59 protein-coding genes (2 of these 59 cut by a window edge) are annotated in these 57,416 nt (G+C 46.3%); 44 read left to right on the forward strand and 15 right to left on the reverse strand.

The genetic code is table 11. The features are described 5' to 3' along the window. Both ACT89M_RS08535 and ACT89M_RS08540 read left to right on the forward strand, forming a co-directional pair. Window positions 1-1,162, forward strand: the 3' portion of a protein-coding gene (locus tag ACT89M_RS08535) for an RtcB family protein (protein WP_308722150.1). 59 nt of this gene lie to the left of the window's left edge; only the last 1,162 of its 1,221 coding nucleotides appear in the window; its start codon lies off the left edge, out of view; it ends in the stop codon at window positions 1,160-1,162. Between the two features lie 305 nt (window positions 1,163-1,467). After that, window positions 1,468-2,646, forward strand: a complete 1,179-nt coding sequence (locus ACT89M_RS08540; protein WP_308722149.1) for a DUF4272 domain-containing protein — start codon at window positions 1,468-1,470, stop codon at window positions 2,644-2,646. A 67-nt stretch (window positions 2,647-2,713) separates the two neighbouring features. Here ACT89M_RS08540 and ACT89M_RS08545 read toward each other — a convergent pair whose 3' ends face one another. Further along, window positions 2,714-2,992: a PH domain-containing protein gene (locus tag ACT89M_RS08545; protein ID WP_253495943.1), complete on the reverse strand. Its 279-nt coding sequence runs from the start codon at window positions 2,990-2,992 to the stop codon at window positions 2,714-2,716. A gap of 200 nt (window positions 2,993-3,192) precedes the next feature. Between ACT89M_RS08545 and ACT89M_RS08550 the strand changes: the two genes are divergently transcribed. Next, complete coding sequence (locus ACT89M_RS08550) at window positions 3,193-3,729, forward strand: hypothetical protein (protein ID WP_308722148.1); 537 nt, start codon at window positions 3,193-3,195, stop codon at window positions 3,727-3,729. Window positions 3,730-3,993: 264 nt separating this feature from the next. Here ACT89M_RS08550 and ACT89M_RS08555 read toward each other — a convergent pair whose 3' ends face one another. The 3 genes from ACT89M_RS08555 to ACT89M_RS08565 all read right to left on the reverse strand — a co-directional run bounded on the left by ACT89M_RS08555 (window position 3,994) and on the right by ACT89M_RS08565 (window position 6,586). After that, entirely contained in the window at window positions 3,994-5,106 is a 1,113-nt protein-coding gene (locus ACT89M_RS08555) for an MFS transporter (RefSeq protein WP_308722147.1), read from the reverse strand. A gap of 90 nt (window positions 5,107-5,196) precedes the next feature. After that, window positions 5,197-5,730 (reverse strand): TetR/AcrR family transcriptional regulator, encoded by a 534-nt coding sequence (locus ACT89M_RS08560; RefSeq protein ID WP_154886983.1) that lies wholly within the window; start codon window positions 5,728-5,730, stop codon window positions 5,197-5,199. Window positions 5,731-5,815: 85 nt separating this feature from the next. Continuing rightward, the gene (locus ACT89M_RS08565) at window positions 5,816-6,586 is read right to left on the reverse strand and encodes a DeoR/GlpR family DNA-binding transcription regulator (RefSeq protein WP_154886981.1); all 771 of its coding nucleotides are present in this window, start codon (window positions 6,584-6,586) and stop codon (window positions 5,816-5,818) included. Between the two features lie 341 nt (window positions 6,587-6,927). Here ACT89M_RS08565 and ACT89M_RS08570 point away from each other — a divergent pair, with 341 nt between their 5' ends. From ACT89M_RS08570 to ACT89M_RS08590, 5 genes are all read left to right on the forward strand, one after another. Beyond that, window positions 6,928-7,887: a metallophosphoesterase family protein gene (locus ACT89M_RS08570; RefSeq protein WP_487345199.1), complete on the forward strand. Its 960-nt coding sequence runs from the start codon at window positions 6,928-6,930 to the stop codon at window positions 7,885-7,887. Between the two features lie 87 nt (window positions 7,888-7,974). After that, entirely contained in the window at window positions 7,975-8,832 is an 858-nt protein-coding gene (locus ACT89M_RS08575; RefSeq protein WP_090922113.1) for an EamA family transporter, read from the forward strand. Window positions 8,833-8,923: 91 nt separating this feature from the next. Then, window positions 8,924-9,769 carry an AraC family transcriptional regulator gene (locus ACT89M_RS08580; RefSeq protein ID WP_487345200.1) on the forward strand — a complete coding sequence of 282 codons (846 nt, stop codon included), beginning with the start codon at window positions 8,924-8,926 and terminating at the stop codon, window positions 9,767-9,769. 326 nt (window positions 9,770-10,095) lie between these two features. Further along, entirely contained in the window at window positions 10,096-10,647 is a 552-nt protein-coding gene (locus tag ACT89M_RS08585; protein WP_487345201.1) for a nucleotidyltransferase family protein, read from the forward strand. 24 nt (window positions 10,648-10,671) lie between these two features. Then, a complete protein-coding gene (locus ACT89M_RS08590; protein WP_208606798.1) occupies window positions 10,672-11,427 on the forward strand; it encodes a YdcF family protein in 756 nt (251 codons plus the stop codon). Window positions 11,428-11,525: 98 nt separating this feature from the next. Here ACT89M_RS08590 and ACT89M_RS08595 read toward each other — a convergent pair whose 3' ends face one another. After that, window positions 11,526-12,971 (reverse strand): M56 family metallopeptidase, encoded by a 1,446-nt coding sequence (locus ACT89M_RS08595; protein WP_487345202.1) that lies wholly within the window; start codon window positions 12,969-12,971, stop codon window positions 11,526-11,528. Between the two features lie 9 nt (window positions 12,972-12,980). Then, window positions 12,981-13,355, reverse strand: a complete 375-nt coding sequence (locus ACT89M_RS08600; protein ID WP_154886970.1) for a BlaI/MecI/CopY family transcriptional regulator — start codon at window positions 13,353-13,355, stop codon at window positions 12,981-12,983. 227 nt (window positions 13,356-13,582) lie between these two features. Here ACT89M_RS08600 and ACT89M_RS08605 point away from each other — a divergent pair, with 227 nt between their 5' ends. The 17 genes from ACT89M_RS08605 to ACT89M_RS08685 all read left to right on the forward strand — a co-directional run bounded on the left by ACT89M_RS08605 (window position 13,583) and on the right by ACT89M_RS08685 (window position 26,620). Then, window positions 13,583-14,113 (forward strand): hypothetical protein, encoded by a 531-nt coding sequence (locus tag ACT89M_RS08605; RefSeq protein WP_487345203.1) that lies wholly within the window; start codon window positions 13,583-13,585, stop codon window positions 14,111-14,113. A gap of 160 nt (window positions 14,114-14,273) precedes the next feature. After that, window positions 14,274-15,161 carry a TIGR01777 family oxidoreductase gene (locus tag ACT89M_RS08610; RefSeq protein ID WP_487345204.1) on the forward strand — a complete coding sequence of 296 codons (888 nt, stop codon included), beginning with the start codon at window positions 14,274-14,276 and terminating at the stop codon, window positions 15,159-15,161. Between the two features lie 258 nt (window positions 15,162-15,419). Continuing rightward, window positions 15,420-16,421 carry a beta-ketoacyl-ACP synthase III gene (locus ACT89M_RS08615; protein WP_487345205.1) on the forward strand — a complete coding sequence of 334 codons (1,002 nt, stop codon included), beginning with the start codon at window positions 15,420-15,422 and terminating at the stop codon, window positions 16,419-16,421. Continuing rightward, window positions 16,411-17,652, forward strand: coding sequence for an ATP-grasp domain-containing protein (locus ACT89M_RS08620; protein WP_487345206.1), 1,242 nt, complete (start codon window positions 16,411-16,413; stop codon window positions 17,650-17,652). Before ACT89M_RS08615 ends, ACT89M_RS08620 begins: the two co-directional genes overlap by 11 nt. Beyond that, entirely contained in the window at window positions 17,649-18,638 is a 990-nt protein-coding gene (locus tag ACT89M_RS08625) for an NAD-dependent epimerase/dehydratase family protein (RefSeq protein ID WP_487345207.1), read from the forward strand. Before ACT89M_RS08620 ends, ACT89M_RS08625 begins: the two co-directional genes overlap by 4 nt. Continuing rightward, entirely contained in the window at window positions 18,638-19,522 is an 885-nt protein-coding gene (locus ACT89M_RS08630; protein WP_487345208.1) for an MBL fold metallo-hydrolase, read from the forward strand. The genes ACT89M_RS08625 and ACT89M_RS08630 overlap by 1 nt, the downstream gene beginning before the upstream one ends. Next, window positions 19,519-20,838 (forward strand): F390 synthetase-related protein, encoded by a 1,320-nt coding sequence (locus ACT89M_RS08635; protein ID WP_308722144.1) that lies wholly within the window; start codon window positions 19,519-19,521, stop codon window positions 20,836-20,838. Before ACT89M_RS08630 ends, ACT89M_RS08635 begins: the two co-directional genes overlap by 4 nt. Window positions 20,839-20,891: 53 nt before the next feature. Continuing rightward, window positions 20,892-21,884, forward strand: a complete 993-nt coding sequence (locus tag ACT89M_RS08640) for an SDR family oxidoreductase (RefSeq protein ID WP_154886955.1) — start codon at window positions 20,892-20,894, stop codon at window positions 21,882-21,884. A 76-nt stretch (window positions 21,885-21,960) separates the two neighbouring features. Then, window positions 21,961-22,113, forward strand: coding sequence for a hypothetical protein (locus tag ACT89M_RS08645; protein WP_167375768.1), 153 nt, complete (start codon window positions 21,961-21,963; stop codon window positions 22,111-22,113). A 132-nt stretch (window positions 22,114-22,245) separates the two neighbouring features. Beyond that, entirely contained in the window at window positions 22,246-22,770 is a 525-nt protein-coding gene (locus ACT89M_RS08650) for an N-acetyltransferase family protein (protein WP_487345209.1), read from the forward strand. Between the two features lie 24 nt (window positions 22,771-22,794). Next, a complete protein-coding gene (locus ACT89M_RS08655) occupies window positions 22,795-23,673 on the forward strand; it encodes a serine/threonine-protein kinase (protein ID WP_154886951.1) in 879 nt (292 codons plus the stop codon). A 70-nt stretch (window positions 23,674-23,743) separates the two neighbouring features. Continuing rightward, entirely contained in the window at window positions 23,744-24,112 is a 369-nt protein-coding gene (locus ACT89M_RS08660; protein ID WP_090922141.1) for a hypothetical protein, read from the forward strand. A gap of 13 nt (window positions 24,113-24,125) precedes the next feature. Further along, the gene (locus tag ACT89M_RS08665; protein ID WP_186811663.1) at window positions 24,126-24,281 is read left to right on the forward strand and encodes a hypothetical protein; all 156 of its coding nucleotides are present in this window, start codon (window positions 24,126-24,128) and stop codon (window positions 24,279-24,281) included. Continuing rightward, complete coding sequence (locus ACT89M_RS08670; protein ID WP_154886949.1) at window positions 24,278-24,730, forward strand: hypothetical protein; 453 nt, start codon at window positions 24,278-24,280, stop codon at window positions 24,728-24,730. Before ACT89M_RS08665 ends, ACT89M_RS08670 begins: the two co-directional genes overlap by 4 nt. A 12-nt stretch (window positions 24,731-24,742) precedes the next feature. Then, the gene (locus ACT89M_RS08675; protein ID WP_154886947.1) at window positions 24,743-25,141 is read left to right on the forward strand and encodes a hypothetical protein; all 399 of its coding nucleotides are present in this window, start codon (window positions 24,743-24,745) and stop codon (window positions 25,139-25,141) included. Between the two features lie 81 nt (window positions 25,142-25,222). Further along, the gene (gene murI, locus ACT89M_RS08680) at window positions 25,223-26,020 is read left to right on the forward strand and encodes a glutamate racemase (RefSeq protein ID WP_154886945.1); all 798 of its coding nucleotides are present in this window, start codon (window positions 25,223-25,225) and stop codon (window positions 26,018-26,020) included. A gap of 24 nt (window positions 26,021-26,044) precedes the next feature. After that, window positions 26,045-26,620, forward strand: coding sequence for a histidine phosphatase family protein (locus ACT89M_RS08685; protein WP_154886943.1), 576 nt, complete (start codon window positions 26,045-26,047; stop codon window positions 26,618-26,620). Window positions 26,621-26,695: 75 nt separating this feature from the next. Here the strand turns inward: ACT89M_RS08685 and ACT89M_RS08690 are convergent, their stop codons facing one another. Together ACT89M_RS08690 and coaA are read right to left on the reverse strand one after the other, a co-directional pair. After that, window positions 26,696-27,058 (reverse strand): DUF423 domain-containing protein, encoded by a 363-nt coding sequence (locus ACT89M_RS08690; protein ID WP_090922151.1) that lies wholly within the window; start codon window positions 27,056-27,058, stop codon window positions 26,696-26,698. A gap of 25 nt (window positions 27,059-27,083) precedes the next feature. Continuing rightward, complete coding sequence (gene coaA, locus ACT89M_RS08695; protein ID WP_090922153.1) at window positions 27,084-28,013, reverse strand: type I pantothenate kinase; 930 nt, start codon at window positions 28,011-28,013, stop codon at window positions 27,084-27,086. A 228-nt stretch (window positions 28,014-28,241) separates the two neighbouring features. On the opposite strand from coaA, the gene ACT89M_RS08700 reads away from it, so the two are divergent. The 7 genes from ACT89M_RS08700 (at window position 28,242) to odhB (ending at window position 36,199) form a co-directional block, all read left to right on the forward strand. Further along, window positions 28,242-29,030, forward strand: coding sequence for a DUF3891 family protein (locus ACT89M_RS08700; protein ID WP_154982985.1), 789 nt, complete (start codon window positions 28,242-28,244; stop codon window positions 29,028-29,030). Window positions 29,031-29,209: 179 nt separating this feature from the next. Further along, entirely contained in the window at window positions 29,210-29,692 is a 483-nt protein-coding gene (locus ACT89M_RS08705; protein ID WP_308722143.1) for an 8-oxo-dGTP diphosphatase, read from the forward strand. 174 nt (window positions 29,693-29,866) lie between these two features. Next, the gene (locus ACT89M_RS08710) at window positions 29,867-30,301 is read left to right on the forward strand and encodes a GNAT family N-acetyltransferase (RefSeq protein ID WP_308722142.1); all 435 of its coding nucleotides are present in this window, start codon (window positions 29,867-29,869) and stop codon (window positions 30,299-30,301) included. A 152-nt stretch (window positions 30,302-30,453) separates the two neighbouring features. Then, entirely contained in the window at window positions 30,454-30,939 is a 486-nt protein-coding gene (locus ACT89M_RS08715; RefSeq protein ID WP_090922159.1) for a GNAT family N-acetyltransferase, read from the forward strand. A gap of 52 nt (window positions 30,940-30,991) precedes the next feature. Then, window positions 30,992-31,435 (forward strand): NUDIX domain-containing protein, encoded by a 444-nt coding sequence (locus tag ACT89M_RS08720; RefSeq protein ID WP_154958277.1) that lies wholly within the window; start codon window positions 30,992-30,994, stop codon window positions 31,433-31,435. A 610-nt stretch (window positions 31,436-32,045) separates the two neighbouring features. Beyond that, window positions 32,046-34,919 carry a 2-oxoglutarate dehydrogenase E1 component gene (locus tag ACT89M_RS08725; RefSeq protein WP_308722141.1) on the forward strand — a complete coding sequence of 958 codons (2,874 nt, stop codon included), beginning with the start codon at window positions 32,046-32,048 and terminating at the stop codon, window positions 34,917-34,919. A gap of 5 nt (window positions 34,920-34,924) precedes the next feature. Continuing rightward, window positions 34,925-36,199 carry a 2-oxoglutarate dehydrogenase complex dihydrolipoyllysine-residue succinyltransferase gene (gene odhB / locus ACT89M_RS08730; protein WP_253495913.1) on the forward strand — a complete coding sequence of 425 codons (1,275 nt, stop codon included), beginning with the start codon at window positions 34,925-34,927 and terminating at the stop codon, window positions 36,197-36,199. Window positions 36,200-36,355: 156 nt separating this feature from the next. Here odhB and ACT89M_RS08735 read toward each other — a convergent pair whose 3' ends face one another. The 4 genes from ACT89M_RS08735 to mnmL form a co-directional block, all read right to left on the reverse strand. Then, window positions 36,356-37,375 (reverse strand): alpha/beta fold hydrolase, encoded by a 1,020-nt coding sequence (locus ACT89M_RS08735; RefSeq protein ID WP_154886933.1) that lies wholly within the window; start codon window positions 37,373-37,375, stop codon window positions 36,356-36,358. A 41-nt stretch (window positions 37,376-37,416) separates the two neighbouring features. Next, window positions 37,417-38,397 carry a type I phosphomannose isomerase catalytic subunit gene (locus tag ACT89M_RS08740; protein ID WP_154886931.1) on the reverse strand — a complete coding sequence of 327 codons (981 nt, stop codon included), beginning with the start codon at window positions 38,395-38,397 and terminating at the stop codon, window positions 37,417-37,419. 207 nt (window positions 38,398-38,604) lie between these two features. Further along, entirely contained in the window at window positions 38,605-39,189 is a 585-nt protein-coding gene (gene mnmM / locus ACT89M_RS08745; RefSeq protein ID WP_308722140.1) for a tRNA 5-(aminomethyl)-2-thiouridylate-methyltransferase MnmM, read from the reverse strand. After that, window positions 39,190-40,143 (reverse strand): tRNA modification radical SAM protein MnmL/YtqA, encoded by a 954-nt coding sequence (mnmL, locus tag ACT89M_RS08750; RefSeq protein WP_308722139.1) that lies wholly within the window; start codon window positions 40,141-40,143, stop codon window positions 39,190-39,192. A 314-nt stretch (window positions 40,144-40,457) separates the two neighbouring features. Here mnmL and ACT89M_RS08755 point away from each other — a divergent pair, with 314 nt between their 5' ends. Then, entirely contained in the window at window positions 40,458-40,658 is a 201-nt protein-coding gene (locus tag ACT89M_RS08755) for a hypothetical protein (RefSeq protein WP_090922175.1), read from the forward strand. Between the two features lie 151 nt (window positions 40,659-40,809). Beyond that, the gene (gene trmB, locus ACT89M_RS08760) at window positions 40,810-41,565 is read left to right on the forward strand and encodes a tRNA (guanosine(46)-N7)-methyltransferase TrmB (RefSeq protein ID WP_154886924.1); all 756 of its coding nucleotides are present in this window, start codon (window positions 40,810-40,812) and stop codon (window positions 41,563-41,565) included. 67 nt (window positions 41,566-41,632) lie between these two features. Here trmB and ACT89M_RS08765 read toward each other — a convergent pair whose 3' ends face one another. Beyond that, on the reverse strand, window positions 41,633-43,897 hold the full coding sequence (locus ACT89M_RS08765) for an AraC family transcriptional regulator (RefSeq protein ID WP_154886921.1): 2,265 nt from the start codon (window positions 43,895-43,897) through the stop codon (window positions 41,633-41,635). A 385-nt stretch (window positions 43,898-44,282) separates the two neighbouring features. Between ACT89M_RS08765 and ACT89M_RS08770 the strand changes: the two genes are divergently transcribed. From ACT89M_RS08770 to ACT89M_RS08780, 3 genes are all read left to right on the forward strand, one after another. Further along, on the forward strand, window positions 44,283-45,188 hold the full coding sequence (locus ACT89M_RS08770) for an ABC transporter permease (protein ID WP_090922181.1): 906 nt from the start codon (window positions 44,283-44,285) through the stop codon (window positions 45,186-45,188). A 36-nt stretch (window positions 45,189-45,224) separates the two neighbouring features. Then, window positions 45,225-46,160, forward strand: a complete 936-nt coding sequence (locus ACT89M_RS08775) for a carbohydrate ABC transporter permease (protein WP_244159348.1) — start codon at window positions 45,225-45,227, stop codon at window positions 46,158-46,160. 98 nt (window positions 46,161-46,258) lie between these two features. Beyond that, the gene (locus ACT89M_RS08780; protein WP_154886919.1) at window positions 46,259-47,812 is read left to right on the forward strand and encodes an ABC transporter substrate-binding protein; all 1,554 of its coding nucleotides are present in this window, start codon (window positions 46,259-46,261) and stop codon (window positions 47,810-47,812) included. A 112-nt stretch (window positions 47,813-47,924) separates the two neighbouring features. Here the strand turns inward: ACT89M_RS08780 and ACT89M_RS08785 are convergent, their stop codons facing one another. Together ACT89M_RS08785 and ACT89M_RS08790 are read right to left on the reverse strand one after the other, a co-directional pair. After that, a complete protein-coding gene (locus tag ACT89M_RS08785; RefSeq protein ID WP_154886917.1) occupies window positions 47,925-49,076 on the reverse strand; it encodes an MGDG synthase family glycosyltransferase in 1,152 nt (383 codons plus the stop codon). Window positions 49,077-49,126: 50 nt separating this feature from the next. Then, complete coding sequence (locus tag ACT89M_RS08790) at window positions 49,127-49,654, reverse strand: phosphatase PAP2 family protein (RefSeq protein ID WP_090922188.1); 528 nt, start codon at window positions 49,652-49,654, stop codon at window positions 49,127-49,129. A 710-nt stretch (window positions 49,655-50,364) separates the two neighbouring features. On the opposite strand from ACT89M_RS08790, the gene ACT89M_RS08795 reads away from it, so the two are divergent. The 7 genes from ACT89M_RS08795 to ACT89M_RS08825 form a co-directional block, all read left to right on the forward strand. Continuing rightward, window positions 50,365-51,603 (forward strand): glycosyltransferase family 2 protein, encoded by a 1,239-nt coding sequence (locus ACT89M_RS08795; protein ID WP_090922190.1) that lies wholly within the window; start codon window positions 50,365-50,367, stop codon window positions 51,601-51,603. A 339-nt stretch (window positions 51,604-51,942) separates the two neighbouring features. Next, complete coding sequence (gene infC, locus ACT89M_RS08800) at window positions 51,943-52,437, forward strand: translation initiation factor IF-3 (RefSeq protein WP_139168915.1); 495 nt, start codon at window positions 51,943-51,945, stop codon at window positions 52,435-52,437. Between the two features lie 24 nt (window positions 52,438-52,461). Then, on the forward strand, window positions 52,462-52,665 hold the full coding sequence (rpmI, locus tag ACT89M_RS08805; protein ID WP_017689665.1) for a 50S ribosomal protein L35: 204 nt from the start codon (window positions 52,462-52,464) through the stop codon (window positions 52,663-52,665). Between the two features lie 88 nt (window positions 52,666-52,753). Continuing rightward, window positions 52,754-53,113: a 50S ribosomal protein L20 gene (gene rplT / locus ACT89M_RS08810; RefSeq protein WP_017689664.1), complete on the forward strand. Its 360-nt coding sequence runs from the start codon at window positions 52,754-52,756 to the stop codon at window positions 53,111-53,113. A gap of 574 nt (window positions 53,114-53,687) precedes the next feature. Further along, window positions 53,688-54,728, forward strand: coding sequence for a BMP family lipoprotein (locus tag ACT89M_RS08815; RefSeq protein ID WP_090922194.1), 1,041 nt, complete (start codon window positions 53,688-53,690; stop codon window positions 54,726-54,728). Between the two features lie 199 nt (window positions 54,729-54,927). Further along, complete coding sequence (locus tag ACT89M_RS08820) at window positions 54,928-56,466, forward strand: ABC transporter ATP-binding protein (protein WP_154886914.1); 1,539 nt, start codon at window positions 54,928-54,930, stop codon at window positions 56,464-56,466. Next, window positions 56,459-57,416, forward strand: the 5' portion of a protein-coding gene (locus ACT89M_RS08825; RefSeq protein WP_090922198.1) for an ABC transporter permease. Its footprint extends 122 nt past the window's final position; only the first 958 of its 1,080 coding nucleotides appear in the window; the start codon lies at window positions 56,459-56,461; the stop codon falls past the right edge of the window. The genes ACT89M_RS08820 and ACT89M_RS08825 overlap by 8 nt, the downstream gene beginning before the upstream one ends.

The raw sequence follows: 57,416 nt of genomic DNA on the forward strand, positions 1-57,416 counted from the left end.
GGCGGTGACTTGTTCGAAATATGGAGATGTGCTGGGCGTGGCTTTAATGGCCGATCATCACAAGGGATATTCGCAGCCGATCGGCGGAGTGGTTGCTTACCGCAACATGATCAGTCCGTCAGGAGTGGGGTACGATATTGCCTGCGGCAACAAAGCAGTGCGCACGAACCTGATGTGGGACGATATTCGTGACCGGATTGCGGTCATTATGGATGATATTAATACAACGATCTCATTCGGCGTAGGCCGGAACAATCCAAAACCGGTGGAGCATGAGCTGTTCGATGATCCGAACTGGAAGCTTTTTGATACCATCGAAAGCGGATTACAACAGAAGCTGAAGACACTCGCACGGAATCAACTCGGAACCGTCGGTAGCGGCAATCATTTTGTCGATATTTTTGTGGAAGAGCAGACGGGCAAGGTATGGATTGCCAATCATTTTGGCAGCCGTGGCTTTGGGCATAAGGTGGCGAGTGGATTCCTTAATCTGGCGGCTGGACGAGAGTTCGGTGGCAAAGCACCGGGTGAATCAATGGATCAGCCGCCGACCCTGTTTGACTTGAACAGTGAAATGGGTGATATGTATTGGGCGGGTATGACACTGGCGGGTCGTTATGCCTATGCCGGAAGGGATTACGTGATTGAACAGGTGCTTGGAATCCTTGGAGCGAGTGCTGAATATGCCGTACATAATCATCATAACTTTGCGTGGAAAGAGCAGCATATGGGCGAGGAAGTCGTCGTTGTTCGTAAAGGAGCGACACCGCTGGCACCGGGCCAGCTTGGCTTTGTCGGCGGGAGTATGGGGGATATTTCGGTCATTGTAGAAGGCATTCATAGTGAGGAGAATACGGAGTCTTTCCGCAGTACGGTTCACGGGGCAGGACGAATCATGAGTCGTACGCAGGCGGCAGGCAAAATGAATTACAAGCTTCGCACGCGTATGGGCGGCGAAATTAGTGAAGAACAGATGCAAGCCGCCATTCGAGCGTATGGTGTGGAGCTCCGTGGAGCTGGCACGGATGAGAGCCCGTTTGTCTACAAAAAATTGCAAGACGTGTTGCATGCGCACGCGAATACACTGAAAATCAATCATGTACTGCGCCCGGTAGGCGTAGCGATGGCGGGTGGCAATGAGTTCGATCCCTACAAGGATTAATCAAAGATCAACCTGAGGCACGTATTATTTTTTAAAAAAACTATATAAGTTGAACTATTTTTTACACATTAACGGAGAAGAAAGAAAAAACCTGAAGAAGCGTAGCGGTCGCCTAAAAGCTTTCTGAAAGAAAGCTGCATCGGAAGCATACGCTTATCACCGGGTTTTCCCCTTTGTAAAAGGGAATCACAAAAATCTGGGGATAACAGCTACTCTCCAGGTTGTTCTGTCTTTGGAGTGGCCTGTGTAAAATCTTTAGTCTAACTTAACTAGAATTCAGACACAAAAAGGAGGGCGAACACCCCATGAGAAACTGTGCGATATACAGCTCACAGTTTGACCTGGATCAGTTGTATGAAATGATCCAATCCATCTATCCTGATGCCGCCATCCAGCGAAGAGAAGACCATACGCACATACAGGTGATTCAGAAGAAATGGTTTAGCAAAAAAACAAAGGGTTTCAACATCATGACCAGCCAGACGCATCCCGAGGAGTTCAACACGATGATTCAAGGTATGCTTGGGTTTATGAGTCAGATCGAAGGGCGTAATGCTGCGCTTCAGGAAAAGGTACTGATTAAATGCTCCACCCTGAACATGGTGATCGGCATCGAGACAGAGGAAGATATCTCGGAAGAGTTCTTTAACGAGTTATTACAACTGGCTGAAGCGCTGGATGCGGTCATTTTCTGGGGAGGTGGCTCCCTACTGAATGCTCAGGGTCAGCTGCTTCTGGATGTAAACGGAGAATCCGAAGTAGAGGATTACACGGTAACCGCACACACGAGTTATCTGGATGACACTCGTCTACCCTCAGCGGATGCTGTGGAGCGCAAGGCGCGTTCAGAGCAGCGATTAGTGGCGCAAGGTGTTCCGTATAATGCCAATCTGCCAGCAAGGGCAGGTGAGCAGGATACAACGATTCGAACGAAGGAAGAGGTTGCGCAGCGTGCTGTAGCTCTCTGTATAGCCGCCCTAAAAGGTGAGTGCCTGGGAGCAGGTGAGAGTAACGATGACACCGCGGCGCTTGTGCAGGAAGTCATCGACAAGTATGATGCGTCCGCCTTCTTTTCTCCGGATGAAAAATCTTTTCTGGATCAGCATGGAGCACAGCAGCAAGAGGTCATTCGCTTCTCTTGGGGATATGAGGCATACCATGTCATGCTATGGGCACTAGGGTACGTGGAAGAATTGAGTGCACCTACCGAGCTGTGCAACGTAAGTAAGGACGTTGGTTATCTACAGCAAAAGGACAGCTACGCAGAGTTCCTGTCGGATGCCACTCTACGTAGCAAAGGTGAAATTTTGGACGAGGCCGACTTGATCTATCGGTACAATTGGGTCTGTGTAAACAGCAGAATTAAAGAGGAGTTACCACCTGCAGGTTTAAATTCCGGTGTAGCTTATGAACGGCATCGTGCACTTAACTGGCTGATCTGTTATCTGAATCAAGCGTGGGATGAGGTACGGACGGATACGTAAATGAAATCAAATTGAAAAGAGCCATCGACTAGATTTTTTAATCTGATCGGTGGCTCTTAACTATGTGCTATTCGATAGATGAGGTTACTGAGGGAGAGACCATGGCTTGAATTGCAGGATACATGTTCTCGCTGCTCGTAAATAAAATGTAGGATTGATGAGTGGTTCGGATCAGAATCCGCTCGGTTGAACGAGCATAACCGATTCGGACAGCTGAAGGCTCACTTCCTCCATAGGTGTTATCTAAAGTTACAGATGTGATTTGAGAAATGGGGATTTCAATCTTGGAAAACTGCCAGCGAATGACGAGTTGATCATCTACTTGCTTTACGTTTACGTCAAACATAGGATGACCTCCTTTTTTGTACAATAAAATGATTGGACTAACAAAGTGATGAAACCGTATTAGGTATACGATAGTTCTAGTTTATCATTTTTGGCTAAAAATTCCTAATTAATAAAGATGAAGTAACTAAAAATTTCAACATAAGATATGATGTTTGAGTAGAATCAATCCATCCAATGTTTTGTAAGGAGATGAGTTGCATGAAAAAACTTAATGGATACCATTATTTCGAGAAAAATGTAGGCCCGTTCCGTAATCTCTCAAGCCTGTCTCAGAGAGAGGCCGAAGCAGTTTCACAACAGATTCGGCAGGAAGGCCGAGTTTTTGCCGCTCAGCGGTCTTCCGACTACATAACAATAAGGAGACGCCTCGAGCATATGGCATATGAGAAGTTCATAGCTAAGGGAGGAAAGCCGGCACAAGACTATCCCCATTATCTAACGCTCGGTGTATGTCCCTGGCTAGAATCATGGTATCAGGATCCCGATCATATTATTATTCCATGGGAGGAATTACCCGCAGAAGTTGTGAGCTTCACCTACGGTGATCTCTTCCCAACGATGCGTTATGAAGACGATAAATCCTATCGCAAGCAGGTTTATACCAAAGACGAAATAGTTGAACTAATTCAGACCTATGGTTTTCCACAGGATTGGAATCAGACCGGCAAACAGGGTCCCGAACGATATATTGAGGTTCAGGTCTGGGACAATGAGGTCATAAGGGCATATCGGTAGATCAACTCATTGCGAGTCCTCATTTTCGGTTGGTCAGGGCAGGGCGTAGCTTCCTTTTGAATTAGTCAAGGGTGGAGAGCGATGGAAGCTAGCTCGTTATTTTGGTGCGGCCTGTTCCGAAGAGATTTAAGCCTATTGTAGCCTAATCTCCGCTCGGAACAGGAACCAAAGTTACATTAAACGGTGTAAGTCTGCAACCATGCTTCTACGGAAATATGTTGCAAGTATAATGATGCGCTGTCTTCCGACAGCTTTGGAGACGGCTCAGGCCGGTTTCACGCGAAGGAATAGTCCCAGCAAACCGAGAATAGCAAAAGCCAGAAAAGCGACCGTGCTTGAAAATACCTCAATGCTGTATCCCGCCATGAACGATCCCAGAAATTGACCCACGCCAAGTGCAAGAAATGCAAGACTAATGCCGATGGAGACATTCGGCTGAAACAGTCTCGTTGCCCACACGATGAATATACTTGTGAGAAAAATGTACGTGCTACCGAACAGGACGGCTGAAACCAGACTTGCCGTCATCGAAGGCAGAACAATAACGCCAAGCGAAATGGATAACAACAGGATACCTATACGATAAGACCAGCCTAACTCAATCCGTTCTATAATCCGACCCGCACTTCCGCCGAGTATGCCTGTCACGCCCATAACAATCCAGAACAAGACGGCTTCCGAATCGGAGGCCCCTTTCTCGTCCGTAAGAAAGTTTCGGGCAAAAGTCCAATAAATCGCAGAGCTTGCGCCTGTTAACATACAAGCCATGAGTAAAGCCGATCCCGGTCTGGTGGGTCTCATGCAAGACCAGATGGACTTCGTACAAGGGAGTGTTTTGGTTGCAGGAATCGCATGTCGGTTCCATAGCAACACGGTTATGCCTATGAGGGCAAACAGGATATAACTTATACGCCAGTAATCGGTGAATAGCAAGTAGAGTGGACCGGAGACGATAATGCCAAAGCTGGTGCCTGTATTGATCCAGCTGTTCCCTCTGGCGTGCAGATCTGGTGCGAGTTCTGCGCTTACTGCATTCCCGAGGGCTGGAGATGCCCATCCTGTGCTGAGTCCGGCAAGAAATACGCTGACTGCAAGCAGCCAGGTATCATGTGCCAGTCCGATGCCGATCAAGCCAAGAATAGCACTGATTCCAGCAAGCTGAATGACGTAATGGTGCCCTTTGTGATTAATGATGAGTGGCGCGGTCAGAAGAGCAAGACAATAAGCAATATAGGTTGCCGAGTTAATGGCCCCGGATGCCGATTCGGATAATTTTAAAGCCTCAGAGATTTCTGGCATAAACAGTCCGTAACTGAAACGCCCAAAAGCATAACATACTGCGATCAGGGCAACGCCAGGAAGGACTATCTTTTTCATTGAATTTCACCGCCTTATTTTAGATAGAACGATCATTATACTTCTTATGAAAATAAAAAAGTGAGTTGAAATATGAACTCACCCTTTGTGTTATGAATTGAAACTATTTTGAGTCATGTGAATCAGTTCCCGGCAGACCTCTTTTACATTTTCCGTTTCGGCCAGCGCCGTCGAACCCTCTAACAACAGCATAAATTGCATGATGCTTCGATCATTTGCCTCGGGATCACTTTTTTTTATCAGGGTTATGAGGTGTTTTTTGTGACCGTTAACGGTTTGTACGATAACATGGTTTTGATCAGCCCCGAATTCTTCCTTCGCTCGTAAAAAAAGACATCCTCTGGCTTCATGCTCCATCAGCCACTTGGCATGACCCTCAGCCAGATTGAGAAAGACGGACTGTGCCTTATTATCTGCATATATACGTAGTTGCTCCAGATAGCGCTGTTCGCGGCGCAGAAGCACCTCGACAATCAGGTCTTCCTTGGATGCAAAGTGATTATATAACGTCATGATGGCCACGTCAGCATCGGTAATGATCCGTTTTAGGCCAATGGCATGAAAGCCATGCAGATAGAACAGGTCCTCAGACACGTTAAGAAGCGTTTCCTTTTTGCTACTCATAATCGCTTGGGCCTCTCCTTTCACCCATTTTTCAGTAAAAATAGAATGATCATTATATCCAAAATATAGAATGTGTATATCGATGTCAATCTGAAATGACCGTTTCAATCTCCAGCCGCCCAAAGTTTTCGATCCATTCAGTAGGGCAGCTTGAATCCGTAATCACCATGGATATGTGATCGGCAGGTGCAATTCTGGCAAACGTGGAGCGTCCAAACTTGGTGTGATCCGCCACCAGGATGGCTTCTTCGGCGCGTTCCATCATTTTACGCGAGATCAGGGCTTCCTCCAGTACATAATCGGTAATTCCATCGGTGAAGGAAACACCTCCAGCCGAAATGAACGCTTTGTTCACTTTGAACTGGTCAAGTATCTCATGTGCCCCAGGCCCAGTGGCGGCTTGAACAGCAGTGTTGATTTCGCCTCCAGCAAAAATGATTTTACCTGTAAAAGATTCTAGGGCAATAGTCAGGATGGGTACAGAATTCGTAATCACCGTGATAAGGGAGCGATGTTGCAATTGGCGCATGATTTCGAGTGTGGTTGTGCCGTTGTCCAGCATGATGGTTTCGCCGTCTTCAATCAACGAAGCTGCCGCGGCGGCAATAGCCTGCTTTTCTTGAACTTGCAACTGTGAGCGCTTCTGGAAGGGCGCTTCGATCATACCTGAGCGGACACGTACAGCGCCCCCGTACACTTTACGTAATTCACCTTCCTTCTCCAGCCGATCCAGATCCCGCCTTATGGTTTCCGTGGATACCTGAAATAGCTGAGCCAACGTTTGTACCTGAACTTTGCCTTGTGTGGCAAGCTGGGCAAGGATCGTCTGTTTTCGCTCCTCATATGTTAACGACATTCAAATTCCGCCTCCGTTACGTTCTTTTATAGAAGTTTGGCCTTTGTGTGGATTGTTGTTGTTTTTAACAGTTTAAGTTGATGAAAATCACTTGTCAATTTCATTCGGTAAATATGGTTGTTAGATATCAAGAGATGAGTTGACAGAGGATAGATGTGGCGATATTATCAAATGAAACAACTAAAAACCACGATAAACCACATTTTAAAACGGATTGAACACGAGTTATTTCAAGCACTAATCAGCAATACATATAACCAATAGATCTAACTGCATGAATGAAGTGAAGCTTATTGCTCGCGTTCAATGCGTATTCATGTGGTATTCGGGAGGACAACACAGTGAAACGACCGCTTACTTTTCGTGAAAATGGAACCTTTACCATCGTACAATTTACCGATATACACTGGAAAGACGGACGGCCTGAAGATCTGCGAAGCCGGCGGATGATGCAATCAATCATCGAACTGGAACAGCCGGATCTGGTTATTTTCACAGGAGATGTGATCTACACCGGGCCTGTCGATTCGGGAAATCAGGCGTGCGAGCATCCGGAGCAGGCTTTTCGCGATGCTGTCTCGGCTGTGGAGGCGTGTGGGATTCCGTGGGCTTTTGTGTTTGGCAATCATGATGCCGAGCAACGAATCACTCCACCAGAGCTCATGCGTGTAGTTCAGGAGCATGCGCATAGTGTGACGGAAGCGGGCCCGCGTGATATTGCAGGATTGGGCAATTACACGCTGGAAATTGCCGGAGCGAATGGACTTCCGGCAGCGGTGTTGTATCTGCTCGATTCCGGGAGTTATTCGACCGTGGAATCGATCCCCGGTTATGGCTGGATTCAGCAGAGTCAGCTCCGATGGCTGATGGATGAATCCACACGCGTCAATCCCGGCCGCAGCCCGGGGGATAAGCTGCCAGCCTTGGCGTTTTTCCATATCCCGATTCCGGAATATCAACGGATGTGGGACAGCCAAGTTTGCTATGGCAACAAATATGAACCTGTCTGCTGTGCGCAAGTCAATTCGGGTTTGTTTGCTGCACTGCTGGAGATGGGGGATGTAATGGGTACGTTCTGCGGACACGATCATGTGAATGATTTTCACGGTCAGTATCAAGGGATACGTCTTTGTTACGGGCGTTCGAGTGGTCATAGTACCTACGGAAGGGAAGGTATGCTACGCGGAGGACGTGTCATTCAGATGCGTGAAGGTGAGCGGGAGTTTAATACCTGGCTTCGTCTGGAGGATGGATCGGTGGTGAATGAACAGCCGGAGCATCAACCGGAGACCGCGACGTAAGGTATTCTAGAGTGTACTATAGCGTGGCAAGGGAAATAGAAAGAGATAAGCAAATAAGCAAGGAAAACAGAGAGGGACGTATACAGCATGATTTTACCGTTAATTCTGGTGCTTGCTTCAGGAATGGCACATGCCGTCTGGAGTATGTTTACAAAACGAAGTTTGAACAAAAGTGTTTTTCTATGGTCGATTATGATGATTCCCACCGTATTGCTGCTGCCTGTGCTGGTGGTGGAATTGTCCCGCGAGTCGTTACCCGTGTCAGCTTATGCGCTGTTGATCGTGTCGATGGCACTTCAGGCGTTATACTCCTGGCTGTTGTCTCAGACGTATGAGCTTGGTGATCTGTCTCAGATCTATCCGATTATGCGGGGCACGAGTACGTTGCTGGTGCCGTTGATCGGGGTTGCTTTTCTAGGAGAAAGGTTGTCGGGATTCGGATGGTTAGGCATTGCCTGTATGATTGTTGGTTTCATCGTTCTTAGCGGTGTGGGGAGCAGGAAGGGACAAGCAGGCTCTGGAATGAAGGGGGCGAAGCCAGTTCTGATGGCCTTGTGTGTGGGGTTATGTACGACGAGTTATGTATTTGTGGACAAATTAAATCTGCAACATATTTCGCCCTTGGCGTTGCTTGAGGTTACGAATATTGGTTTTGTGGCTGGATTAACGCCAGCGCTGCTCGCTTCAGCTGGCTTGCGTCAGGAATGGAAGGTCAATCGTTCGACGATTTTGCTTGGGGCTTTGCTGAATCCGGGATCATATCTGCTCTTTCTATTTGCACTGGAACAGGCTCCAATGGCCAGATTGGGCCCGCTTCGGGAAGTGGGAACGGTATTTGCGGCTTTTCTCGGGATATGGTTATTAAAAGAACAGCAGGGCATGAAACGGATTCTCTGTTCCATCGTTATTTTTGGCGGCATTCTCCTGATTGGTGTGTGGGGATAGGATAGAAAGACATCGGTCAAAAGAAAGCACAAAATGACAGGCTTCTCTACCCTTCTTCGTGTATCATCATAAGCAAGGAGTGATACAGTACATGAAATGGATTGAAGCCATACAGAAGTCGATTCAATATATAGAAGAGCATTTACTGGAGCCTATGACGACGGATCAGATTGCAACGCACGCGCATATGTCCGCATTTCATTTTCAACGTATCTTTGGTTTAATGACCGACGTTACCGTGGCGGAGTACATCCGGCGCAGAAGATTAACACTGGCGGCCAATGAACTGTTGCAGGGAGATCCCAAAATTATGGATTTGGCCTTCAAGTATGGCTATGATACGCCTGAATCGTTCACCAAGGCTTACCGCAGACAACATGGAATATCGCCAAGCGAAACCCGAAAGTCCGGTGCCTCAGTCCAGTCGTATAATCGACTCGTTATTCAAGTCAGTTTACAAGGAGCAGAGCCAATGAAACATCATATTGTCGAACAAGAGGCATTTTCCATTGTGGGTATCAAACAACGATTTTCGTATGTCGATAGTCAGCACTTACAGGGAATCCCTAATATGTGGCAGGAAGCGTATCACAATGGAACAGAGGATCGGATAGCTGCATTGAATAACGGGTTTATCCCAGGTTTGCTAGGGGTGTGTGTAGATCAGGGCGAGATCGAGCACAAGCAGATGGAGTACTGGATTGCAACAACGTATGAAGGGGAGCAACCGGAAGGGCTATCTACGTTCACGTTCCCCGCGAGTAAATGGGTGGTTTTCGAGGTTGAGGAACCGATGCCTCAGGGAATACAAAAGCTGTGGAAACGTATTGTAGGTGAATGGTTCCCTTCAAATGCATACGAACATGCCTGGCTGCCTGAACTGGAAGTCTACCGCGGCATGAAACATGCGCCTCAAATCTGGATACCGATTAAATAGCCGGATAGGTAGCATTAGATAGCTCAATAGTAAGTATTAGTTAGCCCAATAGTAAGTATTAAATATCTGGATCGTAAGCGTTAATTATCTTCATCAATGATCATCGATCAATATGACATCATAACTCCGCTCAGGAATCGTGATTTTCAGGCGTGCATTCGTTTTGGATGTACATGAAAATGACAGCTTGAGGGGAGTTGTTTATTTTATTCCAGGGTTCAAAACATGTTATATTAAAAAACAGTAGTCTCATCCACCCCTAAGAACGACGGACGGCCAAGCTGGAATGAAGATATCGGATTCGAGTAGGTCAAGGAGGATTTGCTGTGCAATATGAAGAACGACTTGTCCAAACGTTGCGACAACATGAGCAGATCATGCAGGATCTGCGGATTGTACGTTCGCTAGAGTTGCCCGATTGTTACATCGGTGCGGGTTATATTCGTAATTACATATGGGATGATCTTCATGGATTTACCAGACGGGAGCTGCATAGCGATATTGATGTTGTTTATTTTAATGCTGCCGATCTTCGAGAGGAACGGGATTACGAACTGGAGCAGGAGCTGTGTACTGCAACAGGTAACACGAAGTGGTCGGTTAAAAATCAAGCCAGGATGCACCTGCGTAACGGAGACATGCCGTATCACTCGACTGAAGATGCACTGCGCTTTTGGCCTGAGCAAGTAACAGCCATCGGTGTACAACTACATGCTGACGATCAAATCAGGATATGTGCCCCTTATGGGCTGGAGGATCTGTATGCGTTGGTTGTTCGCAAAAGTCCGGCGTTTATGGACGCGGCCTACTATAACGAACGTGTGTGCAAAAAGAATTGGCAACAGTACTGGCCCAAGCTCACGATTGTAAGGGCATAATATAACAAGTGTGGATGTCTATGTATGGGAAGGAGTGTTGCTGTACTGATACAGAAATTTTTACGGGAGAAAGGATATATTTTGGATCTGATCCTACTGGCGTGTTTGGTTTTCTTTCTGATCTTTTGGGGCTGGAACTTTGCCGTGAAATTTTTTACTCTCCTCGCGGCAACCTTTATCATATTAAGACGGATTGATTATGAGAAACACATCTGGCTGAAACGCGGGTTGTTGGTCGTTTTCGGCATTGGCGCCGTTTCCTTTATCATTATTGAAGCTCTGGTATTTACCCAGCTTGGTTCAAAGGAAGAGGAGCGAGCGGACTATGTCATCATACTTGGGTCGGGCATCAAGGGCACCGAATTGTCACTGACCTTGAAACAAAGGTTGGATGCCAGCTTGGATTATATTCGCACTCACCCGCAGACTCCAGTCATTGTATCTGGTGGACAGGGGCCAGGTGAATCCATTCCTGAAGCCCTTGCGATGAAAAATTACCTGGTGGATCAGGGCATTGCCCCCGCTCAGATCATCATGGAGGATCGCTCGACAAGTACGCAGGAAAATTTGGCTTTTTCTAAAAAAATCATTCTTGCTTCAGGGCTGGAACATCCCAAAATTATGATTGTCACAAGTGATTACCACATGTTCAGGTCGAAATATATTGCGGCCAAAAACGGATACGCTGCAGAATACGGTATATCCGCTCCTTCACCAGGGTACTTGAAGCCGATTAATATGATTCGTGAATATTTTGGCACTGTGAAGGCATTTTTATAGTCAAACGAGAAACAGGACGAAGCGGAAGGAATAAAAATGCTTCGTCCTGTTTTCTATTTTTTATGGTGAACACTACATTAAACTTGGGTGGACAAGACTCATTTTTTTGCAGAATCGCTAGAAGCAGCTCTAAGCTCAGTTGCTCTGGACTCGGCAGCTGCTCTGGAGTTGTCGGGTGCAATGACAGCCTCAGAGACCTTATCTCGAGGAGAAGTGGTTCTGGAAGCAGCCGCTGGAACAGTAGCCTCTCTGGAATTGTCAGGTGCAATTGTAGCCTCAGAGACCTCATCCCGAGGAGAAGTGGTTCTGGAAGCAGCCGCTGGAACAGTAGCCTCTCTGGAGTTGTCAGGTGCAATTGTAGCCTCAGAGACCTCATCCCGAGGAGAAGTGGTTCTGGAAGCAGCCGCTGGAACGGTAGCCTCTCTGGAGCTGTCAGGTACAATTACGGCTTCAGAGACTTCATCTCGAGGTGTAGAAGCACTAGGTTCGGTGGCTCGACTGGCAGTCTCTCTGGAGTTGTCAGGTACAATTATAGCTTCAGTGGCTCCACGCTCTACTTTGGGCGTATGGCTCGATGCCCATACAGCTGTAGACGTACTTGCTACAGCAATTAAACAAACGGATGAAATTGTTATGATCCAATGTTTCTTTTTCATTTTTTTGACATCAAACATCATCGTAAGTCTCCTTTTTAATTGTTTTCCCTCCCCTGAAAGGGATGAGCAAAATTGCACAGGCAAGCTTCGCGCCCCTGCGGTGACATTTAAAATGGTTTCGCCATAACGTTTGCGATCTTCGATGGACATCTTCTGGACAACCTTTTCATCACAAGAAAATTCACTCCAGGTGTGAATCTCTTGGCGAAGGAGGTGAACGAGAGGATTGAACCAGTGCAAAGCGCTGACCGCTAGAGTGAGTGCCTTGACCCACAGATCTTTATATTTCAGGTGAGTTAATTCATGGTGATAAACCAGACCCATATTCAAGTGAGCTGTACCCGCTTGAGGCAAATAAATCGTAGGTTTCGTTAAACCGACCAGCACGGGACTTCGTAACATTGGACTATATGCCAGGTTGACATGCTGCCGAATACCTAACTTTTCTTTGATCATGGGGAGCAGTAAGGCGGCCTCACTATTTTCTTTCACATCTGACTGTGTACGTTTCAACGCATGGATGAATCTGTAATAACAATAGATCTGCCACGTCGTATAACCGAGAACGCCTACTCCCCAAGCACTGAGCAAAACATACGCCGCTGTAGAAGATATCGTCCATTCTGGGGTAAGCGCTCCTTCAAGCATACCGTTCAAAAAGTTAGATTGTTCAAGGTTTCGGTGTGAAGCATGATGAAAAAGACTGGAGAACCATGTCATTCCGAACGATAGGGGCAGTACATAAAAGGCGAAAGCCATTTTACTCAGCCCGTAACGCCAGGAAGCGGGGAAAAGATGTACCGGCAGAAGGCGCAAGGCAAGAATGCAAGCAGCGGCAATGCTTCCAGCCACCGTCAACGTTATCAGCAGATCAATAAAGAGATTCATGCGCGCCACCTACTTTTCCGACAGCCATTGTTTTAGTTCGGCAATGTCTTTCTCTGAAAGCTTATCCCCGTCATACATGGCTGAAACCAGATTTTTAACAGAGCCTTGATAGAGGCCATCGAGTACTGTCTTGGTTTTCTGAAGTTTGTAGTCTTCTGGCTGTAAAAGAGGCTCATAATAGTTGGTTCGACCCTGTCTCGTGACAGTGAGCGCCCCTTTATCCACCAGTCTGGATAGGAAAGTGGAAATGGTCTGTGCCTTCCACGCTTTTCCCTTTTCCTTAAACATGTCTAACAGTTCGGAAGAAGTGACCGGAGGAGTACAAGACCAGATCACCTCCATCAGTTCCAGCTCGGTTTCGGACCATTTTTGAGTTTGGTGCACCAAAGAAGCACTCCTTTACAACGTTATGCGTCCATAACGATAATTTTATTACTACACTACGTAGTAAATATAAACTACTACAACATGTAGTGCATAGTCAAGCGCAGTGTGTGAGAACCTCGTTTCTTCCTCTGTTTGTCAAGAGGGTTCTGTTTCTATATCCCAGATTCAACGAAGAAAAGCATGTTATACTATAGGTCAACAATAGATGACCGAAACAGGAGTGAATGATCATTACAGCATATCAATTACCTGCTCTGAAGGAGCAGAACATGATTTCAACGAACGATTTACAAGACATTATTCGCATGCTCGCCCATGCGCCTTTACTGTATGATGATGGTCAGCATATTCAGGTTCAGGATTACCTGGAAGGTCTTGAGATAGGGTTAACGCATGATATTCGTCGTGCAGCGATTGAATTGTACGAACTGGGGGTCAAGGCTTGTCGCCAATTTACGGATGTACTTGCCTATGAGCAGTTGCAGGATGTGCTTGGTCTGCAGGCTGAGTTGTGGCAGGAAGGTGTGCTTGCACTGCAAGACTGGATGAATTGGCTAAAAGAAATTGGCGAAGGGCGGCGAACTTTGCCTGAGTATGATTTTGCATCCATATTGGGTGAACTCCCCGAAGGGTATATGATTCATGATTTTCATGACGAACTACAGGTTCGACTAGAGCAGGATGCATCGAATGCTTGGGCGAACGAAGAGCGAAGTCGGTTATATACAGCGATTGGCGTGCAAGAAGCAGGCTGAGCGAGCGATTTGAATGAAATTGAACTTTTTAAACGTCGATGGGCGTCTCTCTACACGGAAATGGAATCCATATCAAACGAAACGGTCTGCTACGTTGTTTAGTCTGATATGAATGCAATGCGTAGATGGCATGATGCATCTGCTGAAATGAGGGGATACCGTGAAAAAGGTTGTACTTGCTGGTGGAACGGGATTTGTTGGTCAAGATTTTACAGTCCGGTTTAAAAAGCTGGGGTACGATGTGCTGGTGATCTCACGCCAGTCTGGACACATCGCCTGGGAAGATCGAACAGCCATCATTGAAGCACTTGAAGGCGCGGAGATGCTGATTAATCTGGCTGGTAAATCGGTCAATTGCCGTTACACAGACGAGAATCGTAAAATCATTATGGATTCCAGAACAGAAACCACAAACATTCTTGGGGAAGCGGTATTGGCTTGTGTGCATCCGCCTGAATTGTGGATTAACTCCAGTACGGCTACCATCTATAGACATGCGGAAGATCGTCCAATGACGGAACAAGATGGAGAGATTGGTTCGGGTTTCTCTGTGGAGGTTGCCAAGGCTTGGGAGCAGGCATTCTTCGGATTCAAGCTACCATCTACACGTCAAATTGCACTACGCATTGCGATTGTGCTTGGGGAAGGTGGGGTGATGGAACCACTGACGAATCTGGTTCGATTTGGCCTGGGTGGAGCCCAGGGAGCAGGAACCCAAAAATTTAGCTGGATTCATATGGAGGACCTGTTCCGCATGGTGATATTTGTACAGGAGCATCCGGATCTGGAAGGGGTCTATAATGCTTCATCCCCTCATCCAGTGACTAATCGGGAACTCATGGCAAGCCTTAGAAAGCAGATGGGGGCACGTATCGGACTTCCGTTCCCGCGCTGGATGCTTGAGCTTGGAGCTATATTTATCCGTACGGAAACGGAACTGGTACTCAAGAGCCGCTGGGTCATTCCCGACAGAATCGAAAAGGCAGGTTTTACGTTCACTTATCCTTCGCTGGATAAGGCACTTGCTGATCTCCTTAAATCCAAATAATGGGGAGCAGACAGTTTACATAGGTGCCTCCATTTTCAGACTGTGAAAAACATGTGCAGGAATCATTAATATGTGAATGGGAGGGCAGAGCAATCTGCCCTTCCGTCTATTTCGATGATATTTAGGCCCGGGATCGATCATCAGGCTGCTTCAAATATTCTTTTTCATTATCACTATTATTCAGTTGCAGGTATATTCGTTTAATGGGTAATATCACGAAATTTACATAACACGCATGAAAGAGAAGAGGTTGGGCATATGCAGCTTAGAAGAGTAAGAATCGCAGGTACAGGAAAATACCTGCCTCAGATGAAGGTGACAGATGAAGAGTTGGATGAGCGATTACATGTGCCCGCAGGCTGGGTCAGCAAAGCGACGGGCGTCGGCTATCGTTATTATGCTTCGGACGAGGAGACTTCTTCCTATATGGGTGCAAGAGCGGCAGAAGCAGCTCTGGCCGATGCGGGGCTGTCTTTTGGTGAGATCGATTGTTTGGTATGCACCAGCGGTACGAAAGAACAGCCGTTGCCAAGCACAGCCGTCTTTATCCAGCAGGCCATGGGACAGGAAGAATCAGGTGTTCCTGCTTTTGATATGGATGCGACATGTCTGAGTTTCCTGAACGGACTTGATGTCATCTCTTATATGGTAGACGCTGGACGTTACCAGCGTGTATTGCTCGTAGCTACCGAGATTGCTTCAGCAGGATTAAACTGGAAAGATCCTGAAAGTGCTGCCTTGTTTGGTGATGGCGCGGCGGCAGTCATCATTGAGCGAGCATCTGAGGAATCCGGGTCACAGATCGTTCATGCATCGCTGCGAACCTATAGCCGCGGGGCACGGTTTTCGGAGATTGCAGGCGGAGGCACGCGGCATCATGCGGCCCAGTATGATGTGGCACATCCAGATCCATTCCTCTTTCATATGGATGGCGCGGCGATTTTTCGCATGGCGTCCAAGCTGTTACCCGGGTTTATGAATGAGATGCTTCAAGCTTCCGGGGATCGAATGGAGGATTTCTCTCTGGTCATTCCTCATCAGGGCAGTGCAATGGCGATGCGCCTGATTCGCAAGAAGCTTGGAATTCCGGCAGAACGGTTCATGGATATTACACGAGGTCATGGTAATACGATTGCGGCCTCTATTCCGATGGGATTGCATGAGGCGATTTGTCAGCAACGAATAGAGCGTGGTGATCGGGTATTGATGATCGGAACGGCGGCTGGGCTGTCTTTGGGAGGACTGATCTTTGACTACTAGATTTGCACGACGTGACCAACGTGTGCTTCAAGGACAAACGGGTCATACATACAGGGTACTCCTTACCGGGGGAAGAGCTCCGGTTACGCTGGATTTGGCGCGTATGTTGCATCGGTCAGGTCACCTCGTATTTATTGCGGAGAGTATGGACCATCATCTGTGCAGAACGTCTAGTGCGGTGGAGCAATGCGTACTTGTTCCATCGCCACGTCACCATACGGAGAAGTACCTGTCTGCACTGGAACATTGGGTTAATATATGGCAGATCGATGTGCTGATTCCGATGTGCGAAGAAGTGTTTTATGTGGCTGGTGGGGCTGAACGCTTAAGGCAGCGTTGTCGTGTTCTTGTTTCCAGTCTGGAGCAGTTGCACGTTCTGCATCATAAGTATGATTTTAATAGGCTTGCCAAGTCTATGGGGCTTCCGGTCCCGGATACACATCTGATTCTAACTCCGCAGGAGTGGCTGGAGATGCAGCAGGTTTTAAAGGGAGAGTGGGTCTGGAAACCGGTCTACTCCCGTTTTGCGGCCAAAGTACGTATGCCGAAACTTGGGTACCACGATCCACCGGGCGAAGATACGTTGTCTCCTGCCTCACCTTGGGTGGCGCAGCGGTACATTCATGGACGAGGATTGTGCACCTACAGTGTAGTGCATGAAGGCCATTTGATTGCGCATGCCACCTACGACAGCCGATATCGTACGGGCAGTGTAGGCGCGAGTGTTTTTTTTGAACAGGTGCAACATGAGGGCACACACGCGTGGGTAGAACACTTTGTACGCGCGACGGGTTTCAGCGGACAGATTGGATTTGATTTTATCGAAGACGTGACGGGTCAGGTGTCTGCGATTGAGTGTAACCCGAGGGCAACCAGTGGCATTCATCTGTTTCATCCTGGTAACGACTTGGTGCGTGCATTGCTTGAACCTGAAGTGGTACTTAGCGAAGGGATCAAAGTGACACCGAGGTTAGGTAATGATAAGGCGATGTTAGCATTGCCCATGCTGGGAAGTGGTATCCGGCAGATTCATAGCAGCAGAGGTAGCCTGCGAGCTTGGAGGACGGCTTGGCAGGGTGCCAGGGATGTGGTGTATGTGCGGCAGGATCGGCGGCCTTTTTTTGAACAATTTGCGGTCGTACTTACTGCCTGGCGTCTTGCACGTTCACAGCAGATTACGCTGACGGAAGCATTGACTCATGACATAGAATGGAACGGTGAACAACGATGAAGAGAGCATTAGTGACCGGGGCTACAGGTTGTCTGGGTAGACATCTGGCGATAAGGCTTGCAGCAGAAGGCTGGGAAGTGACAGGCATGGGGCGACAGCAAGAGATCGGCAGTGTGCTTGAAGCGGCTGGAGTTCGCTTTATCAGGGGAGATATTCGGGATGTCCAGGTTGTAGATGCAGCGTGTACAAGTCAGGATATCGTGTTCCACTGTGCGGCCTTATCCTCACCTTGGGGGAAATATCAGGATTTCTACAGCAGTAATGTGCAGGGAACGCAAAATTTGATTGATCATTCTCTACGCCATCAGGTGCAGCGGTTCGTGCATGTTTCCACGCCGAGTATTTATTTTAACTACATACCGCGTTATGAAGTTCATGAACATGACCTGTTGCCGGCTAAATCGGCCAATCATTATGCGGCTACCAAACGTATGGCTGAAGACATTGTGATGGAGGCACATCGTAACGGATTGCCATCGATTATGATTCGCCCGCGAGCCATTTTTGGCCCGTATGACCAAACGCTTTTCCCGCGGATTGTTGCAGCGAATGCCAAGCGGGGAGTACCGATGATTGATGGTGGACAGGCGCTGATTGATCTGACGTGCGTAGATAATGTGGTGGATGCGCTGTTATTGTGCAGTGATGTTTCTAATAATGCACTTGGAAGAGCCTACAATATTTCGAACGCAGACCCGAGACCATTTGCAGAGCTGGTCAGGACTCTTTTTGACATGTTAGACATGCCGCTGCGGCGTCTGAATATTCCTTATCGAGTGGCCTATGGAGTGGCCAGTATGCTGGAAGGTGTGCATCGATTCATCCCTGCTCTGGGAGAGCCGTTACTAACCAGATACACCGTTGGATCTTTGGGTGTGCCGCAAACGTTGGATATTACCGATGCTAAGGCGCAGCTAGGATATGTACCGCGGGTGTCCATTGAAGCGGGTTTGCGACAATTTGCAGATTGGTGGAGGAGTGAATAATGTTAACAACGAAGCCGGTAAAATTATATTTAGGCGCAGCGGGTTACTGTACTCATCCAGAGTTCCTTACATTACGGGGAGGAAGCATCCGGCCTGTTCGTTTTCCGGCAGGCTTCGCTTGTATTCTCCATCCCGATCATGGCCCAATACTACTGGACACGGGGTACAGTTCACGTTTTTTTGAAGAGACCGCTCGACTTCCGAACGCATTATATCGTCATATCACGCCCGTTGTATTTCGGGAAGAAGACAGTGCCGTCCATTTTCTGAAGCAGATCGGGCTGGTGCCATCAGATATCCGTTATGTTATTCTTTCGCATTTTCACGGGGATCACATTGCAGGTGCCAAGGACTTCCCGGAGGCTCAGTTTATTTATTTGCCGAGAGCCTATGAGGCGGTTCGTTCTCTTGGTTCAATTGCGGCGGTGAAGGCTGGTTTTCTGGCTGGGCTGCTACCTGACGATTTTATCCAGCGCTCACTGCCCGTGAACGACCCTGCCAAGCGATGGAGGGAAATATGGGAGAATACAGGGATTGAAGCCCTGGCAGAGTTTCCTTGGCAAGAGGTATACGATCTTTTTGGAGATGGCAGCCTGCTCGGCGTGGATGTATCGGGTCATGCGGAAGGCATGATGGGTTTATTGCTGCGGACAGAGCAACATGATTATTTTTTATGTGCAGATGCAGTATGGTCAAGCCGGGCTTTCCGTGAACAGCGCAGACCTCATGCACTGGCAGGCATCATTATGTCAGACCGGCAGGAGTACAGACAGAACTTTGACAAGCTGGTTCACCTGCATCAACAGTTCCCTCGGCTTCGCATCGTGCCGAGTCATTGCCAAGAGGCGCTGAGCGCATGGGGCACAGGAGGGACGGAACGATGAGCAATCCTGTTCGTATCGTTACTCATTATGCACTTGCACGTGGCTTGCGAAGATGGCGTACCAGGGCACAGCTTGAACTTTGGCAGGAACGCCGAATCATTCGGCATGTGGAGCGGATACGGGCACAGTCTCCGTTTTACCAAAAGTGGTGGGGAGACCTGAACGCATCCGAGTGGAAACAGTTCCCGCAGATCGATAAAACGGTAATGATGCAGCATTTCGATACGCTGAACACGGTAGGTATTACGAAGGAAGAGGCCCTGATCCTCGCTGGAGAAAGTGAGGATACCCGTAACTTCAAGCAATCCTCCATTCAAGGCGTCACGGTAGGGTTATCTTCGGGTACATCGGGTAATCGAGGCATTTTTCTGGTAAGTGATCGGGAGCAGGACGCGTGGACGGGCACCGTGCTGGCCAAACTGCTACCAGGCGGACTATGGAAACCCGCGAAGATCGCGTTCTTCCTGCGGGCGAATAGCAATCTGTACGAATCGGTCAAGCGTGGCAAGCTGAAATTCCAATATTTTGACCTGCTGGAGCGTGTGGATGTCCTGATTGAACGTATGAAAGAATACCAGCCTACGGTGTGGGTGGCTCCTCCTTCCATGCTTCGTATACTGGCTGATGCTTATCAGCAAGAACGTCTAACACATGTGCCTCAGAAAATTATTTCCGTAGCCGAGGTGCTTGACCCTCTGGATCGTAAGGTGCTGGAGCATGTCTTCGGTCAGACAGTTCATCAAGTGTACCAGTGTACAGAAGGCTTTTTGGGAGCGACGTGCGAGCACGGAACGATACATCTGAATGAAGACATTGTGTATATTGAAAAAGAGTACATTGATCCTGCAACCCGGCGGTTCGTGCCTATGATCACAGACTTTTCCCGAACGTCGCAGCCGATTATCCGGTATCGGCTGAATGATATTTTAACCGAGGCGGCAGCGCCGTGCGCCTGTGGTTCGTTGTTCACTGCCATCGAGCGGATTGAAGGCCGCTGTGATGATACGCTTTATTTTTCGCATACCTATGAGGAAAAGGCTGTTTCGGTTTTTCCGGATTTTATCAGTCGTGCCGTGATTGCGGCTTCACCGGCTATTCAGCATTATCGTGTGGTGCAACGTGGCAGTGGGATGCTGGAGGTGTCAATGCGGGTCAGCGAGGAAGAGGGTCAGGAGCAGGCGCAGGCCGCTGTGTTGCAAGAGTTAGGGAAATTGGCAGTTCGACTGCAATGTGTGCTACCTGAGGTTCAATTTGTGCCGTATACGTTTGAAGCAGGGATCACGAAGTTGCGACGGGTGGAGAGACGGTTGGATTAATTGAGGTTCAACGCAGAGTCTACATGTACTAGTTAAAATTGAATCGAACGATCATGAAAGTAGGTGATAATGTGACCGCGTGGGCTTATAAAATAGGAGAGGATTCGCCAAAACCTGTGGATGGCAAGGTTACATCAGGACCGGAAAAAACAACGGAATTACTTCAATCAGCTCATGCAAATGTAACCAGATCAGGCCAGCCGGGGCAACAACCTCCTCCTGTAGCTCTCATTACAGGTACCTCCAGCGGATTTGGGATGCTGACTGCCATCACTCTTGCCAAGCAAGGGTATCGTGTTATGGCTACAATGCGTGATCTAAGTCGCAAGGGAGAACTTGCGAATCGTGCCGAGGAAGCAGGAGTGACCGAGCGGATTCATTATGTACAGCTTGATGTGACAGATTCGGAATCTGTGCATACCGCTGTGGATACGGTGCTTCAGCGATATGGACAAATCGATGTGCTGGTGAATAATGCGGGTTTTGCTGTAGGCGGATTTATTGAGGAAGTGTCGATGGAGGACTGGCGACGCCAGATGGAAACGAACCTGTTCGGGCTTATCGCGGTGACGCGAGCGGTTCTGCCTGTCATGCGTCAACAGAAACGCGGGCTGATTGTTAATCTTTCGAGTGTAAGCGGCCTATCCGGTTTTCCGGGATATGCCCCATACGCTGCCTCAAAATTTGCTGTGGAAGGATTCACAGAAAGTCTGCGCCATGAGATGTCTTCATTTGGAATGCGGGTCGTATTGGTGGAGCCAGGAGCCTATCGCACGCCCATCTGGAACAAAGGTCTCGGTGAGATTCACCGGAGTGAGGACTCAGCTTATAAACATAAGCTGGATGCGGTTCTGCGTTATTCGAAACATGCCAGTGAGACTGCTCCTGATCCGCAAGAGGTCGCTGATCTGATCGGACGTATTGCGCGCATGCGTGCACCAAAATTGCGCTATGCACTGGGCAAAGGTTCACGGGTTCTTATTATTGCAAAGGCGTTGTTGCCGTGGAAATGGCTGGAGTGGCTGATTGCCCGTGGTCTGCAATAGTGGGGAATAAGTGATTATACGACCATACATGAAGCAGAATCATCATCTTTTCCAAGTGGAAATGGAGGTCTGATCAATGTTTGAAGTGATTGTCATTGCGTTGCTCATGATCATTACAGGACTACTCCTGCATATCAACAGCAAACTCCCGGCCCGTGACCGGGTTCAGGAAGCGATGGGACGTGACCGTGATCGGCGCGACAGCCAGAACCAGAGCCGAGATCGGTAGGCGAAGCAGAAAGGATAAACTGAATAATGGTGTTCCAGAGTAAGAAAGTGATTGTATTATGATTGACCTGATATTTCTTGACATGTAAGGAGTGGATGAGGGATGAGTTCAGATGCTTTCAAAGAAAGGTATATGCTACGTAATATTCAACGGGACGAATCGGATCTGTACTGGCCTCTGCGGCTTGAAGCGCTACGGACGCATCCCGAAGCCTTTGGCGCTTCATACGAGTTGTCCAGCCAGTTATCCATCAGTGAGGTGAAAGAGCGAATACATAATGAGCCTGATGATTACATTCTTGGTGCATTCACACCTGATGGCATGCTTGCGGGCATGATGGGTTTCAAAAGAGAATATGGTCTAAAGCTCAGGCACAAAGGATTCATCTGGGGTGTCTATGTATCACCAGCTCATCGGGGGAATGGACTGGCTTCCCAGCTGTTATCCGAGGTTCTGGAACGGGGTAAACATCTGGAGACTATGAAGCAGGTTAATCTAAGTGTAGTGACTACAAATAGTTCAGCAAAACGGTTGTATGAGCGGCATGGATTTGAAACCTACGGCATCGAACGCAATGCGCTAGAAGTGGGCGGCCAAGGGTATGATGAAGCGCACATGACGTATTTTTACAACAGAAGTGTAGATAAAAACATCTAATTTATAGGCAAGAGGAGGAATTCTATGACCGATCGGGTTGTTCATGAAATAGATGGTGTATCATTTATGTTAAAAGAAAAACATGCCTTCGATTGGCTGACTCCGCTGGGTACTGTCTTCTGTGTATTTGATCAGCAGGACTCCGGCAATATTTCATTCGGTTTGGTGCAGGAGGATGGTCAAAAGCAATTTGTGAAGTATGCGGGGGCACGTACTGTTCAGGCCAATGATATGGCAGACCCGGAGGAAGCAATACGTCATTTGCAGTCTTCCGTCTTGATCTATGAAGATCTGGCACACGATAGTCTGATTCGGTTAATAGACCATTTTGCGACTGACAACGGTTACGCTTGTGTGTTCGATTGGGTGGAGGGAGAGTGTCTGCATTCGCACTGGTCTTTCCCGCCTCCAGCCAAGTACGAAGATCCACGCTCACCTTATGTTCAGTTCAGACAACTTCCGGTACAGAGGCGAATTCAAGCCATGGAGCGCATTCTGGACTTTCATATTGAAGCGGAGCGCAAAGGGTATGTGGCTGTAGACTTCTACGATGGCAGTTTGATTTATGATTTTGCAGCGGAAGAGATTCACATCTGTGATATTGATCTATATCGTGCAGGTGCATTCACGAATACGATGGGACGGATGTGGGGTTCATCCCGCTTTATGTCTCCGGAGGAATTTGAACTTGGTGCGTCAATAGATGCTGTCACGAATGTGTTTAACATGGGCGCTATGGCCTTTGCACTGCTTGGGGGAGAACTTGATCGCTCCCAGAAACGCTGGGATGCCGGAGAAGCACTATATGAAGTTGCCCTTCGTGCGGTAAATCCGGATCGGTTCCAGCGATTCACTTCTGTGGCGGATTTGGGCTTGGCTTGGAAAGAGGTTATGTACAAGTGAAGTAAAAGTAGATTCGTAACCATGTATAAAAACCCGTATAATGGAAAATGACAAGGAGGCTTGATGGAAGATGTGCCGATATGCCATGTCTGGACCGTATAAAGAAATATATGCATGCTTTAACTGCCGTAAGTCTTATAAACAAGTATCGCCGTATGATCTAAGTAAGGAAACCGCAGCGCGACTTGAACATAAATGTCCACAATGTGCGGAGGTTATGGTGAATATGGGGCATGATTTTCAAGCACCCAAGCAAACGGATATCAAACAGTGGACCAAAGTCATGACGTTATATCAGAATGGTGTTACTTATCATAACTGTGGATGCGGAGCCGGATATCGTCCAACTGAACTGCGAGAAGTTCCCGAATTTTTGGAGCAGCAGGCTGCTGGCCGGAGAAGTGAAGGAGAAAAGTTACTTCATCGTTGGATGGAATAGGAGAGCAAATCGTATGATTCGTACTTTCATACAAAAAGACCTAGAATATGTCATTGAAGCGCATATCCGTATTTATCGGGACGAGTATAATTATGATGACAGCTTTGCGGCATGTATTACCTTTGCAGTGAAGCAAGGACAGAATTTGCGCCAGGAGATAGAGCGATGAAAACAGAACCTGTCTATGCCGAAAATACCATTGTTGGCGTTTGGTTTCAGGGCGTGTGGCGCTGGTACGTCACCGAACGGGAGTATTGGTTTTTAAATATAGAGATGGAAGAACGGTTTGGTATCGATGTATTGAATGAGGAGACGGCGGCTGTGTTCTTACAAGCCATTCAGGAGGAGCAGGTAAGCGCGGCTGAACTGAGGAGTGCGCTTCATCATTTTCGTGAAGCCCATCTTGTCGGTGATGAATGGCTGAAGTATGTGCCGTCCTTTCTTGTCGATTTCGATAAGCGGCTATTCTTCTCGATGTTCCCGGAGCCTGCCTCCTTTGAGCATTACATGCCGGATGGCTGGATCGGGAGTTACAAGGAGTTTTTGGAGAGGGTACCAGAGAAGGAACGATACTGGATGGTACAAGGAAATTCTCTATTCGAAGAAAACCTTCTATAGTGGGGGGCTGTAATGAAACATAGATGGCTTATGACGAGCTTATTCTCCTTATGCACAGCGCTAGCCTTATCTGCATGTACTGTTACAGCGGATAACCTTTCCGCAGAAGAAACGATTAAACAAAGTTTGAATACGATGGTCAACGAGCCTGTTCTGGCTGCCAGCAGTAACCCGAATGATTATATTGCAGGCCATCGGGACGTATATGAAGCTATTCTACAAACGGGATCAGAAGGTCTGAATTTCTTGTTAAATCAACTTGGTTCCAGCCCGGATAATGGTTTGAAAGAGTGGATCATGGCTCGGGCCAGTGCTGAATTATTGGGAGAAGATAATCCAGTGCAAGACTGGAACAGTGGTAAAGACTGGTTGAGGCAATATAACATGATCGCAGCAGATCAATCCGACTAAGATAACCTTCACCTCCAGTCAGCATGAGCAGTACATTTACGGTCCGCAGAACCGAAAGAATACGTTATAGAGGTGACATCTTTGACGAAAAAGATTGCTTTTTTTGATTCAGGCATCGGTGGATTAACGGTACTGCATACCGCTTTGCAGCAGTTTCCGGAAGAATCCTATTTATATTATGCAGATACATTACATGTCCCTTATGGAACCAAGCCGGCGGACGAGGTTCGTCGTTATATTTTTGCTTGCGTGGAGGCGATTGTACGGGAACAAGTAGATGCAATCGTGATTGCGTGTAATACGGCAACCAGCTTAGCGGTGAATGATCTGCGTTCCATGTATGACATTCCTATTATCGGTATGGAACCGGCGGTCAAACCGGCCGTCGAGATGAATAGGGACAACGGCAAGCGCGTGCTAGTGTTTGCTACGGCTTTGACACTGAGTCAAACGAAGTATAACGAATTGGTCTCTCGTGTGGATGATGAGCATCGGGTCGATTCCCTTGCGCTGCCTGAATTGGTGGAGTGGTGTGAGCAGCTGGAGTTTGATCCGGTCAAAATAACAGCATACTTCCGCTCCAAGCTAGCAGGCCTGGACCTGGAACAATACGGTACCGTGGTGATGGGCTGTACGCATTACCCGTTCTATACAGCTATTCTGCGCAAGGTGTTACCAGATCATATTCGGATTGTTGATGGTAGCGTGGGTACGGTAAGTCATTTGAGTCAAAGACTTGAACTTGGTGCACAGCAGCAAGCTGGAAACACGGGGCGGGTGCAGGCAGGGAATGTGTCCTTTTTCAGTTCATCGGGTCGAACGGAAGATCATAATAAGATGCGTGCAGCACTTCAATATCTAAGCGACAACGTACTGTAGACTAGACTATGGGAGGTGTCAGTAATGGAGTCGATTTACCTGATACGTCACGCAAAAGCCGAAGGACAGGAGCCATACGCAAGTCTGACGGATGAGGGATGCAGTCAGGCTGAAAAATTGGCAGATGTATTGTCTGGTCATGGAATCTCTTATATCGTATCCAGTCCATGGAAAAGAGCGGTACAGACTGTAATGCCTTTGGGTGCAGCGATAGAGCAGCACATTCATACCGATGAGCGCTTGCAGGAAAGAGTGCTGAGTACAAGGGATCTGCCAGACTGGATGGATGTGCTTAAACGTACATATGAGGATGAAGATTGGGCAGCAGAGGGCGGAGAATCTTCCAGAGTCGCAGCTGCCAGAGCTTTGGCGCTGCTGAAGGAATGTTGGCGCAGACCGGAGCGTCATGGAGCTGTTGTTACGCATGGCAACCTGTTGTCCCTAATCATTCGTTATTATGATCCATCCTTTGGTTATGCGGAGTGGGCCAAGCTTTCGAATCCTGATGTATATGTTCTAAAACGGGAGCAGGAGTCTACGAGTGAAGAGGAATATGAGGAGGGGAAACAACCTGCCATTTCCAGACTGTGGCTGGATTGAACAAAAAAGAGCATCCCGGCATCGCATGTTCATTCAGCCAGGACACTCCATATATTTGTTACGCGTTTGTTTTTCTTAAAGAGCTGCGAACAGCAATGTTATCCAGCCGGCAAGGAAGGCTACACCACCTATGGGTGTGACGGCTCCCCACTTGCGAACACCTGTAACACTCAATGTATAGAGACTTCCTGAGAACAGGATGATTCCGGCAAACAAGAGCCATCCCGAGGTCACAACAAGGGATGTAGAGGTTAATCTGTCTGCGAACAGTCCAAGCAGGATGATGCCGAGTCCGTGAGCAATATGATACTGGACACCGGTCTCATAGATTTTGATCATGTCAGCGGATAACTTGCGTTTGAGCGCATGTGCCCCGAAGGCACCGAGTGCAACGGCCAGAAACATCATAATGCTGCCGAGAACCACGAGGGTTTGCATGTTATTTTCACTCCTTTTAATCAGGTTACAACTTGCGCAATTGAATCTGCTGAATGGAGTGATCGGCTTCTTTTTTCAGAATTAACCGTGCACGTCCTTTGGTTGGTAAAATGTTTTCATGCAGATTTTTCGCGTTAATGTCCTGCCAGATCTGATTGGCTGTCTCAATGGTTTCCTCTTCGTTAATATTGGCGAACCGCTGATGGAAGAAGGAATCCTTGTTCTGAAAAGCGGTTTGACGGAGCAACTTGAAACGTTCGACGTACCAGTGACGAATGTGTTCTTCCTCTGCATCAATGTAGATGGAGAAGTCAAAGAAATCACTTACAAGTAATGGAGTCTCCCGCTTCACTTGTAATACGTTGATGCCTTCAATAATCAGAATATCCGGCTGGCAGATCGTTTTCTCTTCCCCCTGGATTACGTCGTAGGCCAGATGTGAATAAACCGGTGCTTGTACCTCAGGCTTGCCTGATTTTACATCGCCCATAAACTTAATGAGTGATTTAATATCATAACTTTCAGGAAAACCTTTACGGTTCATGATGCCTTTTTCTTGCAACACCGCATTGGGATATAAAAAGCCGTCCGTGGTGACCAGATCAACCTTGGGTTTGTTTTTGCCTCTGGCAAGTAACGCCTGAAGCAAGCGGGCTGCTGTGCTTTTTCCCACGGCAACACTGCCCCCGATCCCGATAATATAGGGGGTGTGAAGCGTTTCTTTTTTCATAAAAGAGGCCGTTAGGCGATCAAGCTCTCTTGATGCTCTTGCATATAGGTCAATGAAGTGGGTTAGGGGCAAATAAACATCCTCAACTTCCTGAATGGATACTTCTTCGTTCAAGCCCTTTAATTGTTCCAGTTCAGCTTCCGTCAGCGGAAGAGTGACCTGATGTTCTTTGAGTCCGGCCCATTCTTTGCGGTTAAACTCGATGTAAGGTGAGTATAAATTCATGAGATCCCGCTTTCTGTATGTAATGTAATCGAAGACACAATCATTAGTGTACCAAATTTCAGCGAACTGACAACACCTTTACATGCTCTGCTTAATCCGAAATGTTATAAATACCGGGATAAGGTAGCTTAACTGTAGGATGAAAGGCAGCTTATAAGAAAGTGTAACCCAAATTATGTTAAAGTCAACGTAAATGTAAACGTAAACCATGCGGAAGGGTGACAGCAAATGATCGTATATGAGAGAGAGCATGATTTTGTTTTGACCGCACAGCATGAGCATGGAATTGTCGCTGGAGATATGGCTGCACATTGGAAAAAGAAGTGGCTTCCCCACGGCTCGCATCGGGATGACCTGATTCTCGCGGCGAAGGAGCATGACCGGGGCTGGATTGACTTGGATGCCGCTCCTTTATGGAACGATTATAGTCAAATTCCGTACTCCTTTCGTGATTTCCCGCTGAGACCGCGTTTTGTGTTTTACCGCAAGGGAATCGAAGAAGTAAGGCAGCAGAATCCTTATGCGGGTTTACTATGTAGCCTGATGTATACAGAGTTGTTTCAAAAAACGCTGGGGGCAAATTCTGAGGATGATGATGACATCAGGCAGTATTTGCAAGAAGAGCAGCTACAGCAGGAGAGTTGGAAGAAAGAACTGGGCGTTAATGCTTCAGAACTGGAAGAGCGGCTGAAAAACGATGTAGAGATCATGCTGTTCTGTGACCAGCTCAGTCTCTTTTTATGTATGGAAGAGCCAGGCACACCTACGGCGCGTTATGATTTTTTTGCAGAAGGGCTCGGCTGTGGTTTTGACACCTGTCCAAGTTCCAATGTCCAAGTCGAGTGGGTGTCAGGTGAAAAGGTGGCTTTATCTTTTTTCCCATTTGATGAGGAGTTCGAAGTGACGATGTCTTATAAAGTGATACCCAAGGCCAGCATCCGCAAGTTTGGGATGTTACAGGCATATCGCCGGGCGGACTGGAAGAAACGCCAGATATGGATTACAACTGTATCCTAAGTTAAGCTTAAGCGTACCTCTAATTTAACGAAAACCACAAATATACGTGATCAAAAGGCGGGCATCTGATATTACGGGCGTCCGTCTTTGATATGGAACAAAGTCTAGCAGGAATAAACGTATGATTTCCAGAAATGTTTAGTAACAACGTAAGAAAAGCGCATCTTGGGAGGCTGAACATGAATTATCAGGTTGAGATTTATACGATGAGCATGGTGTGGAACCCGGTTAGCGATCAGGTTTTGCTGATGAACCGGCCGAGTTATAAAGGGTTTCCGGGGTACATTGCTCCTGGCGGTAAAGTGGAGTTCCCCGAAAGTATCGTGGACGGGGCCATCCGTGAAGTTCGTGAAGAGACAGGACTTTGGGCCAAGCAAATTACATATAAAGGGCTGGATGAGTTCTGTGATCCTGAGCAAGGGTTAAGATATATGGTGTTTAATTATCTGGTGACTTCATATGAAGGCGAACTTCTTACCGACCCGCCGGAGGGGGAGTTAGTATGGGTACCCTTGAAACAGGCATTGGAATTGCCGATGCAAGACAGGTTTGCAGAGCGGTTCCCGCGATTTTTTAACTCAGGTACATTTGAACGAAGTGTAGTTTGGGAGAAGTCGAGCGGACGAACCTTGCAAGAGACGTTCAAGACATATAGTGATTAGACTGTGACCATGTTTCTGACTTACTTCGAAAATGTCTGGGATAAGGTGAAAGAAGAGGTCTATCGTGCAGAGGAGCCTGACTGAATAGCAACGATCACATCATATCCATATCTATATATTTAGTTCCAGATATTATGATATAATGGAATTTACTTTGTTTTGGAGGTGCAAGCGATGGGAATCGTATTTCGAGATAAGCTGGATGGAATTGGTAGTGAGCAATTAACTGGCGGGTTCTTTGACGGTTGGCCGAACCCGCCATCACCTTCAACATTTCTGAAATTGCTAGAGCAGTCGTATGCGATTGAACTTGCGATCGATGAGCAAACCGGGAATGTCGTCGGTTTTATTCAAGCGATCTCGGATGGAGTACTTAGTGCATATGTTCCTTTGCTGGAAGTACTGCCGGAGTATAAAGGTCAAGGGATCGGAAGTGAACTCACACAGCGCATGCTTCAGCGTCTACAGGGGCTATATATGATCGATCTCTTGTGTGATCCAGATGTCCAGACGTTTTATGAAAAACAAGGAATGCAGAGATCGACGGGGATGTCCATTCGCCATTACTCCAATCAAGCAGGACACATAGACAACAAACAGAACGACTAACATAGATTTCGAGACAGCAGAAACATCAGGAATAACAGGATCATGAGGAGACTGGGAGCTTCAGAATGAGTAATTTGTAGATTTGCCATACATAGGCTTCTGCAAACGGCATGGAAAAGAATAATATGGATGTGAAAAGGTGGGGGATTGGCATGAACTTGTCGTTCCGAATATTGGACTGGGATGAAGAAAAACCGTATGAACTTTTATTGATGGCAGATCCTTCAAAAACGATTGTAGACGAATATCTCAGCAGAGGTGTTTGTTTTATAGCAGAGTATGAAGGAGAGATGGTAGGAGAGTTTGTATTACTTAAGACTCGTCCGGAGACAGCAGAGATTGTGAACATCGCGGTACAGGAGGAACTGCAAGGACAGGGTGTTGGCAAACACATGATTAAGGAAGCGATGGAGGCGGCAAGAAGGCTAGGTTGTCGTATATTGGAGATCGGAACGGGCAATTCAAGCTTTCATCAATTGAAGCTGTACCAGCGCTGTGGATTTCGGATAACCGGCGTGGACCGGGACTTTTTTGTGAGACATTATGAGGAAGAGATAATCGAGGACGGCATCCGCTGTGTAGATATGATTCGCCTGTCCGTTGACCTGAATGACATCACAGACGAGGAGAAGAAGTAGAGCAGAAGTGAAGAAACTGAAATTTCGAAGTAAGGGAAGGTAGGGCGCAAATGTGAACACGCATACGCATGTTGGTGTATATGGACTGGCTGTGTGGGAACAATTCTATCTGCTGATCCAGAAGGCTCGTGGGCCATACTACGGAAAATGGGATTTGCCCGGTGGAAGAATGGAATTCGGGGAGTCACCGGAAACTGCATTGAAACGAGAGTTTGAAGAGGAAACAGGGATTATTCCTTTGCAATGGTCCATTCGTTCTTCACAATCCGTTGTTGTGAATTGGGAGTACCGGGGTGAACCCGAGGAAGTACACCATATCGGTATTTTATACGATGTTATCATCGGACAGAACGACAATCCGATGGAACAGATCAAAAGAAATCCTGATGGTGAAGACTCGCTGGGAGCAGCGTGGTTTACATTAGAGCAAGTGAAAGATCTGCAATTAACGCCCTTTGCACAATATATGATGAATCTTTCCCAGAAGGAAAGATAGGACCATCAGTCAGGAAGCCGCCGGGATTTGCATTCGAGCGGCTTTATTCTATGTTGTATATTGTCAGGATTCATTCTGAAAAATCCAATTTCTTGTTGAATGACATTTGAATTGGTTAATGTTTAAATGGACGGTTTGTTTTTGGACAGAATGGACCACAATTCTTATTAAGGAGGTATATACGGACATCAGATCTGGATTTGGCCGAATCCAGCGTTTCTGGCTTGCCTTGAATTGCACCAATTATTCGATTCATCTAATTTATGCATCAATTGAGCTAAAAATAGGAAATGCTCCTGAGCGTAAAAGTTTATAGAATAGAGATTAGAACACGAACTTCTTTGGAAACGGGGAAGAACGTATAACCTTCGAACGGATCAGGACATTATTCGACATCTGTGCGACGGTAGAACTAATCATTGTATTACTTTGGTTTTGAAAACGCAGACAAACCTTTGACGGGAGCGTCGGAACAACGTTATTACCACGAACAGCACGATGATTGGACTTCATGAAAAATTTCGCTTAAAATGTTGAACGAACGCGAATTACAGCTTATTCAATGATTTCCGTCAAACCCTATGACAAAATCAAGACGGAGGGAACGTCGATGACGATCGAGAAAGGCAACATGAAACCCTGGGAGAGTTACTATGGTCCCAATATGGGATACGTACAAGAACAGTATGAATTATTCACCCAAGATCCGGGTGCAGTGACACCGGCCTATCGTGAATTGTTCGAGCAGTGGGGAGCACCGCCGATGTCCGGCAAGGGTGCAGAGACTCTTTCGAATAACGGGAATGGTCAAGCTGCTTCTGGAAATGTAGATATTCAACTATTGCAGAAAGCGGTTACAGCAGGCAAACTTGTATGGAACATCCGTACGTATGGCCATCTGGCTGCAGATATTGATCCACTTGGAATCAGTGAAGCAACAGATACGTCTTTGCTGGAGCCTAAGCATTTTCAATTAAATGAGGAAGATTTGAAAGCACTGCCTGCGTCCCTGATCTGGGAAGGTGCAGACGGTCAGACAACGACTGGCTGGGATGCAATTCAACGTCTTCGTCAAATCTATACAGGTCCGATCGCTTACGAATTCAGCCATGTGCATGAAGTACAAGAACGCGAGTGGTTGAACCGTCGTGCGGAATCCCGCACATCCCCGGCCCCGCTTACGCAACAAGAACGTACAGCGTTGTTGGAACGTTTGGTTGAAGCTGAGCAATTTGAAGATTTCCTGCACAAAACGTTTGTTGGACAGAAACGTTTCTCCATTGAAGGGAACGATGTACTTGTTCCTATGCTGGATGAAGCAGTCCGCCTTATGGCAGAAGCAGGCTCCAGTCATATTTTGATGGGGATGGCTCACCGCGGACGTCTGAACGTGCTCGCTCATGTCCTGGGCAAGCCGTACAGCAAAATTTTCTCTGAATTCCATCATGCCCCGAACAAAGACTTGGTTCCATCAGAAGGTTCAACCGGAATCAATTATGGTTGGACGGGGGATGTCAAATACCATATGGGCGCGAACCGTTTTGTAAAAGACGGGGAGACTGTACAGGCTCGCCTGACACTCGCCAACAACCCTAGCCATCTGGAATACGTCAATCCGGTTGTGCAAGGTTTTGCACGTGCAGCTCAAGATGATCGCCGTGAACCAGGTTATCCGAAGCAGGATGTAACCAAAGCAGCGACCATTCTGATGCACGGGGATGCGGCATTCCCGGGAGAAGGTATTGTGGCCGAAACGCTGAACTTCAAGGCATTGCCAGGATACCAGAATGGCGGAACGATTCACATCATTGTGAACAACCGTCTTGGGTTCACTACGGACAGCAGTGACTCACGTTCAACTTATTATGCGAGTGACCTTGCCAAAGGTTATGAGATTCCGATTGTGCATGTCAACGCAGATAACCCAGATGCTTGTATTGCGGCAATTCGCATGGCAGCGGAATATCGCAACCGTTTCAAGAAGGATTTCCTGATTGACCTTATCGGATATCGTCGTTATGGTCATAACGAAACAGATGATCCCGAAACGACGCAGCCGCTCGTGTATGACAAAGTGAAGAATCACCCAACAGTCAGTCATCTGTATCAGGATATGCTTAAGAAGGAATCGGTCATTGATGATGCATTCATCGCGAGTGTACGTGATGGCGTAGCAGATCGCTTAAAAGAAGCCTATGATCAGATGAAGAAAAATGAAGTGCATGAATACTATCAGCGCAACATCAGTGAGTCCGAGGCAGTCACAATTACGCCGACAGCGGTGCCTTTGGAGCAATTGCGCAGCATTAATGCCGATCTTCTGAAATGGCCAGAGACTTTTAATGTTTATCCAAAATTGCAACGGATTTTGCAACGCCGGAGTACGGCTCTTAATGAAGGGGAAAAAGTAGACTGGAGCCTTGCAGAAACGCTCGCATTTGCGACGATATTGGCAGATGGCAAGCCGATCCGAATCAGTGGTCAAGATGCCGAGCGTGCAACCTTCGCTCATCGTAACCTTGTGTTGCATGATGCTACGAATGGTGATAAATTCTGTCCGTTGCATCATCTGCCACAAGCAAAAGCATCGTTTGCGATCTATAATAGCCCATTGTCAGAAGAGTCTGTCGTTGGATTTGAATATGGATACAACGTGTACTCACCGGATACACTCGTAATCTGGGAAGCACAATTTGGTGATTTTGCAAACTGTGCACAGGTCATTTTCGACCAGTTCATATCAGCAGGGCGTGCAAAATGGTCTCAAAAATCGAGTCTGGTCATGTTGTTGCCACACGCTAACGAAGGACAAGGGCCAGAACATACGAGCGCACGTCTGGAACGTTTCCTGCAATTGTGTGCGGAAGACAATATGACTGTGGTTAATCTGTCGAGTGCTTCACAGTACTTCCACCTGTTGCGTCGTCAAGCTTCTTTAACCGAGACAGAAGATGCACGCCCACTTGTGATGATGTCACCCAAAAGCTTGATTCGTAATCCGCGTGTTGCATCACCAGCTGTGGAATTTAGTGAAGGTAAATTCGAACTTGTGCTGGAGCAACCAGGTCTGGGCACAAAACCGGATCGGGTAGAACGCATTATTTTGTGCAGCGGTAAAGTTGCTATTGATCTGGAAGATGCGATTGAAAAGGAGAAGGGCGATTATTCCTGGCTTCACATTATTCGTGTCGAGCAACTCTATCCGTTCCCAGCAGAAGAGATCAAACGTGTACTCGCACGTTTCAGCCAATTAAAAGAGCTGGTATGGGTGCAGGAAGAGAACAAAAACATGGGTGCATGGACATATATGGAGCCTCGTCTTCGCGAGATCGCGCCTGAAGGCACTACCGTGAGATATGAAGGCCGTCCGGAACATGCAAGTCCTTCCAGCGGTTACCAGCTTGTGCATAGCATGGAGCAACAATTGATTATTACAGCAGCGTTGAAACAAACGGCGAAGAATAATATTCCACTGGGGAGGTAACAGCTGTGAGTGAAATTAAAGTACCTGCAATGGGTGAGTCAATAACTGAGGGAACGGTATCCAGATGGATGGTCAAAGAAGGAGACGCCGTTAATCAGGGGGATGTTCTGCTTGAACTGGAGACCGATAAAGTCAACATCGAGATCAGTGCTGAGGAGAGCGGTGTGCTCGAGAAAATCATTCGTCAAGAAGGCGAGACGGTAGTTATCGGTGAAACGATCGGTACACTTTCGGCAGGAGCAGGGGGCGGAAACGCTCCGGCTGCTTCCGAACCGGCAGCGGCTGAATCCAAACCCGCTTCTGCACCAGCTCCGGAAGCTCCAGTAGCACCGGCTGCTGTTGCGGCACCACCAGAGTCATCCGATAGCAACAAAACAGCGTCTCCTTCTGCACGCAAGCTTGCTCGTGAGCGTGGGATTGAGTTGGATCAAGTACAGAGCAAAGATCCGATTGGCCGCGTGTATCAGGATGATGTGAAAAGCCATGGAAGTCAGCCGTCCACTCCAGTGGCACCACCAGCAGCTAAAGCTCCTGCTTCCGCACCTAGTGCTCCAGCAGCCAGCGGCGCAACTTTTGCCAAGCCTGTAGAGCGTCAGCGTATGTCCCGTCGCCGGGCAACCATTGCGAAGCGTTTGGTTGAAGCACAGCAGACCGCAGCGATGTTGACGACGTTCAATGAGGTTGACATGACAGCGATCATGGACGTTCGTAAACGTCGGAAGGACAAGTTCAAAGAGAAGCATGATATTAACCTGGGCTTCATGTCTTTCTTTACCAAAGCGGTTGTCGGTGCACTTAAAAAATTCCCAACGATTAACGCAGAGATTGATGGCGAAGACGTTGTGTTGAAAAAATTCTACGATATCGGTATTGCGGTATCTGCCAAAGAAGGTCTGGTTGTTCCGGTTGTACGTGATGCTGACCGTCTGGGCTTTGCCGAAATCGAAAGAAGCATTGCAGATCTGGCGTCCAAAGCGCGTTCGAATACGCTGGCATTGTCTGATCTGCAAGGCGGAACCTTTACGATTACGAATGGCGGAACCTTTGGCTCCCTATTGTCTACACCAATCTTGAATACTCCTCAGGTAGGTATTCTCGGGATGCACAAAATTCAGCTTCGTCCGGTAGCGATTGATGCTGAACGGATGGAAAACCGTCCAATGATGTACATCGCCTTGTCCTACGATCACCGGATTATTGATGGAAGCGAAGCCGTACGATTCCTGGTGACTGTCAAAGAATTGCTTGAAGATCCAGAATCATTGTTGATTGAAGGTTAATGACTTCTGAGATTAGCATTGGACTTTATTTCTCATCCTATGAATTCTGAGATACTTCACTAGAATAAAACCCCCTGAATGAGCACATTACATACTGTGCTCGTTCAGGGGGTTTTTGCTCACATTTGAATCGGAATAGAATCAGAAATAGATTTCTTACATCAAAGCTGTCTGATTCGATTGAATTTCAAAAGACGGAACGGTATCGGCATCTTGTTGACTACTATTTTGTGTATGTTGCTGCTCGATCGTCGGCATATGACGTTTTAACCAACTCAGGACATCATGAGCCACTTCGTTACGATTGGTCTCATGGAGCATCTCATGCCGTCCGCCTGGATAAAGATGATATTCTACATCTTGAAGTCCAAGCTTCTGATACTGAGAGTATAGGTTAAGCACACCTTTGCCCCGAAGTCCGACAGGATCTAGTTCACCAGAGAACAGAAGAACCGGCTTGTGTTTCGGGATACGTTCCATATGCTGAGGAAGATGGATTTCGAGTAACAGTTTAAAGAAATCTCGAAAAAAACCAGCGGTACATATCGCTCCACACATTGGGTCATCGATGAATCGCTGTACTTCCTGCCGGTCACGAGATAACCAGTCAAAGGGGGTTGTGGCTGGCCGGAAAGCGCGGTTAAATCCGCCAAATACAATGGCATTCAGTAACAGGCTTCGATGATTGTCACCTTGAATGCCGCACTGGAGTAGAGCCAGTTTTTCTCCAAACCGAAGCAAGCCTCGTTTGCCGTTTGTACCGGACAGCACAAACGCGTAGTATCTCTCATGTCCCGCATACATGAGGTGCTGTACCAAAAAAGAACCCATACTGTGCCCCATAAGGAACAGAGGGACATCTGGATGTTCTTTGGCAACTAGCTCGCCCAGATTGACCATATCTTTAGCCATCCAGCGAAATGCGTCCACACCTGCATCACCCAGTGCTTCGGTGCTCTCCACCGTTCTGCCATGACCCCGATGGTCATTAGCATACACAGCAAAGCCGTGTTTCGTAAGATAACCCGCAAATTCGGCATAACGCGCTGCGGTTTCGCCCATTCCATGCGCGATCTGTACAACGCCTTGAATGTGTTCGTCCAGATCGGGAAGCCAGCAGTATACATGAACACGGGTACCTTCATTGCCCATCAGCGTAAAGGTAGATTCCTGCATCTCGTGTAATTCCTCCTTCACAGGTTATCGTTGACTAAAACTTAAGGAAGATAGGATCGAAGAACGGTTGTATTGCCACTTAATGTATAGTTACCCAGATTAGCCGGCAAAAGATAACATTGACCTGCTTTCAATGTCAGCTGCTCGCCTTCCTCAGAACCACTCCATTCAAGCGCACCCTCACCTTCACATACAACAAGAATGGTAAAGCTGTCCGGTGTCGTAGATAAATCCCAACGTTCAGTCACCACGCCTTTCTCTACTACAAAGTAAGGACAAGAAGCAAGCTGGAGCCATTCACCAGGTACTGTATTGCTGGTTTTCATTGTTGTGGCTCCGGCGCCTTCATAGGCCGTGACATTTAAGGAATCTTCTACATGTAGTTCACGTGGCTTGCCGTCCAGTCCAGGTCGGTTGTAATCATAGATCCGGTACGTTGTATCTGAATTTTGTTGTATTTCTGCTACAACAACACCTGCGCAGAGAGCGTGCACCGTTCCTGCAGGGATAAAGAATGTATCTCCGGCTTCCACAGGTACTTGACGAAGAGTGTCCATAACGGTGCCATTCTCCAGGGCCTTTCTCAGCTCTTCTCGATCTACACCTTCATTAAGACCGTAAATAATATGGGCGCCGGGTTTGGCGTCGAGTACGTACCACATTTCGGTTTTACCCAGTTCACCTGGAGGAAGAGCCTTGTAATCATCTGTAGGATGAACCTGAACGGATAGGTCATCGTTACAATCAAGCAGTTTGATTAACAGAGGAAAGCGTCCGCCTTTTTCAGAAACGCCTTTGGTTCCCAGCCAGGATGTTCCGAGTTGTTCACGAACCTCATCAAGTCCTTTGCCAGCGAGTGGTCCATTTATTACCTTGGTCGTACCATTGGCGTGATCTGCAATCATCCAGCCTTCACCAATATGTCCTTCAGGGGGTGTTAGGCCAAATTGCTCGAGCGCTCGGCCTCCCCACACACGTTCTTTGAATTCGGGTTGGAATTGAAGCGGGTATGGCGTAGACATGGATATCTCTCCTCTAGTATATGAAATGGTGATTCGCTTTAACCAGTTCAGGCCCCTCTAACGATCGGCATATGCAGATGTAGATGAACATGTGCAGAATACAGTTGCACCATGTAGGTGGCAACTGCGATGTTGAGTGAACCAGCAAAGGCTTGTCCAGTCAATGTGTTCAGTGTATTTCATTTGGTGAACAAAGAGAATTATTTTTTATTTTTTTTCAATACCGATTAAATAAGGTGAAGTTTGACGTTGCAACTGGCGGTACATCACAACCTGAGCCTGTTCGACAGGTAAAGCGGTTGCCCATGTAGATACAGCATCAGCTTCCTGATCACCACCTTCGTGACCCGGATATAACACGACAGTAATTATACCGCGTGGACGCAATAACTTTATAGCAGCTTCAAGTGCTGTGATTGTGCTCGTTGTTTCTGTCATTATAGAAGCATCTGCCCCTTCAGCCGGTAAGTAACCCAGATTAAACATAATAGCTCCTACTTTACCAATCCAGGCGCCCGGTACGGCTTCGGCCATGCGTGCATGGCTTAATTCCATCATGGAAATAGAGCCGAGTTTGCTGCTTTCAGATTGCTTTCGAATCCTGGCCTGAGCCAGTGTTAGCGCTTCGTTTTGAATATCAAATCCGATGACCTGACCTCGCTGGCCTACCTGCTTTGCGAGAAACAAGGTATCAGCACCTGTGCCCACCGTGGCATCAATGGCGAAATCTCCTAGCTGGAGCCGAGAACCAATCCATTGATGTGCACAGCTGAGAACCGATAGAAAGCCCATTTATGCCTCCCTCCAATACTTACCCTGCCATGTATCGCGTTTACGCAGTTCTCGGTCGATGGAATTCAGAACTTCCCATTTGTTCAATGACCACATGGGGCCAATAAGCAGGTCGCGCGGGGCATCTCCTGTAAGACGATGTACAATCATTTCCGGTGGGAGCATCTCGAGGGTATCTACAATTAGCTTGATATACTCATCCTGTCCAAGGAAACGAAGCAGACCCGCTTCATATTGCTTAACCATCGGCGTTTTGCGCATGAGATGAAGCAGATGAATCTTAATGCCCTGCACGTCCATATTTGCCACCGCGCGACCGGTATCCAGCATCATTTCGTGGGTTTCTTGCGGCAAGCCATAGATAATGTGCGTGCAGACTCGAATATTGTGTTTACGTAGCTTTTCTACCGCTTCTTCATAACACGACGTATCATGTGCACGGTTGATCAAAGTCGAAGTGGAATCATGAATCGTCTGAAGTCCCATCTCTACCCATAAATAGGTTCGCTGATTAAGCTCTGCCAAATACTCCACAACGTCATCCGGTAAACAGTCCGGGCGAGTAGCAATGGATAAACCGACAACGCCGGGCTGTTGTAAAATCTCTTCAAAGTATTCACGCAGTTCTTCGACTGGTGCATAGGTGTTGGTGTACGCCTGAAAATAACCGATATAGTGAGCCGAAGGCCATTTCAGATGTTGCCTGTCGCGAATCGTATTGAATTGGCTGACGAGGTCTTCACGTCTGCTTCCTGCATAATCGCCTGAACCCCGTGCACTGCAGAAGGTACAGCCCCCTTTGGCAATGGAGCCATCCCGATTCGGGCAGGTGAACCCGGCATCCAGCATCACTTTAAATACTTTGTTGTTAAATTGATCTCGCATTTCATAATTCCAGGTATGGAACCGTTTATCCCCCCACATTAGTGGCGCTTGTGTAGCTGGTGCATTCATTTTCAAGGTACTCCTTTGAGGTCTATGGCTTAAAATGTAGCCCTTTTTTGGTTCATTTCTTATTCTGTAATATCATACCTGAGCAGGGTATGCAGATGCTGTGCGGTTTTCGTCATTTATTGTACCAAAAATCCGAAAAAAAGGGGAATGCAAACGAAAAAAAAGGCCGCCAAATCAAGGTTTTTTACTTGATATAGTTTACACCTTGTGTTATATTTAAATCAGCGTCAGACACCATCCAGTGAGTAGTTTTCATCGTGGCATTTGAATGAATGTTGACGTCATGGATCATACTATACCGTGAGGTGATATGAATGAATTCCCAAGTTAAAAATAACGAATTCCAGCATGTATCTGTTGAACTGACGGCAGAAGAGGCGCTGGCCCTGACAGGCGTTCGTTTTAATGGAAATCCGAAAGTGAAAGCGGCTGCAAGACAAAAAGTTCGCGATGCTTTCGAAAAGACATTTGATTTTTCACACCAAGATAAGGTAGACTATGAACTACTAAAGTAGTTGGACCCCAATTCCAAATAAATCGAGAAGGGAATCTTTGAGATTTGCCCAACGTGGCAGGTCCGGAGATTCCTTTTTCATTGCTCTTTACAATTTGCCGGTTCTTGGGCAAAATGAGTCTAAGACAAGTATGGACAAACGGAGGAATAACATGCGTTTACGTGGTAGAAAAGGCATTAGAGAAAATCTGGAGCAACAAGAGGATCTTGTTGTACTGGAGCCAAAGCAACACAAAGGCAAGTGGGCGGAGCTGTTCGGCAATGATCATCCGATCTTTGTCGAGTTTGGCATGGGTAAAGGTCAATTTATCAGCCAAATGAGTTATAAATATCCACAATATAATTTTATCGGTATCGATATGTATGATGAGCTCGTTCGTCGTGCCAGTGAGAAGGCGCGTAACGCCTGGAGTCAAGCTGAGGTAGAGACACCCCCGAACTTGAAGCTGGCGCTTGCGAACATCGAACAGATCGAAGAGGTGTTTGATCCGAAGGAACTGGAACGCATTTATTTGAATTTTAGTGATCCTTGGCCAAAAGCGAAACATGCACGCCGCCGGTTGACACACCCACGTTTCTTGAAAAAATACATTGAGTTGCTGAATCCCAAAGGACAGATTCATTTTAAAACGGATTCAGAAACGTTGTTTGAGTTCTCCCTGAACTCAATCGCTGATTTTGGCTTGCAGATGACGAATTTGTCTCTGAACCTGCACCGTGAGGGTTTGAATGAAGAGCATGTCATGACCGAGTATGAACAAAAATTCATGGGTAAAGGCATGAACATTCATCGGGTCGAAGTGATTGTAGGGGAAGAGGCTTTACGAGAGTACAATGAAATGCGTCTGGATAAGTACAAAGTGCGTGAAGCGACAGACGAGTCTGGTGAAGATCAGGACGAAGCATAAAAAGGGCGGTATCCAAGGGCAAATGCATTGCTCCAAGGTACCGCTCTTTTTCTTTTATAAACAAAGGTTACAGATGCTCAGAATGAAGTTCTTTACGGCGATAATCGTTAGGGGTTACGCCGTTCAATTTTTTAAACATCCGATAAAAATAAGAACTGTTGGTAAAACCGGTTCGCTCGGCGATATCCGCAACGGAATTTTCGGTCTGCACGAGCATATGTTGTGCTTTAGCAATGCGTGTCTCATTAATGACATCTGTAAGTCCTTTCAATGTGAGCTGTTTATATAACCTGCTGACATAGATTGGCGACATGCTTAATTCCTCTGCGATTGAGGTTAAGCACAGATTCGGGTCAGCATAATCCCGTTCAACAATATCGTTGATTCTCCGAATAAGTTCCTCATGCTTGAGTGTGCGTTTTTCCTCCACCTTGGAGCCGAGTTCGTCAAACATCCGATAAAAATGTTCATGCACCTCGCTGAGATCCTCAGCATTTTTCACCGGAAGCATCAAACTGCCTGAAACGGAATCCAGTGTAAGTTGATTGTTCTTCTTAAGGGTATTGCGAACATGATTAAGGGTCATCGTCAGATGGGACAGAGCGAGTTGAAAGACGGTGAACGGATAAGCGGCCGTCTCACTCACGATATCTGCATATATTAGCTTGGCTTCCTCAGTTTTGCCGGTCATTAAGCATTCCACAAGCTGTCTTTCTTTGCCTGCGGGAAAAGTATACTCTTTGCTCTGATACGCCATAATGCTTGCGGTATGAATCAAGCAACCTGGCCCCATGAACAGGCGATGCAGCGATGCTTCAGCGGAACGAGCGTAACCTTCAATACATTCCTCCAGTGAATTTTCCTCTGGACCCAGCGTACAGGAGATGGAGCATTTGAGATGGGTCATGACTGCAGCCTGCATCATACGTAGCAATTCCTCAATTTGATGCGAAGCCGAAGCCTCATTCTCTGACAAAGAATCATTTTTCGATTTTTCATTAAACAGAAGCGTAATCAGGTCACCGCCCATATCCACAGCTTCAACATAATAGTGAATATCTGCGGTTTCGGTGCAAATGTTCATCATTGCGTATTTGACTAACTTGGTATCATCCCGATAAGTCTCGCAAAATTCGGTATAATGGTCGATGCGCAAAAGCACCATTCTTGAGGGTTGATGTACATCTATGGGGGAACCGTAGAACCTCATCCGCTCTTCCAGCATATTGCAGGTTACGGTTTCCCGCCCTTGTAGCGCACCTCGTAAAAAATCCTGTCTGAGCAAGTGCAGACTACCCCGGCGTTCGGCTTCCATCACGCGCATGCGGACAAGTACGTTGTTAATCGGGTGATATAGCTTGCGCGATACAAGATAAGAGAGAATCAGACCCGCGGCCAGTAACCCCAGGCAGAATAACAGGGTGTGCGTGCGCATACCGCGAATATCGGCTGTAATCACGTCATAGGGGGTGATTCGCACATAACGCCATCCTAGACTGTCTGGGGCGGTGTAGGTGATAAGTGAGTTTTCCCCATCCACTTGCTCGGTAAAATAAGCAGAATGCTCCGTATCCTGCATAATTGGACGCATGAAGGTTTCGTTTGCGAGATGGTTAAGCAGTGGGCGATCACCAAAATCGGACAACAAGTCGCCTTGTTCATTCACGATGAAGGTTTTTCCAGGCTGGTCTGCCGCATTCATATTGGGGCTAAGCCAGTCATCCTTAATGTTGACGATAACGGCGTAATTGAGCTTGGCGTTGTCGTTAATGGTGTCGTAGCACAGGTAAGTGTAGCTGTTCACCTCACTGGCTTCGGTTGAGCCGACCTTATACGTTCTCGGAATAGGTACAAACGGTTTATAGTCATGGAAACGATCCAGAATATGTTTAATCCCCTGGTCATCGATCTCGGATATAGACTGCTGCCCATTGCGAACCCCGTCGGAACTGATAAAAAATTCACTGCTTTTAGAGTTATATACATAGATGGATTCAATAAAAGGAAGAGACATACGGTAATTATCGAGTTGCTCCATGGCCGAAGTGATCTGATAGATACTGGGCTTAGAGTAGAGCATTAAGGAAGAGATCGTGTAGTCCTGATAAATCTGGTAGGAGAGAGACTTGGCACTTTCAGTCATTTTGGCCACTTCACGGCTGGTCTGGGTGAGGCTATTCACATCGGTACGATAGACTTGACGGAGAGCAATTCGATTGTAGTTAACGTATAAAATGGCTGATGCCACAAGTAGCGTTGCGGCGGTGCTGATAATAATACCGATCAGAATCCGCGTGAACACTTTCTGGCTGTCCTCTGAACGTTTGCGCATTCTTTTTCCCCCTCGAACCTTCTGATATGAGTGAACTTATGTATTTTTCATAAGAAGTACTGAATTTCATATGTAGCAAAACAGAAGTACAAGGTAACTTGAATTATATAATATGTATGCGTTTACATCAATGGTGGACAAGCGTTTTGGTTCCTTTTCCCTAGATAAAGTTCAACTTTCGCGGGATTGTTCATTCGGCTGGAGTTATGCACGATATCAACTTTTGTGAACGTACATGCGTTCATTTCATAATTAGTACATTTTGTTCACTTCTTAATTCGCAGTATCGTTCACCAATGGGAGGAAGCTTCAGTATTCATTAACGAAGAAGTCAGTCTACAATGAATTCAGAGCTTCACCGTTACATTTTGGGAGGGATCGAGCCATGCTCAAAGAATTGAACAAAAACAAAATCATGTTTCTGATGCTGCTACCCACGCTGATCTTTTTTCTCATTAACTCGTATTTTCCGATGGTCGGTATTTACTACGCATTTACCAGTTATGATTTTGCAGGAGGATTATTCGGAAGCCCGTTTGTCGGGTTAGACAACTTTAAATTTCTCTGGCAATCGGGAATGCTGTTGAAACTTACGACCAATACCGTAGGGTATAACCTGGCTTTCATTATACTGGGGAACGGTCTGGCGATCTTTTGTGCGATCATGCTCAGTGAAATTCGGGGCAAGTTGTTCAAAAAAATAACCCAGTCCGTCATGTTCCTGCCGTACTTTATCTCTTTTGTTCTATTAAGTGTAATCGCTTACAACATGTTTAACTATGAATCTGGGTTTGTGAATACCGTGCTCAAACGTTTTGAGGCAGGGCCGGTGGATATCTACAACACACCATGGATATGGGTGTTTCTGATCATTATCTTTTACTTATGGAAAAACCTCGGGTACAGCATGGTCATCTATCTGGCCGCTATAACGGGAATAAGTGACGAGTATTATGAAGCGGCGCGCATTGACGGAGCGAACATCTTTCAGCGGATCTGGTACATCACAGTGCCAATGCTCAAACCAACGTTTGTCATTCTCCTGTTATTCTCGCTTGGCAGCATCATGAAAGGACAGTTTGACCTGTTCTATCAATTGATCGGGAATAACGGCGTGCTCTACAACGCTACAGATATCATTGATACGTATGTCTATCGTTCACTGAAAGTAACCTTTGATATCGGTATGGCAACAGCAGCTGGCTTGTACCAATCATTATTCGGGTTCATTCTCATCATGACGGTCAACTACATTATCCGCAAAATTAACGAAGATTACGCCTTGTTCTAGAATAAGCACGCCTATACGGCAGAAGGGAGAACAACTATGAGCACACAAACGCATACCCAAAGACGGATACGGACCCGGACCCGTGCCAAAGATTCGGAATTCAACTTGGCTTTTCAGCTAATTGCCTATGGTATCATCATTGTTTTGTCATTGATGTGTCTGCTGCCATTCCTGCTCATTTTGTCAGGTTCATTCAGCAGCAACGAATCGATCGTGCGGGATGGTTATCATCTTTTTCCAACACACTTCTCTCTGGAAGGTTACAAAATGGTATTCAAATTCCCCACACAAGTTCTCAAAGCGTATGGCGTTACGGTGTTCACAACGGTTGTGGGAACAACACTGGGTCTGTTTTTTATCACCATGGCGGGATTTGTACTCCAGCGTAAAGATTTCAAATACCGGAACACGTTCTCCTTTTTCATTTACTTCACAACGTTGTTTGGCGGAGGTCTTGTGCCCTGGTACATTATGCTGGCGAACTACTTCAATCTGACAGATACGTATACGGTACTCATTTTCCCAGGGTTAATGACACCATTTCTGATCATTCTGATGAAAAACTTTATTCGCTCCGCGGTGCCGGATGAACTGATCGAATCGGCGAAGATTGACGGTGCCAACGATTTCCGGATTTATTTCAGCATTGTGTTAAAACTGGCGATGCCGGGCATTGCAACCGTTGGACTGTTTCTTGCCCTGGGTTATTGGAATGACTGGTTTACATCTTCCTTGTTTATCAACAACCCGGATATGTACCAGCTCCAATTTTATTTGTACAACACGATGAATACGATTACCTTCATTGACCAGATGGCGATTGGTACGGGGGTAACGCTCAGTCAAGACGTTCCAACAGAGTCGACCAAGATGGCAATGGCGATCATCGTAACAGGCCCGATTTTGTTCCTGTATCCGTTTGTTCAACGTTATTTTGTCAAAGGACTCACCATTGGAGCTGTAAAAGGTTAGAACGTACACACGCTGGGGACGTCAGCCTACTGAGGATATGAATGGTCTGATGTATAGCGGGTCTGCGCTAACATATAGGTTTAACACAAAAAGGGAGGATGCATATGCGTAAAAAAATGATTCGGCACCTGTCTATGGTACTTGTTCTGATGTTATTTGCTGGCGTGCTGGCCGCATGTAACGGCGGCGGTTCTGGAGGGAATGCGCAAGGTAATGCTCAGGGAGGCTCATCGGATAGTAAAGGCGAAAAAGTAACCCTGCAATTTTACATGCTTGGAGATGCTCCGAAAGACCTGCCTGTGATTGAGTCGGAGATTAACAAGCTGGCTGAAGCCGATCTGAATGTAAATGTAAAATTCAACTTTACGTCTTGGACGGACTGGGATCAAAAATATAAATTGTTGCTGTCTTCCGGACAGCCGATTGACTTAATCTTTACAGCAGACTGGACGAACTACCAGTCTTATGCGAAGAAAGGTGCTTTCCTGCCGCTGGATGAACTGTTGGCAAAAACACCAAAGCTCAAATCTCATGTCCCGGATGATATGTGGAATGCTGTTAAGATTAATGACAAAATCTACACGGTTCCATCCACGTGGATTGAATACGTAACGGAAGGTATTGCATACCGTGAAGACCTGCGTGAGAAGTATAATCTGCCGAAGCCGGAATCGATGGAAACGCTCGAAGCATACCTGGACGGCATCAAGGCGAATGAGCCCAACATGATTCCGATTGCAGACAGCAATGCAAACCATACGCATGGTGTTCGTCAATTGACTTCCAAGCTGGTAAATACGGCGGGTCAGCTTCCATATGGCCTGGATATTATGTATGATACACCATCAACAGTGACGTCCTATTGGGGCTCACCACAGCATTTACAAGATCTGAAAACATACAAACGCTGGATGGATAAAGGCTTTTTCCCGAAAAACGTACTGAATGTGAAGGATACATCCAATTCCCTGTTGCAAAATGGTAAAGCAGCTGTCATTCTCGCTGGTGAGAATCCGAACAAATTCAATTCTGATGTGATCAAGGTTCAGTCCACTCACCCGGACTGGAAACTCGGATATTTCCCATATCCGAATGCGAAAGGTTTTGCACAGCCGGTGCATCCGATTCACAACGGTTTTGCCATTCCGCGGAGCAGTAAAAATCCGGAAAGAGCACTGGAATTTTACGAGAAGCTTGTAACCGACAAACGTTACAACTGGCTGACCGAGTATGGTGTGGAAGGCAAAAACTTTGAAGTAAAAGACGGATACTATCATATGATTGGCGATGCACAAAGCAATGGTTTCCCGCGTGAAGGTATGAATGGCTGGGCATGGCGTAATCCGGAGTTTATGCTGTATGACAAGAGCTTTGATGATGTTCTCGCTATGTTTAAAGACCTTGATAAGATCAAAAAACCGGATATCTTCACTGGTTTTGCCGAGGATTGGACACCTTATCAAGCTGAGAAAGCGGCTTTGGAGCAAGTCGAGAAGCAATATCTGTATCCACTTAACGTAGGCCTTGTTGCGGATGTAGAGGGCGGTTTGAATACGTTTATGGAAAAAGCAAAACAAGCCGGTCTGGACAAAATTCAGTCCGAGTATACAAAGCAATGGCAGGAGTATCTGAAATCTGCTGGTATACAATAAGCACTGTGGTTATTCTGCAGACTTAAGAAAAAAAAGGTGCCTTCAGTTTCGAAGGCACCTTTTCTCTTCGTTATAAGAGACAAGAAGGACGGAATTTTCTAACTATACAAGGTTATAAACGGGTCGACTCTGATGATACAGGCCGTATATCCTGTAACAAATTCATAATAGACTGCGCGCTTTCCATCGGATGTACTTTGGCTATCTCGGCCAGATGGCGTTTTCGCTTCTGAAGCACCTCAGGATAGGAATGAAGCAGTTTGTTCATCCACTTTACAACCACATCAAGGGAGGTAATTCGTTCACCCAATCCTCTGGTCGTAAAATAATGTACATTCTCTTCCTCCTGACCCGGGATCGGATTATGAAACAGCATCGGAATACCTTTTGCCAAACCTTCACTGCAAGTCATTCCGCCTGGTTTTGTAATTAGTAGATCAGAGACTTCCATTAATTTATCAATTTCCGTTGTATACCCGATAATGTGGATATTTTCTTGTTGGAACAGTGGGTCCTGTTCCATGCTAATCCGAATTTTGTCATTACGTCCGAGACAGAAAATAATCTGGATATCTTCATGCCAGCGTGCTAACAATTGGTGAACAACTTTGTCACTGAGCATTCCCCAACCACCGCCCATCACAAGCACGGTAGGCATTTTTTTTAGGTTAAATCTGGATCGGATCTCGTCGTGCACGGGATGCTCCCAGAAGTTTGGGTGCACCGGGATACCGGTTACTTTGATTTTCTCTACGGATACGCCTCGTTGCATCAACTTGGATTTAACTTCGTCTGAGGAGACGAGATACAGATCCACTTCAGGACTAATCCATGTACCATGTGCATCATAATCCGTTAAAACGTTACATAAAGGCACCTTCGTACCTAACCGCTTTAACCTGGATATAACCGCACTTGGAATGGGATGCGTGCAGACAATAGCATCCGGATGCAACTGACGCACCACACTGCGGGTATGGGTGTAAAACACTTTGTGCAGTGCAAGAGTTGTTAACCGATTCAATGGCTTTTTATATTGCTGTCTGTACATGTATCCAACAAGTTTGGGTTGATTGGTCACCGTTCTTTTGTATGCATTAAGGATAAGTGGTGCTACTTTCGGGTTAAGAAAGCTTCCGAGTTCAAGCACTTTGGTCTGGATATTCGGCGACAGTTTTCGTAAGTGGCTGGACAATGCATAAGCAGCTTGGGTATGCCCTGCGCCAAAGCCCTCAGATAATAGTAAGATTCTTTTTTTCTCCACGCTTGCTTCACCTGTTCCTGCTAGGTTTTCCTGAGTCTAACATATCGGCTTTAAGTCCAGAATGCAACTGTAGCAAGTGCGACTAAAGTACCGATTGTGGCTCCTGCCAAAACATCGGACGGATAGTGTAGCCCCAGATAGATTCGAGAGAATCCGACAATAAGGGCCACGGGAAGCAAAGTCAGCAATAGAAACGGCTCAGTAGTCATAAAGGGTACTGTGACCGAAAAAATAGCGGTTGTATGCCCCGACGGAAACGAATGATCTGTCAGTGGGTTGCGAAACGTTATTGTATCAGGCAAGGCCAGATAAGGTCGAATGCGAGGATACAATTTTTTGGCAATGGCTACAGGAATATGACTTACCGCTAATGCGATACAGGCTTGAAGTCCAGTCGTACTCCATGGAGCCGGGGCCAGTAGCCAGATTAACAAAGATACTGCAATGGAAGAAGTTGCTCCACCAAGATGGGTGAAATAGTACAGCCAGAAATTCATAAAACGATTATGAAGCCGGCCGTTAATCCACATAAACACATTACGATCGTACTTTTGAAACTTTAAGAAAAAACGGCTCATATTGGCCTCCTGCCAGTTAGGCCGTCCCGAGGACGGCAGTATTTCCGGGAAGTTACCCGTGTCGGTTTGCCACCTGTTAAGTATATAACCGATTTTGAAGGTCTTGAGGTTATTTCAGGCATATGTTTATCATATTTTTAAATGTTGTCCTTTTCAAGAAGAAGACATGTAAAGAACGTAAAATTCATGTAAAAGAGTGGATGAAAAACCAATGGTCTTTTTTGACTTCATTCTGCTAAAAAAGATACAATGATTCAACATGGCTGAAATGAGGTAAAAAAATGTGAGTTTTAGATTAAACTTTTTGGTGGCCATTTACGTTATTTGATGTAGAGAGGCGGTTCAGTTGCAGTAAGCCACATCAAAAAGAAGGGACTTTAGAAATAAAAATCAAGAAAACGGCTGAAAATAAGATATATCAGGCATGAATGCGAGGTTGTGGCATCACGGAGTGGCTATTCAGCGTTTAAAGTTCACATTTCTGCTTCAGAAAGTGGAATTGGGGTTTTGACAAATTGCTGAAAAGAATACAGAATCGATAAAGCAGCCAACTGGCCGCAGCCATGATTTGAAACATTGTCTGAATGACTGACGTAGTACACAAAAGCACAGGGTCATATTCTGCAATTACAAAAAAATAAAATGCAGAATCAGGAAGAGAAAATGCTAAAGTAATCTGGGTTTTATCTAAAAGGGGGTAACAGAGAACGATGTTGGACGCTATATTCGTCACGCTGCAGGTCATTTTGGCACTGCTTGCCGTGTACCAATTCACGTTTTCGCTGTTCGGTCTGTATAAGAAAAAGAAAAAGAAAAATTATCCTGCAACAAAATCATTTGCTGTGCTGGTTGCTGCACACAATGAGGAACAAGTTATTGGTGCGTTGATGGAAAACCTGAAGGAACTGGATTATCCGAGAGATCTGTACGATGTATTTGTCATCTGTGACAACTGTACAGACAGCACAGCAGAAATCGTTCGTCAGCATGGTTGGAATGCATGTGTACGTACGAATCCAGACTTGAGAGGTAAAGGGCACGCCATCGAGTGGATGCTTAAATACCTGTGGGATTTGCCGCGTCAGTATGATGCGGTTGTAATGCTTGATGCTGATAATCTGGTTGAGCAAAACTTCTTGCTCGAAATGAACAATGACTTGTGCAATGGAGCACGCGTTATTCAGGGATACATCGATACGAAAAATCCTGAAGATTCATGGATCACTGCGGCTTATGGTGTATCGTACTGGTATATCAACCGTCTATGGCAGTTGTCTCGTCACAACCTGAACATGGCGAATTTCCTCGGCGGTACAGGGATGTGCTTCGAAACCAATCTGCTGAAAGAAATTGGCTGGGGCGCTACAAGCCTTGTAGAAGACCTGGAGTTTACGATGCGAAGTGTACAGCGTAATGTGTATCCGGTGTTTAACTATGATGCCAAAGTTTTCGATGAGAAACCATTGACATTTAAAGCTTCAGCTAGACAACGTTTGCGCTGGATGCAAGGGCACTTTACGGTAGCAAGAAGATACTTCTTCCCATTATTATGGCAGTCCATTAAAGAAAGAAGTCTCGTGAAGTTTGACCTTGCTGTGTATGGTGCCAATGTGTATGTGGTGTTGCTCACTTTCCTGTTGACGGCTGTCATGTCAATTGATATTTACGTATTGGACGGCCCACATATCGCTAACATTTATGGATATTTCCCATTGTGGGTTGGATTCATAGCGATCGGCATGAACGTGTTAACGTTTCTGTTGTCCATGGCGCTCGAAAAAGTTAAGTTTGCTAAAGTGTATCTGTATCTGATTCTTTTCCCGATTTATTTGTTGTCATGGTATCCAATTACGTTTTATGCGTTCTTTACGCAAAACAACAAACAATGGAGCCACACGCAACATACACGGGTTGTACGCCTGGACGAAGTACAGAGCAAACAAGGCTAACTTTTGGATAGATTAATTGGTGAACCTCTGCCTAGCTATGAATGTTGTCACACTGTTTTGAAAAAAAATGTTTTGTATGTTGACAATGTTTGTTGGCAGATGTTATAGTATTCAAGTGCGTTAAACAAATAGCAAAATGGAATCACAAGCAGAAGTCCGACTTCTCACCTGACCAACATACGTTGGCTGGTCAACGATCCCAATAATTTATGAAGTGTATACTCATGAAGAATTGTGTTGATTACAGGGATGTCGGTAGCTTGACCGGCATCCCTTTTATTTTTGTGTAACAGGATATTCAAAATGACCTGGAGGTGGACGGTTATTAGTAAAGATCACATGATTAATGACGAGATTCGGGCGAAGGAAGTACGCCTTGTCGGAGCTGAAGGAGAACAAATCGGGATCACTCCCATTCGTGAAGCACTTCAAATGGCAATTGACCTGAACTTGGACCTGGTTAATGTGGCCCCACAGGCTAAACCGCCGGTGTGCCGCATCATGGACTATGGCAAATTCCGCTATGAGCAACAAAAGAAAGAAAAAGAAGCCCGTAAGAACCAGAAAATTGTTGACATTAAAGAAGTATGGTTCCGTTCCAATATTGAGGAGCACGATTATCAAACGAAGCTTCGTAATGTAGTTAAGTTTTTGAAAGAAGGCGACAAAGTGAAATGCTCCGTTCGTTATCGCGGACGTGAGATTGCACATGCGTCTATTGGTCAACGGATTTTGGAACGCGTTAAGGTAGAAGTTGCAGAACTTTGTACCGTTGAACGTCAACCGAAACTGGAAGGCCGCAGTATGATTATGATCTTGGCTCCTAAAGCCTGATAACATTGGAGGAGGAAACACAACATGCCTAAAATGAAAACACACAGCAGTTTGAAAGGACGCTTCAAAATTACCGGTTCCGGTAAAGTCCTTCGTTACAAAGCTCACAAAAACCACTTGCTTTCTCACAAATCCAAACGTGCTAAGCGCGTTCTGAACGGCAACCCTGTAATGGCTGCTGGTGACGTGAGACGTTTGAAACAAGGTTTGGCTAACCTGAAAGGTTAATTCAAAATAGTAGATTCCGTACGGGGGATTGGCTTCGGCCATACACATACCACGGATACATTTATATTTATTTGGGAGGTTCTTTAATATGGCAAGAGTAAAAGGCGGTTTTGTAGTACGTCGTCGTCATAAAAAGGTTTTGAAACTGGCAAGAGGTTATTTCGGTTCCAAACACCGTATCTTTAAAACAGCTAATGAGCAAGTAATGAAATCCCTGGTATACGCATACCGTGACCGTCGCAACACAAAACGTAACTTCCGCAGACTGTGGATCGTTCGTATCAATGCTGCAGCACGTATGAACGGTTTGTCTTACAACAAATTGATCCACGGATTGAAACTTGCTGGTGTAGACATGAACCGCAAAATGCTGGCTGATCTGGCCGTTAATGACATCAATGCGTTCAACTCTTTGGCTACTGTAGCTAAAGGTAAAATCAACGCTTAAATCTGTATGAAGTAAGCCGCCGTACCTATGGCGGCTTTTTTTACGGACTGGAGAATAAAAACGGCTTAGGAAGAACAACCTAAACTTATCGCAAAAGCTGGAAGTGATAGCAGAGTGCGAGCGCCGTTGGTGAATAACACAGCATGGCATTACATAAAACACGAACGGTACAATAATACAAATGAATTAGAGTGGTTTTACGAAAATTTAGAAGTGGGTGTGATATTTTTGTTATATAACATCACATCGTTGTAACGTTAGTGTGTTAAAACGTTAAATTATTAAGCGCTTTCAATAAAAAAAGTACAAAAATAAGTGCTTTTTGGTGATTATACATCTGGATTTTAACACTGGTTGATTGTATAATCACCTCTAGTAGGCCAGTCCTAAATTTTTCTTTTCGGGTCATAATGTTCGGCTTTTCGACAGATGAACAGATGCATCGAGCAAAAGAATGCGCTTTTAGTGAGCCATTAGCGAAACATTTCGCTTTTAACCTGTTCTTTATATCTGTTGATCCGTGCAATGCAGACGAGATTTGAAAGGGACATATTATTAAGGGGGAAAAAGAGAAATGAAAAAAATGCTTAGCCTGTCTCTGGTAATGTTGCTGGCAGTATCGGTTATGCTCGCAGGATGCGGAAGCAAACCAAAAGAAGAAACAAATGCCGGAGGAGACAATGGTGGAACTTCCACTGAAGCCAAATCCGATGTTCAAATCGGTATGGTTACTGACGTAGGCGGCGTGAACGACAAATCCTTTAACCAATCGGCTTGGGAAGCACTGCAAGCAACCGAAACTGAAACAGGTGCTAAAGTTAAATACCTGCAAAGTAAATCCGATGAAGAATATATTCCAAACTTGAACGAATTTGTTAAAGGTGGATATGATCTCACTTGGGGTATTGGTTTCCAACTGGCTGATGCGATCAAAACGGTAGCAGAGCAAAACCCTGACTCTAAACTGGCGATTATCGACAGCGTAGTGGATGCAGCTAACGTGAAATCCGTAACGTTCGCTGAAGAAGAAGGATCTTATCTTGTTGGTGTTGTTGCTGGTCTTAGCACTAAAACAAACAAAGTTGGTTTCGTAGGTGGTATGGATAGTCCACTGATCAAAAAGTTTGAAGTTGGTTTCAGAGAAGGGGTTAAAGCAGTAAACCCTAAAGCTGAATTCATCTCTAACTACACAGGTGCTTTTGACAAGCCTGACTTGGGTAAAGCAGCTGCAGCTACATTGTACAACAAAGGCGTTGACATCATTTTCCACGCTTCCGGTGCAACAGGTAACGGCGTGTTCAATGAAGCGATTGCTCGTAAAAAACAAGGTCAAGATGTATGGGTTATCGGTGTGGATAAAGACCAATCCCTTGAATTTGGCGATGAAGTGACACTGACTTCCATGATCAAAAAAGTAGACGAAGCGGTTAAACGCGTGAATAAAGAAGTTGTTGACGGTACATTCGCGGGTGGATCTGAGAATCTGACGCTGAAAGAAAACGGCGTTGGCATTGCGGATACTTCCAGTAAAAATGTATCACCAGAAGTTCTGGCTAAAGTTGACGAATACAAAGAAAAAATCATCAGCGGCGAAATCAAAGTACCTACTGAGTAATACGAATTCGTAGTCATTTTGATATCTGCTGTATCATAATCATCCGGGCCGGTCTTGACCGGCCTTGTGATTGTAAAGCCAGGAACATTTGATCAAGGCATTATAACATTTGTACAATCTAACCATTGCAATAGTGCTCCGAGTAGGAGCTTTTCTTTCGTTTGCGGAACCAAACTATATCAGTTATAAGGGTGATTACATGGGTGCAGCAACCCCCGTCGTTGAGTTGAAACAGATAACGAAGCGTTTCCCAGGCATTGTTGCCAACGACGCCATCAGCCTTCAGCTTCAGAAAGGCGAAATTCATGCTCTACTGGGCGAAAACGGCGCTGGTAAGTCAACATTGATGAACATTGTTTTTGGTCTCTATCAGCCAGATGAAGGTTCCATTGAAGTGAATGGCAAACCTGTCATCATTGACAGTCCAAACCGGGCGATCGATCTTGGCATCGGTATGGTGCATCAGCACTTTAAGCTTGTGCAGCCGTTCACGGTAACAGAGAACATTATTTTGGGATCCGAGCCTACAAAGGGTCTCAATATTAACTATAAAAAGGCCGCTGCAGAAGTACAGCGCTTGTCCGAGCAATATGGACTCAAAGTAAATCCTCACGCCAAAATTCACGATATTTCTGTCGGCATGCAGCAGCGTGTTGAGATTGTTAAAACGCTATATCGCGGTGCGGACATTTTGATCTTTGATGAACCAACAGCAGTACTTACACCACAAGAAATCAAAGAGCTGATGGTCATCATGAAAAAGCTTGTCGCTGAAGGCAAGTCGATCATTCTGATTACGCACAAGCTGAAAGAAATTATGGAAATTTCCGATACGGTTACGATTATTCGTCGCGGTAAAGTCATTGATTCGGTAAAAACTTCGGAAACTAATCCGAATGAACTTGCAGAAAAAATGGTTGGCCGAAACGTTACGTTTAAAGTAGATAAGAAGCCTGCCACACCTGGAGCCAATGTACTTGAGGTCAGCAAGCTGATGGCCAAAAATAAAGAAGGTATCGCGGTTCTGAACGATCTGAACTTAAATGTGCGTGCTGGAGAGATTGTTGGTATTGCCGGGGTAGACGGTAATGGTCAAAGTGAATTGATTGAAGCCTTGACAGGTTTGCGCAAAGTGGATAGCGGATCGATCCGTTTGGAAGGAAAAGAGCTTTCCAATCACTCTCCTCGTCACATCTCAGAAGCGGGCGTTGCTCATATTCCGGAGGATCGACATAAGCATGGGCTTGTTCTGGATTTTTCGGTGAGTGAAAATATCGTTCTGGAATCATATTACAAGGAGCCGTATACGCGCAAAGGCTTCCTGAATTTTGATGCGATAAAAAAGCAGGCCAAGCGGCTGGTAGAAGCATTCGACGTGCGTACACCGAGTATCGAGACGAAAGCACGTTCCTTGTCGGGAGGAAACCAGCAGAAAGCCATTATAGCCCGTGAGGTGGATAAAAACCCTGAATTGCTGATTGCTGCCCAGCCAACACGTGGATTGGACGTAGGGGCTATCGAGTTCGTGCAAAAGCAATTGATTGCTCAGCGCGATCAGGGGAAGGCTGTTTTATTGATTTCGTTCGAACTCGATGAGATTATGAACGTTTCAGACCGCATTGCGGTTATATATGAAGGACAGATCGTTGGCGAGGTGCTGCCGGAAGAAACCAATGACAGGGAGCTTGGCTTGATGATGGCGGGCAGCACCCAAAAGAGAGGTACTGTGCATGAATAAAGTGTTAAAATGGTTTACCCGAGATTCGTTTATTTTGCCTGTTGTAGCGATTCTGATGGGACTTATTCTCGGCGGAATTGTTATGCTAATTGGTGGATATAACCCGTTTGAAGCATACGGTGCTTTATTCAAAAAAGTATTTGGTGACATGTACAACTTCGGGGAAGCTGTGCGGGAAATGACTCCGCTCATCATGACGGGCCTTGCTTTTGCTTTTGCGGCTCGTGCCGGGTTGTTTAATATCGGGGGCGAAGGACAGTTTCTCGTAGGGATGACAGCAGCTACGTTTGTAGGTGTGAAGTTTACTGGTCTGCCTATTTATATTCATGCACCACTGGCGCTAATTGCGGGTGCGGTATTTGGTGGGCTCTGGGCAGCAATTGCTGGTTACCTTAAAGCTGCACGCGGGGTCAACGAAGTTATCAGTAGTATTATGCTGAACTGGATTGGTTTATATTTAGCCAATCTGATCGTGCGTCAATTTTTGCTTTTGCAAGGGGAGAACCGCTCCGTTGATATCAGCGAGTCGGCCTCTATCAGTCTGACTTGGCTTTCTGAATTGATGGGCAATTCACGTGTTCATATGGGAACGTTGATTGCTCTTGTAATGGCAGTGCTCTTTTATATCTACATGTGGAAAACAAAGCAGGGATATGAAATCCGTGCCGTCGGTTATAACCCGAATGCAGCGGAATATGCAGGTATGCATGTTAATCGGAATATCGTCAAAGCGATGTTTATCAGTGGCATGCTCGCAGGGCTTGGAGGAGCATTCCAGGTTCTCGGGGTATTCCAGTATCAGACCGTAATGTCAGGTTCGCCAGGCACCGGGTTTGACGGGATCGCAGTTGCTTTGATTGGTCTAAATCATCCGTTTGGAGTGTTACTTGGTGCGTTGCTCTTCGGTACGCTTACTTACGGTTCTGCAGGAATGAGCTTTGCTGCGGATG

The organism is Paenibacillus sp. NN59, from assembly GCF_057597225.1.

What these genes read in the sequence shown, in the direction of transcription:
- ACT89M_RS08540 (WP_308722149.1), top strand. Translation starts at nt 1,468, where the DNA reads ATGAGAAACTGTGCGATATACAGCTCACAGTTTGACCTGGATCAGTTG.
- ACT89M_RS08545 (WP_253495943.1), bottom strand. Translation starts at nt 2,992, where the DNA reads ATGTTTGACGTAAACGTAAAGCAAGTAGATGATCAACTCGTCATTCGC.
- ACT89M_RS08550 (WP_308722148.1), top strand. Translation starts at nt 3,193, where the DNA reads ATGAAAAAACTTAATGGATACCATTATTTCGAGAAAAATGTAGGCCCG.
- ACT89M_RS08555 (WP_308722147.1), bottom strand. Translation starts at nt 5,106, where the DNA reads ATGAAAAAGATAGTCCTTCCTGGCGTTGCCCTGATCGCAGTATGTTAT.
- ACT89M_RS08560 (WP_154886983.1), bottom strand. Translation starts at nt 5,730, where the DNA reads ATGAGTAGCAAAAAGGAAACGCTTCTTAACGTGTCTGAGGACCTGTTC.
- ACT89M_RS08565 (WP_154886981.1), bottom strand. Translation starts at nt 6,586, where the DNA reads ATGTCGTTAACATATGAGGAGCGAAAACAGACGATCCTTGCCCAGCTT.
- ACT89M_RS08575 (WP_090922113.1), top strand. Translation starts at nt 7,975, where the DNA reads ATGATTTTACCGTTAATTCTGGTGCTTGCTTCAGGAATGGCACATGCC.
- ACT89M_RS08580 (WP_487345200.1), top strand. Translation starts at nt 8,924, where the DNA reads ATGAAATGGATTGAAGCCATACAGAAGTCGATTCAATATATAGAAGAG.
- ACT89M_RS08590 (WP_208606798.1), top strand. Translation starts at nt 10,672, where the DNA reads ATGGGAAGGAGTGTTGCTGTACTGATACAGAAATTTTTACGGGAGAAA.
- ACT89M_RS08595 (WP_487345202.1), bottom strand. Translation starts at nt 12,971, where the DNA reads ATGAATCTCTTTATTGATCTGCTGATAACGTTGACGGTGGCTGGAAGC.
- ACT89M_RS08605 (WP_487345203.1), top strand. Translation starts at nt 13,583, where the DNA reads ATGATCATTACAGCATATCAATTACCTGCTCTGAAGGAGCAGAACATG.
- ACT89M_RS08615 (WP_487345205.1), top strand. Translation starts at nt 15,420, where the DNA reads ATGCAGCTTAGAAGAGTAAGAATCGCAGGTACAGGAAAATACCTGCCT.
- ACT89M_RS08625 (WP_487345207.1), top strand. Translation starts at nt 17,649, where the DNA reads ATGAAGAGAGCATTAGTGACCGGGGCTACAGGTTGTCTGGGTAGACAT.
- ACT89M_RS08630 (WP_487345208.1), top strand. Translation starts at nt 18,638, where the DNA reads ATGTTAACAACGAAGCCGGTAAAATTATATTTAGGCGCAGCGGGTTAC.
- ACT89M_RS08635 (WP_308722144.1), top strand. Translation starts at nt 19,519, where the DNA reads ATGAGCAATCCTGTTCGTATCGTTACTCATTATGCACTTGCACGTGGC.
- ACT89M_RS08640 (WP_154886955.1), top strand. Translation starts at nt 20,892, where the DNA reads ATGAAAGTAGGTGATAATGTGACCGCGTGGGCTTATAAAATAGGAGAG.
- ACT89M_RS08645 (WP_167375768.1), top strand. Translation starts at nt 21,961, where the DNA reads ATGTTTGAAGTGATTGTCATTGCGTTGCTCATGATCATTACAGGACTA.
- ACT89M_RS08650 (WP_487345209.1), top strand. Translation starts at nt 22,246, where the DNA reads ATGCTACGTAATATTCAACGGGACGAATCGGATCTGTACTGGCCTCTG.
- ACT89M_RS08655 (WP_154886951.1), top strand. Translation starts at nt 22,795, where the DNA reads ATGACCGATCGGGTTGTTCATGAAATAGATGGTGTATCATTTATGTTA.
- ACT89M_RS08660 (WP_090922141.1), top strand. Translation starts at nt 23,744, where the DNA reads ATGTGCCGATATGCCATGTCTGGACCGTATAAAGAAATATATGCATGC.
- ACT89M_RS08665 (WP_186811663.1), top strand. Translation starts at nt 24,126, where the DNA reads ATGATTCGTACTTTCATACAAAAAGACCTAGAATATGTCATTGAAGCG.
- ACT89M_RS08670 (WP_154886949.1), top strand. Translation starts at nt 24,278, where the DNA reads ATGAAAACAGAACCTGTCTATGCCGAAAATACCATTGTTGGCGTTTGG.
- ACT89M_RS08675 (WP_154886947.1), top strand. Translation starts at nt 24,743, where the DNA reads ATGAAACATAGATGGCTTATGACGAGCTTATTCTCCTTATGCACAGCG.
- ACT89M_RS08685 (WP_154886943.1), top strand. Translation starts at nt 26,045, where the DNA reads ATGGAGTCGATTTACCTGATACGTCACGCAAAAGCCGAAGGACAGGAG.
- ACT89M_RS08690 (WP_090922151.1), bottom strand. Translation starts at nt 27,058, where the DNA reads ATGCAAACCCTCGTGGTTCTCGGCAGCATTATGATGTTTCTGGCCGTT.
- coaA (WP_090922153.1), bottom strand. Translation starts at nt 28,013, where the DNA reads ATGAATTTATACTCACCTTACATCGAGTTTAACCGCAAAGAATGGGCC.
- ACT89M_RS08700 (WP_154982985.1), top strand. Translation starts at nt 28,242, where the DNA reads ATGATCGTATATGAGAGAGAGCATGATTTTGTTTTGACCGCACAGCAT.
- ACT89M_RS08705 (WP_308722143.1), top strand. Translation starts at nt 29,210, where the DNA reads ATGAATTATCAGGTTGAGATTTATACGATGAGCATGGTGTGGAACCCG.
- ACT89M_RS08710 (WP_308722142.1), top strand. Translation starts at nt 29,867, where the DNA reads ATGGGAATCGTATTTCGAGATAAGCTGGATGGAATTGGTAGTGAGCAA.
- ACT89M_RS08715 (WP_090922159.1), top strand. Translation starts at nt 30,454, where the DNA reads ATGAACTTGTCGTTCCGAATATTGGACTGGGATGAAGAAAAACCGTAT.
- ACT89M_RS08725 (WP_308722141.1), top strand. Translation starts at nt 32,046, where the DNA reads ATGACGATCGAGAAAGGCAACATGAAACCCTGGGAGAGTTACTATGGT.
- ACT89M_RS08735 (WP_154886933.1), bottom strand. Translation starts at nt 37,375, where the DNA reads ATGCAGGAATCTACCTTTACGCTGATGGGCAATGAAGGTACCCGTGTT.
- ACT89M_RS08740 (WP_154886931.1), bottom strand. Translation starts at nt 38,397, where the DNA reads ATGTCTACGCCATACCCGCTTCAATTCCAACCCGAATTCAAAGAACGT.
- mnmM (WP_308722140.1), bottom strand. Translation starts at nt 39,189, where the DNA reads ATGGGCTTTCTATCGGTTCTCAGCTGTGCACATCAATGGATTGGTTCT.
- mnmL (WP_308722139.1), bottom strand. Translation starts at nt 40,143, where the DNA reads ATGAATGCACCAGCTACACAAGCGCCACTAATGTGGGGGGATAAACGG.
- ACT89M_RS08755 (WP_090922175.1), top strand. Translation starts at nt 40,458, where the DNA reads ATGAATTCCCAAGTTAAAAATAACGAATTCCAGCATGTATCTGTTGAA.
- trmB (WP_154886924.1), top strand. Translation starts at nt 40,810, where the DNA reads ATGCGTTTACGTGGTAGAAAAGGCATTAGAGAAAATCTGGAGCAACAA.
- ACT89M_RS08765 (WP_154886921.1), bottom strand. Translation starts at nt 43,897, where the DNA reads ATGCGCAAACGTTCAGAGGACAGCCAGAAAGTGTTCACGCGGATTCTG.
- ACT89M_RS08770 (WP_090922181.1), top strand. Translation starts at nt 44,283, where the DNA reads ATGCTCAAAGAATTGAACAAAAACAAAATCATGTTTCTGATGCTGCTA.
- ACT89M_RS08775 (WP_244159348.1), top strand. Translation starts at nt 45,225, where the DNA reads ATGAGCACACAAACGCATACCCAAAGACGGATACGGACCCGGACCCGT.
- ACT89M_RS08780 (WP_154886919.1), top strand. Translation starts at nt 46,259, where the DNA reads ATGCATATGCGTAAAAAAATGATTCGGCACCTGTCTATGGTACTTGTT.
- ACT89M_RS08790 (WP_090922188.1), bottom strand. Translation starts at nt 49,654, where the DNA reads ATGAGCCGTTTTTTCTTAAAGTTTCAAAAGTACGATCGTAATGTGTTT.
- ACT89M_RS08795 (WP_090922190.1), top strand. Translation starts at nt 50,365, where the DNA reads ATGTTGGACGCTATATTCGTCACGCTGCAGGTCATTTTGGCACTGCTT.
- infC (WP_139168915.1), top strand. Translation starts at nt 51,943, where the DNA reads ATGATTAATGACGAGATTCGGGCGAAGGAAGTACGCCTTGTCGGAGCT.
- rpmI (WP_017689665.1), top strand. Translation starts at nt 52,462, where the DNA reads ATGCCTAAAATGAAAACACACAGCAGTTTGAAAGGACGCTTCAAAATT.
- rplT (WP_017689664.1), top strand. Translation starts at nt 52,754, where the DNA reads ATGGCAAGAGTAAAAGGCGGTTTTGTAGTACGTCGTCGTCATAAAAAG.
- ACT89M_RS08815 (WP_090922194.1), top strand. Translation starts at nt 53,688, where the DNA reads ATGAAAAAAATGCTTAGCCTGTCTCTGGTAATGTTGCTGGCAGTATCG.
- ACT89M_RS08820 (WP_154886914.1), top strand. Translation starts at nt 54,928, where the DNA reads ATGGGTGCAGCAACCCCCGTCGTTGAGTTGAAACAGATAACGAAGCGT.